General features: G+C 66.8%; 54 protein-coding genes (2 of these 54 running past the window's edge). 32 read left to right on the top strand and 22 right to left on the bottom strand.

The annotated features are described in order from the left end of the window. From ABZ827_RS19575 to fxsT, 10 genes are all read left to right on the top strand, one after another. On the top strand, positions 1-993 hold the 3' portion of the coding sequence (locus tag ABZ827_RS19575; protein ID WP_357238399.1) for a dihydroxyacetone kinase subunit DhaK. The gene continues 3 nt to the left of window position 1, outside the view; only the last 993 of its 996 coding nucleotides appear in the window; its start codon lies off the left edge, out of view; it ends in the stop codon at positions 991-993. A 12-nt stretch (positions 994-1,005) separates the two neighbouring features. Next, positions 1,006-1,680, top strand: a complete 675-nt coding sequence (gene dhaL, locus ABZ827_RS19570; protein WP_357238397.1) for a dihydroxyacetone kinase subunit DhaL — start codon at positions 1,006-1,008, stop codon at positions 1,678-1,680. Between the two features lie 76 nt (positions 1,681-1,756). Continuing rightward, positions 1,757-2,518 carry a GntR family transcriptional regulator gene (locus tag ABZ827_RS19565; RefSeq protein ID WP_357238396.1) on the top strand — a complete coding sequence of 254 codons (762 nt, stop codon included), beginning with the start codon at positions 1,757-1,759 and terminating at the stop codon, positions 2,516-2,518. 234 nt (positions 2,519-2,752) lie between these two features. Beyond that, positions 2,753-3,079: a CU044_2847 family protein gene (locus ABZ827_RS19560; RefSeq protein ID WP_357238394.1), complete on the top strand. Its 327-nt coding sequence runs from the start codon at positions 2,753-2,755 to the stop codon at positions 3,077-3,079. An 18-nt stretch (positions 3,080-3,097) separates the two neighbouring features. Next, complete coding sequence (locus ABZ827_RS19555) at positions 3,098-5,002, top strand: trypsin-like peptidase domain-containing protein (protein ID WP_357238392.1); 1,905 nt, start codon at positions 3,098-3,100, stop codon at positions 5,000-5,002. A 1-nt stretch (position 5,003) separates the two neighbouring features. Then, a complete protein-coding gene (locus ABZ827_RS19550; protein ID WP_357238390.1) occupies positions 5,004-6,038 on the top strand; it encodes a MoxR family ATPase in 1,035 nt (344 codons plus the stop codon). 1 nt (position 6,039) lies between these two features. Beyond that, positions 6,040-8,427: an SAV_2336 N-terminal domain-related protein gene (locus ABZ827_RS19545; RefSeq protein ID WP_357238388.1), complete on the top strand. Its 2,388-nt coding sequence runs from the start codon at positions 6,040-6,042 to the stop codon at positions 8,425-8,427. Further along, positions 8,424-10,046, top strand: a complete 1,623-nt coding sequence (locus ABZ827_RS19540; protein ID WP_357238386.1) for a chloride channel protein — start codon at positions 8,424-8,426, stop codon at positions 10,044-10,046. The genes ABZ827_RS19545 and ABZ827_RS19540 overlap by 4 nt, the downstream gene beginning before the upstream one ends. Continuing rightward, a complete protein-coding gene (locus ABZ827_RS19535) occupies positions 10,043-11,308 on the top strand; it encodes an HEXXH motif-containing putative peptide modification protein (RefSeq protein WP_357238384.1) in 1,266 nt (421 codons plus the stop codon). The genes ABZ827_RS19540 and ABZ827_RS19535 overlap by 4 nt, the downstream gene beginning before the upstream one ends. A gap of 14 nt (positions 11,309-11,322) precedes the next feature. Continuing rightward, entirely contained in the window at positions 11,323-14,385 is a 3,063-nt protein-coding gene (gene fxsT, locus ABZ827_RS19530) for an FxSxx-COOH system tetratricopeptide repeat protein (protein ID WP_357238382.1), read from the top strand. 232 nt (positions 14,386-14,617) lie between these two features. Here the strand turns inward: fxsT and ABZ827_RS19525 are convergent, their stop codons facing one another. Beyond that, entirely contained in the window at positions 14,618-15,427 is an 810-nt protein-coding gene (locus ABZ827_RS19525) for an alpha/beta fold hydrolase (protein ID WP_357238380.1), read from the bottom strand. Positions 15,428-15,801: 374 nt separating this feature from the next. Between ABZ827_RS19525 and ABZ827_RS19520 the strand changes: the two genes are divergently transcribed. The 3 genes from ABZ827_RS19520 to ABZ827_RS19510 all read left to right on the top strand — a co-directional run bounded on the left by ABZ827_RS19520 (position 15,802) and on the right by ABZ827_RS19510 (position 22,314). Continuing rightward, on the top strand, positions 15,802-16,182 hold the full coding sequence (locus ABZ827_RS19520; protein ID WP_357238378.1) for an SHOCT domain-containing protein: 381 nt from the start codon (positions 15,802-15,804) through the stop codon (positions 16,180-16,182). 43 nt (positions 16,183-16,225) lie between these two features. Further along, positions 16,226-16,543 (top strand): amphi-Trp domain-containing protein, encoded by a 318-nt coding sequence (locus ABZ827_RS19515; RefSeq protein ID WP_357238376.1) that lies wholly within the window; start codon positions 16,226-16,228, stop codon positions 16,541-16,543. 308 nt (positions 16,544-16,851) lie between these two features. Next, positions 16,852-22,314: a carboxyl transferase domain-containing protein gene (locus tag ABZ827_RS19510; protein WP_357238374.1), complete on the top strand. Its 5,463-nt coding sequence runs from the start codon at positions 16,852-16,854 to the stop codon at positions 22,312-22,314. Between the two features lie 361 nt (positions 22,315-22,675). Here the strand turns inward: ABZ827_RS19510 and ABZ827_RS19505 are convergent, their stop codons facing one another. Then, complete coding sequence (locus tag ABZ827_RS19505; protein WP_357238372.1) at positions 22,676-23,005, bottom strand: hypothetical protein; 330 nt, start codon at positions 23,003-23,005, stop codon at positions 22,676-22,678. Between the two features lie 305 nt (positions 23,006-23,310). On the opposite strand from ABZ827_RS19505, the gene ABZ827_RS19500 reads away from it, so the two are divergent. The 10 genes from ABZ827_RS19500 to ABZ827_RS19455 all read left to right on the top strand — a co-directional run bounded on the left by ABZ827_RS19500 (position 23,311) and on the right by ABZ827_RS19455 (position 30,494). Continuing rightward, positions 23,311-24,513, top strand: a complete 1,203-nt coding sequence (locus tag ABZ827_RS19500) for a helix-turn-helix transcriptional regulator (protein WP_357238370.1) — start codon at positions 23,311-23,313, stop codon at positions 24,511-24,513. A gap of 62 nt (positions 24,514-24,575) precedes the next feature. Then, the gene (locus ABZ827_RS19495) at positions 24,576-24,905 is read left to right on the top strand and encodes a WXG100 family type VII secretion target (protein ID WP_357238368.1); all 330 of its coding nucleotides are present in this window, start codon (positions 24,576-24,578) and stop codon (positions 24,903-24,905) included. After that, positions 24,902-25,192 (top strand): WXG100 family type VII secretion target, encoded by a 291-nt coding sequence (locus ABZ827_RS19490; protein WP_357238366.1) that lies wholly within the window; start codon positions 24,902-24,904, stop codon positions 25,190-25,192. The genes ABZ827_RS19495 and ABZ827_RS19490 overlap by 4 nt, the downstream gene beginning before the upstream one ends. Further along, entirely contained in the window at positions 25,192-26,490 is a 1,299-nt protein-coding gene (locus ABZ827_RS19485; protein WP_357238364.1) for a hypothetical protein, read from the top strand. The genes ABZ827_RS19490 and ABZ827_RS19485 overlap by 1 nt, the downstream gene beginning before the upstream one ends. Beyond that, entirely contained in the window at positions 26,487-26,828 is a 342-nt protein-coding gene (locus ABZ827_RS19480; protein ID WP_357238362.1) for a hypothetical protein, read from the top strand. Before ABZ827_RS19485 ends, ABZ827_RS19480 begins: the two co-directional genes overlap by 4 nt. 319 nt (positions 26,829-27,147) lie before the next feature. Next, on the top strand, positions 27,148-27,381 hold the full coding sequence (locus ABZ827_RS19475) for a DUF433 domain-containing protein (RefSeq protein WP_357238360.1): 234 nt from the start codon (positions 27,148-27,150) through the stop codon (positions 27,379-27,381). Beyond that, the gene (locus ABZ827_RS19470; protein ID WP_357238358.1) at positions 27,378-27,743 is read left to right on the top strand and encodes a DUF5615 family PIN-like protein; all 366 of its coding nucleotides are present in this window, start codon (positions 27,378-27,380) and stop codon (positions 27,741-27,743) included. Before ABZ827_RS19475 ends, ABZ827_RS19470 begins: the two co-directional genes overlap by 4 nt. A 113-nt stretch (positions 27,744-27,856) precedes the next feature. After that, positions 27,857-28,552, top strand: coding sequence for a TetR/AcrR family transcriptional regulator (locus ABZ827_RS19465; protein ID WP_357238356.1), 696 nt, complete (start codon positions 27,857-27,859; stop codon positions 28,550-28,552). 94 nt (positions 28,553-28,646) lie between these two features. After that, complete coding sequence (locus ABZ827_RS19460) at positions 28,647-29,438, top strand: SDR family oxidoreductase (RefSeq protein ID WP_357238432.1); 792 nt, start codon at positions 28,647-28,649, stop codon at positions 29,436-29,438. A gap of 192 nt (positions 29,439-29,630) precedes the next feature. After that, positions 29,631-30,494 carry a sulfurtransferase gene (locus tag ABZ827_RS19455; RefSeq protein WP_357238354.1) on the top strand — a complete coding sequence of 288 codons (864 nt, stop codon included), beginning with the start codon at positions 29,631-29,633 and terminating at the stop codon, positions 30,492-30,494. Between the two features lie 73 nt (positions 30,495-30,567). Here the strand turns inward: ABZ827_RS19455 and ABZ827_RS19450 are convergent, their stop codons facing one another. Together ABZ827_RS19450 and ABZ827_RS19445 are read right to left on the bottom strand one after the other, a co-directional pair. Next, positions 30,568-31,620: an alpha/beta hydrolase gene (locus tag ABZ827_RS19450; protein WP_357238352.1), complete on the bottom strand. Its 1,053-nt coding sequence runs from the start codon at positions 31,618-31,620 to the stop codon at positions 30,568-30,570. Positions 31,621-31,851: 231 nt separating this feature from the next. After that, a complete protein-coding gene (locus ABZ827_RS19445; RefSeq protein ID WP_357238350.1) occupies positions 31,852-33,057 on the bottom strand; it encodes a glycoside hydrolase family 76 protein in 1,206 nt (401 codons plus the stop codon). Between the two features lie 338 nt (positions 33,058-33,395). Here ABZ827_RS19445 and ABZ827_RS19440 point away from each other — a divergent pair, with 338 nt between their 5' ends. Beyond that, positions 33,396-33,869: a hypothetical protein gene (locus ABZ827_RS19440; RefSeq protein WP_357238348.1), complete on the top strand. Its 474-nt coding sequence runs from the start codon at positions 33,396-33,398 to the stop codon at positions 33,867-33,869. Between the two features lie 26 nt (positions 33,870-33,895). Here the strand turns inward: ABZ827_RS19440 and ABZ827_RS19435 are convergent, their stop codons facing one another. Continuing rightward, positions 33,896-34,591: an MspA family porin gene (locus ABZ827_RS19435; RefSeq protein ID WP_357238346.1), complete on the bottom strand. Its 696-nt coding sequence runs from the start codon at positions 34,589-34,591 to the stop codon at positions 33,896-33,898. 226 nt (positions 34,592-34,817) lie between these two features. Between ABZ827_RS19435 and ABZ827_RS19430 the strand changes: the two genes are divergently transcribed. Further along, entirely contained in the window at positions 34,818-35,522 is a 705-nt protein-coding gene (locus ABZ827_RS19430; protein WP_357238344.1) for a flavodoxin family protein, read from the top strand. A 90-nt stretch (positions 35,523-35,612) separates the two neighbouring features. Here ABZ827_RS19430 and ABZ827_RS19425 read toward each other — a convergent pair whose 3' ends face one another. From ABZ827_RS19425 to ABZ827_RS19410, 4 genes are all read right to left on the bottom strand, one after another. Beyond that, positions 35,613-35,843 (bottom strand): anti-sigma factor, encoded by a 231-nt coding sequence (locus ABZ827_RS19425; protein WP_357238342.1) that lies wholly within the window; start codon positions 35,841-35,843, stop codon positions 35,613-35,615. Continuing rightward, positions 35,830-36,495, bottom strand: a complete 666-nt coding sequence (locus ABZ827_RS19420) for a sigma-70 family RNA polymerase sigma factor (protein ID WP_357238340.1) — start codon at positions 36,493-36,495, stop codon at positions 35,830-35,832. Before ABZ827_RS19420 ends, ABZ827_RS19425 begins: the two co-directional genes overlap by 14 nt. A 318-nt stretch (positions 36,496-36,813) precedes the next feature. After that, the gene (locus ABZ827_RS19415) at positions 36,814-37,317 is read right to left on the bottom strand and encodes a DM13 domain-containing protein (RefSeq protein WP_357238338.1); all 504 of its coding nucleotides are present in this window, start codon (positions 37,315-37,317) and stop codon (positions 36,814-36,816) included. A 169-nt stretch (positions 37,318-37,486) separates the two neighbouring features. Continuing rightward, positions 37,487-37,642, bottom strand: coding sequence for a hypothetical protein (locus tag ABZ827_RS19410; protein WP_357238336.1), 156 nt, complete (start codon positions 37,640-37,642; stop codon positions 37,487-37,489). A 7-nt stretch (positions 37,643-37,649) separates the two neighbouring features. Here ABZ827_RS19410 and ABZ827_RS19405 point away from each other — a divergent pair, with 7 nt between their 5' ends. The 3 genes from ABZ827_RS19405 to ABZ827_RS19395 all read left to right on the top strand — a co-directional run bounded on the left by ABZ827_RS19405 (position 37,650) and on the right by ABZ827_RS19395 (position 40,065). Further along, a complete protein-coding gene (locus ABZ827_RS19405; RefSeq protein ID WP_357238335.1) occupies positions 37,650-37,961 on the top strand; it encodes a hypothetical protein in 312 nt (103 codons plus the stop codon). A 488-nt stretch (positions 37,962-38,449) separates the two neighbouring features. After that, complete coding sequence (locus ABZ827_RS19400) at positions 38,450-39,664, top strand: molybdopterin-dependent oxidoreductase (protein ID WP_357238333.1); 1,215 nt, start codon at positions 38,450-38,452, stop codon at positions 39,662-39,664. After that, a complete protein-coding gene (locus ABZ827_RS19395; protein WP_357238331.1) occupies positions 39,661-40,065 on the top strand; it encodes a hypothetical protein in 405 nt (134 codons plus the stop codon). The genes ABZ827_RS19400 and ABZ827_RS19395 overlap by 4 nt, the downstream gene beginning before the upstream one ends. 19 nt (positions 40,066-40,084) lie before the next feature. On the opposite strand, the gene ABZ827_RS19390 is transcribed toward ABZ827_RS19395, so the two are convergent. Together ABZ827_RS19390 and ABZ827_RS19385 are read right to left on the bottom strand one after the other, a co-directional pair. Further along, positions 40,085-40,720: a flavin reductase family protein gene (locus ABZ827_RS19390; RefSeq protein WP_357238329.1), complete on the bottom strand. Its 636-nt coding sequence runs from the start codon at positions 40,718-40,720 to the stop codon at positions 40,085-40,087. 76 nt (positions 40,721-40,796) lie between these two features. After that, entirely contained in the window at positions 40,797-41,084 is a 288-nt protein-coding gene (locus tag ABZ827_RS19385; RefSeq protein ID WP_357238327.1) for a hypothetical protein, read from the bottom strand. Positions 41,085-41,136: 52 nt separating this feature from the next. On the opposite strand from ABZ827_RS19385, the gene ABZ827_RS19380 reads away from it, so the two are divergent. Beyond that, positions 41,137-41,544: a hypothetical protein gene (locus tag ABZ827_RS19380; protein ID WP_357238325.1), complete on the top strand. Its 408-nt coding sequence runs from the start codon at positions 41,137-41,139 to the stop codon at positions 41,542-41,544. A gap of 104 nt (positions 41,545-41,648) precedes the next feature. Here the strand turns inward: ABZ827_RS19380 and ABZ827_RS19375 are convergent, their stop codons facing one another. Then, on the bottom strand, positions 41,649-42,710 hold the full coding sequence (locus tag ABZ827_RS19375; protein ID WP_357238323.1) for a hypothetical protein: 1,062 nt from the start codon (positions 42,708-42,710) through the stop codon (positions 41,649-41,651). A gap of 210 nt (positions 42,711-42,920) precedes the next feature. Further along, positions 42,921-43,847, bottom strand: a complete 927-nt coding sequence (locus ABZ827_RS19370) for a helix-turn-helix transcriptional regulator (protein ID WP_357238321.1) — start codon at positions 43,845-43,847, stop codon at positions 42,921-42,923. A 430-nt stretch (positions 43,848-44,277) separates the two neighbouring features. Between ABZ827_RS19370 and ABZ827_RS19365 the strand changes: the two genes are divergently transcribed. From ABZ827_RS19365 to ABZ827_RS19355, 3 genes are all read left to right on the top strand, one after another. Next, positions 44,278-44,721 (top strand): hypothetical protein, encoded by a 444-nt coding sequence (locus tag ABZ827_RS19365; protein WP_357238319.1) that lies wholly within the window; start codon positions 44,278-44,280, stop codon positions 44,719-44,721. A gap of 225 nt (positions 44,722-44,946) precedes the next feature. Next, entirely contained in the window at positions 44,947-45,498 is a 552-nt protein-coding gene (locus tag ABZ827_RS19360; protein ID WP_357238317.1) for a hypothetical protein, read from the top strand. Beyond that, complete coding sequence (locus ABZ827_RS19355) at positions 45,485-48,358, top strand: M48 family metalloprotease (RefSeq protein WP_357238315.1); 2,874 nt, start codon at positions 45,485-45,487, stop codon at positions 48,356-48,358. Before ABZ827_RS19360 ends, ABZ827_RS19355 begins: the two co-directional genes overlap by 14 nt. A 139-nt stretch (positions 48,359-48,497) precedes the next feature. On the opposite strand, the gene ABZ827_RS19350 is transcribed toward ABZ827_RS19355, so the two are convergent. The 9 genes from ABZ827_RS19350 to eno all read right to left on the bottom strand — a co-directional run. Continuing rightward, complete coding sequence (locus ABZ827_RS19350; protein WP_357238313.1) at positions 48,498-49,703, bottom strand: cytochrome P450; 1,206 nt, start codon at positions 49,701-49,703, stop codon at positions 48,498-48,500. Positions 49,704-49,729: 26 nt separating this feature from the next. After that, complete coding sequence (locus tag ABZ827_RS19345) at positions 49,730-50,704, bottom strand: PDR/VanB family oxidoreductase (RefSeq protein ID WP_357238311.1); 975 nt, start codon at positions 50,702-50,704, stop codon at positions 49,730-49,732. 98 nt (positions 50,705-50,802) lie between these two features. After that, positions 50,803-51,564: an IclR family transcriptional regulator gene (locus tag ABZ827_RS19340; protein WP_357238309.1), complete on the bottom strand. Its 762-nt coding sequence runs from the start codon at positions 51,562-51,564 to the stop codon at positions 50,803-50,805. A gap of 219 nt (positions 51,565-51,783) precedes the next feature. Further along, positions 51,784-52,734: a LysR family transcriptional regulator gene (locus tag ABZ827_RS19335; RefSeq protein WP_357238307.1), complete on the bottom strand. Its 951-nt coding sequence runs from the start codon at positions 52,732-52,734 to the stop codon at positions 51,784-51,786. Positions 52,735-52,780: 46 nt separating this feature from the next. Continuing rightward, the gene (locus tag ABZ827_RS19330) at positions 52,781-53,830 is read right to left on the bottom strand and encodes an amidohydrolase family protein (protein ID WP_357238305.1); all 1,050 of its coding nucleotides are present in this window, start codon (positions 53,828-53,830) and stop codon (positions 52,781-52,783) included. Next, positions 53,827-54,948: an FAD-dependent monooxygenase gene (locus tag ABZ827_RS19325; protein WP_357238303.1), complete on the bottom strand. Its 1,122-nt coding sequence runs from the start codon at positions 54,946-54,948 to the stop codon at positions 53,827-53,829. Before ABZ827_RS19325 ends, ABZ827_RS19330 begins: the two co-directional genes overlap by 4 nt. A 31-nt stretch (positions 54,949-54,979) precedes the next feature. Further along, entirely contained in the window at positions 54,980-55,993 is a 1,014-nt protein-coding gene (locus ABZ827_RS19320; protein ID WP_357238301.1) for a cyclase family protein, read from the bottom strand. Next, entirely contained in the window at positions 55,990-56,976 is a 987-nt protein-coding gene (locus ABZ827_RS19315) for a fumarylacetoacetate hydrolase family protein (RefSeq protein ID WP_357238299.1), read from the bottom strand. Before ABZ827_RS19315 ends, ABZ827_RS19320 begins: the two co-directional genes overlap by 4 nt. Beyond that, a protein-coding gene (gene eno, locus ABZ827_RS19310) for a phosphopyruvate hydratase (protein ID WP_357238297.1) crosses the window boundary here: on the bottom strand, positions 56,973-57,671 show its 3' portion. It continues 615 nt past the right edge of the window; the window shows 699 of its 1,314 coding nt (coding positions 616-1,314); its start codon lies beyond the right edge, outside the window; it ends in the stop codon at positions 56,973-56,975. Before eno ends, ABZ827_RS19315 begins: the two co-directional genes overlap by 4 nt.

Genomic DNA, 57,671 nt, shown 5'->3' with positions numbered 1-57,671 from the left:
CGCCGACAGATACGCAACCTGGCCGAGAACGCTCCCGAGGAGGCACTCGAAGGACTCGCGCTGACCAACCCGACGCTCGTCGCCTACGACCGGAAAAGCGGAATCGTCACCCGTGCGACTCCCGCGCGGGACAAGGTCGGCCTCGTCTCCGGCGGCGGATCGGGCCATGAGCCACTACACGCGGGTTTCGTCGGGCACGGCATGCTCGACGTGGCCGTACCCGGTGCCGTGTTCGCCAGTCCGACGGCACTGCAGGTCCACGAAGGCACCGTGGCCGCCGACTCCGGGCGGGGTGTCGTCCAGATCGTGAAGAACTACACCGGCGACGTCCTCAACTTCCAGATCGCCGGTGAAATCGCGGGTGACGACGATGCGGTCGCGACCGAAACCGTGCTCGTCGACGACGATCTCGCCACCCAGAGCGAAGAAGGACCGGGACGCCGGGGCACCGCCGCGGTACTCGCGGTCGAGAAGATCTGCGGCGCGAGCGCGGAAGCCGGAGCGGATCTCAGCACGGTCGCCGAATTCGGCCGCCGCGTCGCGCGCAACGCTCGCACGCTGAGCTTCGCACTGAGTGCGGGCACCCACCCCGGCGAAACCGAACCGGCCTTCACCCTCGACCCCGGTGAAGTCGAATTGGGTGTGGGGATCCACGGCGAGCGCGGTACGGGCCGGGTCCCGTTCGCCGACGCCGATACGCTGATGTCACTGCTGGTCGATCCGCTTGTCGCCGAACTCGGGCAGGCGCAGGGGTCCTCGGTTATCGCGATCGTGAACGGACTCGGCGGCGCGTACCCCATCGAACTGTCGATCGCAGCACGGGCGGTGCATCATCGGCTCGCCGATCGCGGGATCACCGTCGCCCGGTCGCTGGTCGGCAGCTATGTCACCTCGCTCGATATGGTCGGCGTCTCGCTCACCCTGCTGCCCGCCGACGCCGATCTGCTTCCGCTGTGGGACGCGCCCGTGCGCACCCCCGCCCTGACCTGGTGAAGGAGCCTGCTCATGACCAACGAAGCATTGCCCGCGGGATTCGGGCAGCGGTGGGTACAAACGATGTTCGAGGCCTTCCTCGACCGCACCGAAGCTCTCGCCGACCTCGATCGACGCGCGGGTGACGGCGATTTCGGCGCCAATATCGCTGCCGCCCTGCGCCGGGCGCGCGAGAACATCGAAACCGATAACCCCGTCTCCTATTCGGCGTGGCTGACCGCGGTGTCCCGGGGTTTCCTCGGCACCGGCGGAACGAGCGGCCCGCTGTTTGGCATGTTCTTCCGCGAACTCGCCCGCTGCACAACGGGTCCGGAGCCCACCCTCGCCGAGTTCTCCCAGGGGCTGAGCGCCGGACTGGCCACGGTGCAGCGGTACGGGAAGGCCGAGGTCGGGCACAAGACGATGGTCGACGCACTCGCACCGGCCGCCGAAACCCTCGCCTCCCTCGTGTCCGCCGGCGAACCGGCCGCGGCGCTCACCGCGACCGCCGGCGCGGCGGTGGCGGGGGCGTCCACCACCGTGTCACTCGTCGCCAAACGTGGGCGGGCGAGCTATGTCGGTGAGGTGGCGCGGGGCGTACTCGACCCGGGCGCGGCGGCAGCGGCCCTCATATTGCAGGCCGCCGCGGCGTCGTACGAAGAGCGTCCGGCCGATATCGACACCACCTGGCTCAACGAAACCGCATGACTCCGGTCCGAACCGTACGGACGATTAGACTCGGGCCCGCACCGATGCACGATCGGACAGGGAGGTACGCGCGGTGATGGCCACCGACTCGATCGATCGGCAGTCCGCCACCCCGTACTACCAGCAACTGTTCGCGGTTCTGCAGCGGCGCCTGAACGCCGGCGATATCGCCCGCGACGAAAGACTCCCGAGCGAAAACGAACTCTGCACCGAGTTCGGCTTATCCCGGGCGACGGTGCGGCAGGCCTTGCAACTCCTGGAAACCCGCGGTCTGGTGACCCGGGTTCCGGGACGCGGGGTGTTCGCCAGTCAACCCAGTTCACCACCGGGCTGGGTTATCCAAGGGCCCGAGGGGTTCCTGGAGAACGCGATCGGCCATCAGAACCGTGCGGTCACCACCGAGGCCTTGCGGCACGGACCCACCCTGCTGCCGCGCTACGCCTGCCGGGCACTCGAGGTGCCGGAGAATACGGCCGGATTCCAGCTGGTCCGGTTGCGCAGCCTCGACGGGACACCCGCGTTGTACAGCATCAACTACAGTCCGCCCGCACTGGTACCGGTCGTGGCGGCGGCGCAGGAGGTACTCGCCGGCCGCGCCTCCCTCACCGAACTCCTCGCCGACGCGGGTTACACCCTCGGCGGTGCGCATCGGGAGATCCGGGCGGTGGGCCCCACCCCGGAGATCGCGGCGGCACTGGAGATCACGCCGGATACCCCGATCCTGCACATCAGGTCCACATCGTGGACACCGCGCGGCGAGCGATACGACGTCTACGACACCTGGGTGCGCAGCGAGGTCGTCCCACTCGAGGTGAACGTGGACACCGGCGAGAAATGAACCGGCACCGAGTCCGCCGGGTGGACTCGGTGATACCGCGATCCCCCGGCTACCGTCGCGCCGACGGTCAACTTGGAGACTGATTGCCGCTCAGTATGTTTCGGTGTTACAGTGCGACCCATCCGGATGGGAGAGCTGTCGGCATGCCCGCGCGCGATCCGCCCGTTCTCGAATCATGTGGCGAATCCGGCGGTACTGTTGGTCGCGCGGCGGAACAGAGAGCGGGGGTAGCCGATGACCCATATCGAACGCGTGGAGATGCCGGACGGGGCGATCATCTACGCGCGGGTCGACGAGGACGCGTCCGATACCACCGGAGTGGACGTCGGCCTGCGTGATCGGTTCAAGCTCGACACCCTCGGTCCGACGATCCAGAGCGTCGCCGCCGCCGTACACAACAGCGTCGAGGGACTGAAACCGGATACGGTATCGGTCGAATTCGGTCTGGAACTATCGCTCGACGCCGGTCGGGTCGTCGCGGTGCTCGCCTCGGGCGGGGTGAAGGCCTCGCTCAAGGTGAAACTCGACTGGGGGCCCGCCGCCGCGCCCGCCGGACAGTAGGCGAAGGGTGAGGACGCCGTGCCGGTACACGCCGATATCGAGGAACTGCTGAAGGGCGCTACCGCCACGGTATCGGCCGACCGGCCGGACGCCGAACAGATCGGTACCGCCTTCCGGATCACCCCGGATTACGCGGTGACGGCTGCCCATGTCGCGGTTCCGGCCGGGCCCCGGCTGCGGCTGGCCTTCGGTGAAGGCAGTGCGTGCGGCGCCTCCGTGGTAGCCGCCTCGGCCCAGCAGGCGCGGGGATCGCCCTGGGGTTTCGACGATCTCGCGGTTCTCCGGCTCGACCGGCCCGGCGAAGTCACCGCGCCGTGCGTTCTCATCACCGAGCCGGTGCTGAAATACGATGACGCACTGCTCGTCTGCGCGCTCAACGGGAGCCGTCCCGAACGGTTCCTCGAGGTCCACCACGGGTATCGGTTCCGGGACGCGCAACCGCCGCTCTTCTTCACCGTCGACGGCGGCCGGCCGGTGGTGCCCGGGATGTCCGGTGCCCCGGTATGGTCCGTGCGGCACGGCGGTGTCGTCGGGTTGTTCAAGGCGAGCGAGAACGTGCAGACCACCCAGGGCGGCGCGATCTCGTGCCTGCTGGAATGCCTGCGGCGCCGCGGCACCGAGCTCTACGAGGAAATCGTCACCGCGCACGATGTCTACCACCGCGATGAGCCGGCGTGGGTGGATCGCCTGCCCGGCGGGAAGGACGACGAGGCCCTGGTTCGCCGGTGGGTGGTGGAAACGCACGGCTGGCTGGCCAGGATTCCGACTGCCACGGAGCGTCTCGTATCGCAGGGCCTTGTCGACGAATTGTTCCGTGACTCGCCCCCGTTCGATACGAGCCGGTTGCTCACCTTGCGTGACGTGGTCGAATACATCGGGACCGAATGCCAGAGCCAGGGCTGGGATCTGTCCCGATTCTGTGCGCTCGCGCTGAAACATCTCGCCCTGACACCCGATGTGGCGAAGGCGATGCAGGAGCTCCCCAAAAGATTCCTCACCGCGCAGAGATACCGGAAATTCGAACAGGACTTCCCCGCCGGTCGCCCGGAATTCGACCGGCCCTTCGCCGCGACCCGTCCGGAATCAGTCGAGATGACCACGGTGTTCGGCATCATCGTGCCGGACGAGGGCCCGCGGCTGGACGATCGTTCGCCGATCCCGCACCGGTACGAACTCGCCGTGAAAACGGGCCGGGACGAGATCATCGCACCGGAGTCGGATGGCCGGTGCGGAAGTTTCGAACAGGCCAAACAGGAATTGAAACAGGCGCTCGACAGCAAGCTGGAGGCGATCGCGAAACCGCCGGAAACCGTCGAGATCGTGGTCGCCCTGCCCGACGACCATCTGATCGATGATCCGCTCTACGAATGGCGCCGCTCGCAGGAGCGCCCGTTCAGCAAGTTCATGATGCGGCTGCGGCGCAGCAGTACCTGGGAGAAGACCCACGAGCAGGTCATCGAACTCGAGAATCGCTGGACCCGTTTACAGGAGAGTGCGTCCGACGGGTTGGTCTGGTTCGGCTGCGGTGACGCGCGGGCACAGGATCTGCGCACGCTACAGGAGTTGTTCGTCGAAAACGGCCCGCCCGACGGAGTGGCTGTTTCCACACCGCCGACCCCCGCGGTGCTCACCGCGTCCAGTTCGAACGCGCTGCCTGTGACCGTATGGCACACCACCGGTTGCGCGGTACACCCCGACGGCGGCGACATATGCGACGGCACGGCCTTCAGGGCGGACATAGAAGCCCGGATCGACGAACAATCACCGGTGGATTGGTACGCTGCGATCTGGCGCGAACAGCGTGAACATGCCGGTTCCGAGGATCGGGACGAGTTCTGGCGCAAGATCGTTTGCATTATCGATAGACCCGGGGAAAGCAGACGTCCCACGCCGCTCGCCGGGCCGGGGCTACGAGGGAGTTGATATGACAGCGCCGACGTGGCATGTGTTCCACGGGTCGGGCGAACCGCGCCCGGACGGATGGGACGCCGTGCCCCCACCGATGATCTCGCGCACCTTCACCGGGCATCCGCTGGTAACGCCACCGCAGCCACAGCCCGATCAACCCGCGCAGATGGATCGCAAACTCGGCCGTAACGGGATCGGCGCGCATCAACTGCGTTCCGACGATCTCGATGTGATCAATGCCGCGCTGCTGTGCCGGCGACCGCTCCTGGCCACCGGCGCTCCGGGGCTGGGCAAATCATCGCTGGCCTATCTGATCGCCCGCGAGCTGGGATTGGGGCCGGTGTTGCACTGGCCGATCACCAGTCGCAGCACCCTGAAGGACGGCCTCTACCACTACGACGCGCTGCGCCGGTTCGAGGAAGCCCAGCTGCCCGGTAACCGGGCCGAAGGTGACGGAGCGGCCGGTCTGGCCGATTACATCACGCTCGGCCCACTCGGCACCGCGCTCCTGCCGTACCAGCGGCCCCGGGTACTGCTAATCGACGAAATAGACAAAGCCGATATCGATCTGCCCAACGATCTGCTGCACGTTCTGGAGAACGGTGAGTATCAGATCGACGAGTTGCGGCGGATCCGGGCTCATCGGCCCGAAGTGGAGGTCTTCAGCCACGAGGGGCGCGAACGGGTCGCTGTGCGTGACGGTTTCGTGCAGTGCAACGCCTTCCCCGTGATCATCATGACCAGCAACGGGGAGCGCGAGTTCCCGCCCGCTTTCCTGCGCCGCTGTCTGCACCTGCGACTGGAGAAACCCGAACGAGGGCAACTGGAACGGGTGGTAGCCGCACATCTGGGAAGTGCGGCGGTGGACGAATACAGCGATATCATCGACAATTTCGTACGTCGGCGCAGTGAGTTGGGAACGCTGCCGACCGACAGGCTGCTGATCGCACTGCACGTGCTGACCCAGGCCGGCCGGGTGGACGGCACCGACCGGCTGGACCGGCAACGCCTGGCCGAGCGGCTGATGCAACCCACGGACTCCGGAGGCTGAGATGTCGAGCCTGTCCGAACTCCTCGACGCGCTCCGCGGACTCGATGTCGACGGCGGAACCGTCGCCGAGGCGCTCTGGCTCGCCAAACACATCGCGGACCAGCCGGGTTCGGATATGACCGGAAAAGACGCGCTACCGGACGATTTCGAGCCGGGCACCCCGCCGTCCGCCACACCGGATACCGGCGCCGTATCGCATCTGCTACCGCGGGAATCGCCACTGCCGGTACCACCCGGCCATACGGCAGCCTGGCCGTACCGGATCGAGGCCGATATGCCCGCGCCCTCACCGCTGGACTCGGAAACCAACGTCCTCGGTGAGCTGCGGCCGCTGGCTCGTCGAATTCCCGATCCGCACGAACTGATTTTCGACGAAGAAGCGACAGTCGACCGCACTGCCCGCACCGCGGTCGCCTGGCCGGTCACCAAGGAGAATCCGGTCCGCCGACGCGAAGCCGCACTGGTTTTCGACCGGCATTCGTCGATGGCGGCGTGGAGCGGACTCGCCGACGCCGTGCGGAATCTGGTGAATACGGTCGGCTTTCGCCAGGTCACGGTGTGGTATCTGGACGAGGACGCCGCGGGCGCGCCCCGGCTGGCCACGAATCCGCGTGGGACACCGGACCGCTCGCTATCGGTGCTGTCGGATCCGACCGGCCGGCGTGTGATCATGGTGTTCACCGCCTGCCTCGGTGACGCGTGGGTTTCCGGAGCCGCGGCGGCGGAATTGGCGCGCCTGGCCGCGCAGTCCCCGGTGGCGATCGTCCAACCGCTACCCAGCAACCTGTGGCGGCGGACGGGCCTGGAGTGGGGCCACGGCCGGGTCACCGCCGTCGTTCCCGAACGCCCCTCCCCGCTGCGGCTCATCGCCCCCGAGGACACGGCCGTCATACCCGTTCCGGTGCTCGAACTGACGCCCGGCTGGATCCGGCCCTGGGCGCAACTGCTGTCCGGTGAGCGACGGTCCGCGGGCTATCCCCTGCTGCGGCTCCCGGATCCGGCGGCGAAGCGACCCCGGCCGCTCGCTGTGCGACAGGACGAGGAGCTCGGCCGCAACCCACTCGAACGGGTGCGGCGTTTCCGTTCCGCCTCGTCACCCGAAGCGTTTCGCCTGGCGGTGAGCCTGGCACAGGTTCCGCTGCTGCCGCCGATCATGCGACTGGTTCAGCAGGCGGTGCTGCCGGGCAGTAAACGCAGTGTCCTGGCCGAGGTCCTGGCGGGTGGGCTGATCGAGGATGCGGGCACCGGCTCCGCACCGCCGTACACCATCCCCGAGGACAGCCGGGTGTTCGCGTTCCGGCCGGACGTCGCGAAGATTCTGCGCGATGCCCTGCCGCGCAGCGAAGCGGCCCAGGTCCTCGCCGCGGCGTCGCGGTTCGTCACCCAGCACTACGACGTTCCGGGCCGGGTGTTCCGCGCGGTTGTCTCGCACCCCTCGGCCGGCGGCTCGCCGTTCGCGTATCTGTCCCCGGAAACCCTGCGCCGCATCGCGCCGAACTTTCCCGATCCGCCGGCCGAACCTCCCGGCGCGGACGACGAACAGCGTTACCAAGCCCTCGTCCGCGCCGCCGACGAGGCGATGCGGCTGGGAGATACCGATATCGCGCTCACCGCGTTCCGGCGGGCACTGCAAACATTGCCGATGGGGCACGCGCAGCGGGGCGGTCTGCTGAACGGGCTGACCGTACTGCTGCGGCGTCGATGGGAGGACAGCGGTAACCCGGGCGATCTCGACGAAGCGATCGCCGTGGGCAAGGCCGCGCTGGTCGAGCTGGAAGACACCGATGCGGGTACCGCGACCATGGCCGGGCTGGGCGAGCTGCTGCTGCACCGGTTCGAGGCAGTGGGCGGCGCCGACTTCCTGACCGACGCGACCCGGGTGCTGCGCTCCGCGGTGGAGATCACCGGAGCCGACGACCCCGGTCGCGCGGAACTGTCGGAACGTCTCGCCGATGCCCTGCTCCGGCGCTGCGAGATAACCGGTGATCCGTTGTACGCGTGGGAAGCCGTGGATCTGTGTCTCGCGGCAGCCGAATCGGATACCGGCGAACCGGATCGCGGCAGCGTGCTGATGTTCAAGATCGCGCGCGCCTATCTCGATATCGCGACCATGTCCGCGAACCCGAACAGTGAGCTGGAAGGCCAGGTCATCGAATACTTCCGGCATGCCGCGGGTGCACTGCCGGACGAACCCGGCGAAGCCGGTACCGCCCTGCTCGATACGGTTACCCGGGCAGTTCGCGCCGTCCGTACCGGTTCGCTGCCCGCGAGATTCGCAGCCGACCTGTCGAATATTCTCGCGCGGGTCGCCGGTCGGCACAGCGGCGCGAGCCTGGCCGAGGCCCGGCGGATGCTCGATTCCGCCGGCGCCGACGACCACCGGCAATGACCGGGCGTCCCGGGCCGGACCGCCGGTGGGGTGCGCTGTGCGCGGCGCTGCTGCTGGCAGCGGTCGCGGCCGGGCTCGGCGCGGTGGCGTTGCGCGCGCTTCTCGAAGTGGTCACCGGTATCTTGCTCGGTTCGGTCCTGCCGCTCGAACCGATGGCCGACGGGTTGTGGCACGCACCGGCCGGGCCCCTCGGCGGTCGCGGCGCGCTCCTGGTGCCGCTGCTGGTCGCCGCCGGAACGGTGACCGCGGTACTGGTGTCCCGCACCGGCGGGCCGCAGGTCAACGGAACAGATGGCGTCATCGGCGCGGTCAACACCCGCGACCTGGACGGCCTGACCGTACGCGGTGCGGTGGCCAAATTATCCGGTACGGCAATAACTCTCGGCACCGGTGGTTCCGGTGGCACCGAAGGGCCGGTCGCGCAGGTGGCGGCCTCACTGGGGGCGGCGATCGCGCGGCGGCTGCGCTTGACCGAGACGGACGCGAGTCTGGTGGTCGCCGCGGCCTTGGGCGCGGGTGTGGGTGCGCTGTTCCAAGCCCCGATAGGCGGGGCCGTTCTGAGCGCCGAACTGCTGCGGCGGCGCGGAATGCACTGGCGCGCAGTGCTGTACGCGGCACCGGCCACGCCGATCGCCTTCGGAATTTTCGTCCTCGTGTACGGGTACCACCCGATGTTCGAAATCACCGATTTCGGTGCTCCGTGGGACCCGGCGGCCACCGGGGTGCTCGCGGCGGTCGGCCTGGCCTGTGCATTGCTGGCCCGCGTTTACGTCGGAACGTTCCATCGGGTCGGCCGCCTGCTGCGACCGGCGCGGAAGAGGCCTGTTGTCACGGCCGCGTTGGCAGGTGCCCTCGTCGGAACGGTGGGAATCTTCGTGCCGATGGCGCTGGGCACCGGCTACGGGACGGTATCGCTGGCGCTTTCGCAGAACGAGGTCCTCGCGCTGCCACTGTGGCTGCTCCTCGCCCTGCCGTTCGTCAAGATCGCGACCACCGCCGTCACCCTGCACGCGGGCGGGGTCGGCGGGGTGTTCGGGCCGGCGATCGTCATCGGCGGGACGGTCGGTGCCCTGTGCTGGCGGCTGGCGGTGGAAGCCGGTATCGACCCCGGCCCCGCCGCGGCCTGCACGATTGCCGGGGTCGCGGCATGTCTCGGTGCGTCAGTGCGGGCTCCGCTGGCCGCGACCGTTTTCGCGGTCGAGATCGCCGGATATCTGGTCCCGCCCGCCGGGCTGGTGATCGCGGTGGCCCTCGCCGCGGTGTGTACCCGGGATATCACCTTGTTCCCGAGTCAGGAGACCGCCCGATCTCGCGGCCCTTACCGGCAAATGGCGCATTCGGTTATGTTGAATGCAGATGACATGAGGAGAAGAGCCGGGCCGAATCGACTCATCGGCGGAATCCGTTCCCGTCGCCGGAATCGGTCCGACTCATCCCGGGAGGGGTGCCCGATGGAGCCCGAGGCCACGCCCGGCCTACCCGATTTGGCCGATCTGCCGCTCGACGAGTTGCTCGATGACCACCGGCCCGAGGTGAATCGCGCGGTGCGTATCGCACTGCGCCGCCGCGCCGCGGTCGGGATAGTGTTCGCCGGTCACAGTGCGGGTGGCGGCACATGACCGTCACCTCGAGAAGAGCTGGGAAACAGCGTATCCGGGCAACCGGACGGAATCCCGTACTGGACGTAACCGGACCCGAACTCGACACCCTTGCCACCTTGTCCGACCTACCGAGTGTCCTGCCGCTTCTGCAACGCGCGCGGGTCAGCCGGAATCTGGCCTTTCTGGCCGCGGTATTGCGCGATGGAGAGGGAGAGGACGGGGACCGGCATCGCCTGGCGCGCGACGGTTTCGATCTCCTGGTCGCCGTCCAGCGGCGCGACCCCGAGATCGCGCGAGAAATATTCCAGCACCCCAGATTCGGTGCCTGGGTGGCCGTATGCGCCGTCGGCGGAGACGATGACCTCGTATCCGATGAGCCAGTGGCCCATCTCGCATCGTTCGCGGCGGCCGCGGCGGTACGCGCCGGGCTGACATTCGAAATGGAGCTGCCGCGGGTCGGTGACGCAGTGGTGTTACCGGGTCTCGGCTGCTGGATCGGGCCGGCGACGGCTCCCGCCCGGGTCCGCCACGACGGAAACGGTGCGGCCACCCTGGACGGATACCGCTGGACGTCGATCCGGCGGTTGACCGCGCGGTTGCCCGGCGGTGCCGTGGATATCGAATTCGACGATCTGCCGCCGACACCGTCGGCATGGCCCGAAGTGGATACCGTAGGGCGCGACGCCCGCTGGACACCGTGGAAGGATGCCGAATTCGAGGCCTGGCAGCGGGTTTTCGGCGAGGCTGTCGAATTGCTGGTCGCGGTGGTCCCCGAACTCGCTGACCCGCTCATCCGCGGGATCCGGGCGGTACTGCCCCGGGCCGGTGATTCGTACCCGTTCGTGACCTCCACTCTCGCCGATTCCTTCGGCGCCGCCGCCATGGTCCTGCCGGCCGACGCGCTCCGCGTCGCCGCCGGGTTGTTGCACGAATTCCAGCATTCGAAGCTCAGTGTGCTGATGGAGGTCAGGCCCTTGATCGCGGTGGAGGGGCCCGCCGATCTGCCCTCGCCGTGGCGCCGTGAGCTCCGGCCCGCGAGCGCACTGCTGCACGGCATCTACGCGCATCTGGCCGTGAGCCGCTTTCTGCGACTGGCCGCCGGACACCCCGGGGCGGTGGCGGTCCCCGATGCCGAACCGGTGCGCCGCCAGACGCTCGCCGGATGTGACACCCTGCTCGATTCCGATCGGCTGACGCCGGCCGGCCGGCGTTTCGTGACCTTGATGCGGCATACCGCCGTAGCCGACAGCGACGGCCGAGCGGCCGCACAGACAGTGTGACGGGAGTACCGAACGTGGCACATACCTCCCCCGAGCCGGCCGCGGCCGAGCCGATCATCGTCGCCCATGCGGCCGAGGACGCGGTGTGGGGAATGTGGTTACAGCAGGTCGGTACCGATGCCGGGCTCGATATGAAACTCTTGCGCGTCGACCCGGGCGACGGACTGCCGCCGGCGGACGCCGGCCGGATATCGGCCCTGGTGATCAGCGATAGCTTTATGCGGGCCACCGGCGCGGCGGCCGAGGATTGGGCGCGTTACGGATCCGAGCCGGCGGGTGTACTCGCGGTGATCGTGGCCACCGCCGATGTGCCCCCGGTCGCCGAACGGATAGCGGCGGTCGACCTGCGCCTGCTACCCGGGGAGAACGCGGCCCGGGCGAAGGTACTGCGCGCTTTCGGCCGGCCCGACGGCGCGATCACGGCGCCCGAGACGCTGGGGCGGGCCGCCCGGATGCGGGTCCGGTACCCGAACGAGCAGATGTTCGTCGACTACCAGACCAAAACTCTGCCACCACATCGACCGGACTGGTTCTACGGACGGGAACCGGAACTCGCCGCGATCCGTGACGGCCTGGACAAGACCGGCGCGGCCGTGCTCACCGGGGTGGCCGGCAGTGGGAAGAGCTGGCTGGCCGCGGCCTATGTGCGCCGCTTCCGCTCCCAATACGATCTCATCGCCTGGATTTCGGGTGAGAACGGCGCCCTGATGCGTACCGAGCTCGCCCAGCTGGCGGAGCCGCTCGGACTGCCCGAATCTCCGAATCGGGGAACCCAGCACAAAGACGTGGTCGACGAACTGCGCCGGACCGGCAAGCGGTACCTGCTCGTCTACGACAACGTCACCCCGGACCACCACCGCACCGGCCGTGAGCAGTTACCGCTCCCACGCAAACCGGCACTGCTGTCGGAGATGGTGCCATGGGACGGCATCGGACATGTTCTGCTGACCTCGAAGGTGTCCGATTGGAGTTCGCCGCAACCGATCCGGGTGCCCATGTTCACTGTCGGCGAGGGCGCCGATTTCCTGCGCCGGCATATCGGTGACCTTCCCGAGGAACTGGCGCGGCGATTCAGTACGGCACTCGACGGCAGTCCCGTCCTGCTCAACGCGCTGGCCCACCGCGGTGCACGCGGTATCGAGCCCGTGGACGAAGCGCTGCTCCGGCAGGTTCAGCCGGCGCCGTTCATGGTGCTGAACGATGATATGGCCCGGTCCTACCGGCGGGCCGCGTCCATTATCGGTGACTCGCTGCGGCCGCTGCTCGACGAACCGGTGGGATCGGACCCGTGGGCGGCCGGTGAACTACTGCGGCTGCTGGCCTGTTTCGCTCCCGGGCAGTCGATCTCGATGGCGTTGCTGACCTCCCAGCTGCCCGGTTCGGAACGGCGTGCGGGCCTGCGCTTGCCCGAGCCGCTCGCCGAGGCACTGGCGAACGAACATCGCCGGCGCAATGTGCTGGATCTGGCCGTCCGGGATTCGGTCGCCGAGATCTGCGTCGACCCGCTGACCGACCGGGGGCGGGCGCTGCGTATTCATACCGTGCCGTGGCACGGTATCCACGACTTTCTGCCGAAGGATCTCGCCGAGACCAACCGGCATATAACGCACCAGGTGCTGTGCGACGCGGATCCGCAGCGCACCGACCTGCCCGCGCTCTGGGGCCGGTACCTGTGGTTGTGGCAGCAGATCACGCATACCGAGGTACTGTCCTGCGATCGGGTCGCACAGCCGGGTGATCCGTGCGCACAGCTGCCCGAACTCGTCCGCCGGGTAGTCGCGGCACTGCGGGTGCAGGGCGAATTGACCGCCGCCGCCGGTTTGGGACTGCGGGCCGCCGAGGCGTGGTCGAAACTGCTGGGCGAGACCGATATCGGCGTGGTCCGGATCCGCATCGTCACCGGTAACGCGCTCTGGGAGATGGGCGATCTCGACCGTGCGCGGCACGCGGCCATCGAGGCACGCGACGGCGTGGAGCAGGTCCGGGCCAGCTATCCGGAGGAGTACATCTGGTCCAGCGATCTGATCGCCGCCTGTCTGCGGATGGCCGGCGATTGGGCGGCGGCAGTCGAATTCAACGAGCAGTCCCATGCGTGGGCTCTCGAATGCCTGGGTGACAGCAGTATCGAAACGGTGCGCGCGGCCCACAACCTCGCTGTGTCATACCGGGTCATGGGCCGTTTCGCGGACGCGATGCGAATCGATTCCGCGAACTACGAACGTTTCCAGAACGATCCGATGCTCGCCGAGAGCTCGATCATGCGGCTGCACTGTGTGAACAACGTCGCTCGTAACTATCGCGAACTCGGCAGAGCGGCTACCTCGGTCGTCCTGCAGGAACAGGTCTCCGCCGACTTCCTGAAATTACTGGGGAGCCCACGCCAGCAACATGTACTGCGGGCGCGCAAGAATCTCGGGGTGTCGTACCGCAAGGCGGGGCGGTACGAGGAGGCACTGGAAACACAGCGCGGCGTACTCACCAATCATCTGCGAGTGTACGGCGCCGACCACCCCGAGGCCATCGCCGCGGAAACGAATGTGGCGAACGACTACCGCGTCCTCGGCGACACCGAGCATGCGGTCGAACACGCGGAAGCCGCGTACCGGCGCTGCGCGAACGGCTATCCGGACCATCCGTACACGGCCGCCTGCGCGGTGAACTACGCCGCCGCGCTCCGCACTGCCGGCCGCTACCAGGAGGCGCTGGCCCTCGATCAGGAGGCCGACGCCGTCTTCACCAGGCGACTGTCCGAGGAACATCCGTACACCCTGGCGGCCAGGTCCGGCGTGGCCTCGGACCTCGCCGGCCTGAACAAGGCAGCGGAGGCAGTCGAACTCGGCACCGACGTCCTGGCTCGCTGCCGGCGTATCCGCGGCGCCGATCACCCGTACACGCTGCAAACGGCCGTCAACTTGGGACTCGACCTGCGCACTCTGGGACGTACCGAGGAAGCGGACGCCCTCGAGACCGACACACTGGAACGCTATTTCGAAACACTGGGCGACGACCACCCCGAATATCAGGCCGCACGCGCCCGCCGCCGAGGCACCTGCGATGTGGAGCCGCCACCCATGTGAGCCCGGCGTCCGGAGTGCCGGGCGAACCGACTAAGCGACCGCCGCGGCCTCGGCGCCGGCGCGAGTCAACCCACCGACACCGGCCCTTCCGCGACTCGGACCAGCCAGGTGATCAGGAGTTTCCCGGAGTCCAGTCGGTGACGGTAACGACCTCCGCCTGCTGCGGGAACACTTTCTCCACCAGAGCCCGATGCCCGCGAAGGCACTGACACGCCGTTTGGTGACGACCACATCACCGGGCTCGGGCGCCCCCTCGGTGCGGGGACCGATCATTGGCGGCGAGAAACCGGTTGACGACTTCATGCGCTCGAGGTCGACCGACCCAGTAGGCATGGCGGGCCCCTGGGAGTTCCACGAGTTCGGCATCGGGGATGTGCTGTGCGAGCAGAGTCGCGTTCGCCGGAACAGTCAGTTCATCGTCCGTTCCGTGAACGACGAGAGCCGGGACGCCGATACGGCGCGACTCCGGACCGTCGTGCCGGGCAACGGCACCGAGGTGGGCTTGCATCGCGGCCGGAGATGCCGCCGCCGGCATCACGCTGCCCGCTTCTTCCGGGTGATCGCGCAGCCACGCCGCGGGATAGAACAACGATGCGAGCTCGGCCGGATCACCCGACGCGAGCGCCTTCGTCGCGTGTTCCGGGCGGGAGACACCGGTGGAGTCACCGACGGTGGTCGCGCCGAGGACGAGCGAGACGACCCGTTCGCTGTGCTCCGCCCCGAGCCACTGTGCGATACGCCCGCCCATCGAATGCCCGTAGATATGTGCGCGATCGATCCCCGCACCGTCCAGAATCGAGATCACATCGCGGGCGAAATCACGGGTCGACCAGTCGTGGGCGAATCGGTCCTCACTCGCACCCGTCCCCCGGTGATCGAAAACGACTGTCGTGCGACCCCGGAAATCCGCGACCGCCGAATCCCATCCATGGTGATCCAGCGCAAGCCCTTGGACCAGTACAAGCGGGGTTTGCGAGGCGGCGCCGCCTTCGATCACGTCGTACCAGATCTCGGCTCCGTCGACCCCTGTCGCGTAACTCATGACGGCAGCGTCCCACTGGCCACCGACACGCCTGCCGGATCCGGCAACCCGGCGGCGCGGCGCACCACCGCGATACATCGTGGCGATCCTTACCCCTGTGGCGACCGCGGGCCGAATCGGTCGGCCGCGGGTGCCATCCTTCCGGTCGCCCTCGTTCGCGGTGGCCGGAGGGCCCTCGCCGGGGTGCGACGCGCGACCCGCGGACGACGAAACCGGGCACAGATGTGGACTCACCCGCCGCAGGTGATATCGCGGCGGCCCCAGAAATTCTAGACTCGTAAGACAGAAATCAGCCGGGTGAACGTGCGTATTCGATCTGCTCGAAACTGAATCAATCCACACCGTGGATTGCCGCATCCGAAGGATGGCCACCCATGTTGGACACATTTTGGGAATTGCTCTGGTACACGCTGCTCGTTTTCGCGTTCGTCGCCTATCTGATCATCCTGTTCCACGTCATCGTGGATCTGTTCCGCGATCGCAAAATGTCCGGAATCGCGAAGACGCTGTGGATCATCTTCCTGGTGGTCGTGCCCTACCTCGCAGCATTCGTCTACCTCATCGCGCGCGGCTCCGGTATGGCAGAACGCCAGATCGAAGCACAAGACGCCGCCAAGCAGGCGACAGACCAGTACATACAAAAGGTGGCCGGAAAATCGTCTGCCGACCAGATCGCCGATGCGAAGGCACTGCTCGACGCGGGAACGATCACCCAGGCCGAGTTCGACATCCTGAAATCCAAGGCTTTGAGCTGATATAGCCGTATCCGGCCCCACTGCCCCCAGGTCAGGAGTTTCCGTGCCGAAGCTGGAGCTGAAAAGGAAATCCGAACTCTCCCGGGACGAAGCAGCCGAACAGCTCATCGCACTGGGCCGTGCCCTGGCCGGCGGTTCGGAAACCGAACTCGGCTCGGAAGGCGATTCGCTCTCGATTCTCGTCGCCGACCGGGTCCGGTGGGAGCTCGAGATCGAGGTCGACGGGGACGAGGTCGAGGTGGAGATCGAGATCAGCTGGCGCGATACCCCGTCCCGGAAGCCGGCGGACGAAGCCCCCGCGGCCACGGAGCGGGCCAAGGCTCCACGTCGCGCCCGTCCACGTAAAAGCTCCGTGAAATAAACCGGCGTACCCGGCGGCCGCGATACCCGGCCCCGGGCCCGGCCACCGCGGATCCGACAGCAGTCCCGGAGAGCGAAAAACGGCCTCCGGGACTGCGTGAACAGGACTTCGCGCGGAACTCCGCCGATGCTCGACGCGATGCGCGATACAGCCGCGCCGGGGGCCGCATGACGCCCGCTCGACAAAATACGTGCGAGTAGCCCCCACACGCTGTGCACATCTGCGCGGTGGCGAGGCACACTACCCGTAACCGTATCCGCAACCCCTCGCCCGACCGGGCTCGTGCTTGCGCAGGAAGGAGTCGGCGAGTGTTCAACCGCATCGCCATCGTGAACCGTGGAGAGGCCGCCATGCGCCTCATCCACGCCGTCCGTGATCTGTCCGCAGAAACCGGGCAACATATCGAAACCGTCGCCCTGTACACGGACGTGGACCGGACCGCGACGTTCGTGCGGGAAGCAGATGTGACCTATGACCTCGGCCCGGCGTCCGCACGTCCGTACCTGGACCTGAAGGTGCTGCGCAGTGCCCTGGTGGCGACGAAGGCCGATGCCGCGTGGGTCGGCTGGGGCTTCGTCGCCGAGGACCCGGCGTTCGCGGAACTGTGCGAAGAGATCGGCGTCACCTTCGTCGGACCCGGCCCGGAGGCCATGCGCAAACTCGGCGACAAGATCGGCGCCAAGCTGATCGCCGAGGAGGTCGGGGTGCCCGTCGCGCCGTGGAGCCGCGGCGCGGTCGAAACCGTGGACGATGCCCTGGCCGCCGCGGCCGAGGTCGGCTACCCACTGATGTTGAAGGCGACAGCGGGCGGCGGCGGCCGCGGTATCCGCGTGATCACGAACGAGGCCGAACTCGTGGACGCCTACGAGCGCACCCGCCAGGAGGCTGTGCGCGCGTTCGGCAGCGGCGTCGTCTTCCTGGAACGGCTCGTCACCGGCGCCCGGCACGTCGAGGTCCAGGTCATCGCGGACGGTCAGGGCACCGCGTGGGCGCTGGGCGTACGTGACTGCTCGATCCAGCGGCGCAACCAGAAGATCATCGAGGAATCGGCCTCGCCGGTGCTGAGCCCCGAGCAGACGGCCGATCTGAAGGCGTCCGCCGAGCGGCTGGCGATCGCGGTCGAATACCGCGGCGCGGCCACCGTCGAATTCCTCTACCACCCCGGTGAGCAGCTGTTCGCCTTCCTGGAGGTCAACACCCGCCTGCAGGTCGAGCACCCGATCACCGAATCCACCACCGGGTTCGACCTCGTCCGGGCCCAACTGCACGTCGCCTCCGGGGGCCGGCTCGAGGGCGAACCGCCGGCCGAGCGCGGCCACGCCATCGAGGCACGTCTCAACGCCGAGGATCCCGACCGCGATTTCGCGCCGGCCCCCGGTCGCATCGCCCATCTGGACCTGCCCGCCGGACCGGGAATCCGCGTGGACACCGGGGTCAGCGAGGGCGATACGATCCCGGCCGATTTCGATTCGATGATCGCCAAGATCATCGCTTACGGCAGTAGCCGCGCCGAGGCCCTGGGCCGGCTGCGCCGCGCGATCGCGCAGACCCGGGTGATCATCGAGGGCGGCGCGACCAACAAGAGCTTCGTCCTCGACCTGCTGGACCAGCCCGAGGTGATCGACGCGAGCGCCGACACCGGCTGGATCGATCGCGTCCGCGGCGAGGGCCGGCTGGTCTCCCACCGGCATTCCACGGTCGCGCTGGCCGCCGCCGCCATCGATGCCTACGAGGAAGAGGAGCGGGTCGAGCAGAACCGGCTACTGTCCACGGCGGCCGGTGGCCGCCCCCAGGTGCGGCACGAAAGCGGCCGGCCGCTCGATCTGAAGCTGCGCGGCGCGAGCTACCGGGTGCGGGTCGCCCGCACCGGCGCGCACCGGTTCCGGGTCGGGATCGAGGCGGGTGCCGATACCCGCACCGCCGATGTCGATCTCGAACGTTTCGACCGGCATACCGGGCAGATCGTGGTGAACGATATTCGCTACCGCCTGATCACCGGCACACACGGCCCGACCCATCTGGTCGATATCGACGGTGTGACGCACCGGATCAGTCGTGACGAGGGCGGTATCGTCCGCTCCCCCGCACCCGCGCTGGTCGTCGCCACACCGCTGGAGGTCGGGGCCGAAGTCGAGGCGGGCGCCCCGGTTCTGGTGCTGGAGAGTATGAAGATGGAGACGGTGCTGCGCGCGCCGTTCCGTGCCCGGCTCAAGGAGTGCGGGGTCTCCGTCGGCACCCAGGTGGAGACCGGTGCGCCGCTGCTCCGGCTCGAACCGCTCGCCGACGACGACGAAGCCGGTGACACCGCGGCGTCCGTCTCGGTGGAGCTCGATCTGCCCGACGAGCCCGATCACCGCCGGCCGCATCAGCGGATGGCCCGCGGCCGGCAGGATCTGCGCAGCGTGCTGCTGGGATTCGATGTCGACCCGCACGATGATCGCCGAGTACTCGACGACTATCTCACGGCCCGCCGGGCCGCGGCCGCGGACAACCACCGCCCGCTGGACGAGGAACTCGACCTCATCCAGGTATTCGCCGACCTGGCCGAACTGAGCCATAACCGGTCGTCGGACGATGACGGCGGCGGCAGCCATGTGCACAGTGCCCGCGAGCACTTCCACACCTATCTGCAGAGCCTCGACGTCGAGCGGGCCGGACTGCCGGAGTCGTACCGGGCGAAGCTCGCCGCGGCGCTCGGGCACTACGGCGTCACCGCTCTGGAACGCACCCCGGAGCTCGAGGCCGCGGTGTTCCGGATCTTCCTCGCCCAGCAGCGTCCCGCCGATACCGTCGAGGTGATCTCGACGCTGCTGCGGGAATGGCTGCGCGAGCCGATGCCCGACCGGGCCCTGCGTGAGCCCGTCGGCCTGGCCCTCGAACGACTCGTGGCCGCGACCCAGGTGCGGTTCCCGGTGATCGCCGACCTCACCCGCGGTCTGGTCTTCTCCTGGTACGGCCAGCCGGTACTGCGCCGCAACCGGGCCCGCGTCTACACCGACGCGCGCAAGAACCTCAGCTACCTCGACGCGAACCCCGGGGCGGCCGACCGCTCCGACCGGATCGCCGAGATGGTGAGCGCCACCGAACCGCTGGTGCGCCTGCTGGGCCAGCGCCTGTCCCGCGGCTCCGCGGACAACACGGTCATGCTGGAGGTGCTGACCCGCCGCTACTACGGCAACAAGGACCTCACCGATGTCCGCACCCGGGAAGCCGGCGGCGGTACCTTCGTCGTCGCCGAACGCAAGGGCGTGAACCTGGTATCGGCCGCGGTGAGCTTCGACTCCCTCACCGATACCGTGCGGGGTCTGAACGAACTGGCGACCGGTACCGCGTCCATCGAAGCCGATATCTATCTGTCCTGGGAGAACCAGCCCGAGGATTTCGATGCCATGGCGGCGGCGCTGCACGATGTGCTGAACGCCCAGGCGGTCTCGAACCAGGTCCACCGGATCACCGCCACCGTCGCGGGCAGCGATAACGCGGTGATGCACTACCACTTCACCTTCCGTCCGTCGGCCACCGGACTGGACGAGGAACGCCTCATCCGCGGTCTGCACCCGTATATCGCGCAGCGGATGCAGATGAAGCGGCTGCACAAGTTCGACCTCACCCAGCTGCCGTCCTCGGACAACGAGGAGGTGTACCTGTTCCGCTGTGTGGCCAAGGAGAACCCGGCCGATGAGCGGCTCGTCGCCTTCGCCCAGGTCCGCGACCTGACGGCACTGCGCGATCACGACGGTCGCCTGGTCACCCTGCCGACGGCGGAGAGCACCATCGCCACCTGCCTCGATTCGATCCGGCGGGCGCAGGGCGGGCGCCCGGCCGCCAAACGGTTCCAGACCAACCGCATCGTGATGTACATCTGGCCGCCGATCGATGTGAGCCGCGGCGAGTTGGAGAAGATCGTCGAACGCGTCCGGCCCACCACTATCGGTGCCGGGCTGGAGGAGATCCTGCTCATCGCCCGGCAGCCCGATCCGAAAACCGGTGAGCTGGTCAAACTCGCACTGCGGATCGCCTTCGACGCGACCGGCGGCACCCAGGTCATCGTCGGTGAACGGTCCGACGAACCGGTGGAGCCGCTGGACGAATACCGCCAGAAGGTGTTGCGGGCCGGCAGCCGCGGTGCCGTATACCCCTACGAGCTGACCGATCAGCTCGGCGATTTCACCGAATACGACCTCGACGCCGACCACACGCTGGTTCCGGTCGACCGGCCCAAGGGCCGTAACAGCGCGGCCATGGTCGCCGGTGTGGTGACCACGCCGACCGAGCGGTACCCGGAGGGCATCACCCGGGTGGTGCTGCTCGGCGATCCGACGAAATCGCTGGGTGCGCTGTCGGAGCCGGAATGCCGCCGGGTGATCGCGGCCCTCGATCTGGCCGAGCAGAAGCAGGTACCGCTGGAGTGGTACGCACTGTCCTCCGGTGCGCGGATCTCGATGACCTCCGGTACCGAGAACATGGACTGGGTCGCGGCGGCGCTCAAACGCATCGTCGAGTTCACCCAGGACGGCGGCGAGATCAATATCGTGGTCGCGGGTATCAACGTCGGCGCGCAGCCGTACTGGAACGCCGAAGCCACCATGCTCATGCACACCAAGGGCATCCTGGTGATGACCCCGGATTCGACGATGGTGCTCACCGGTAAACAGGCACTGGACTTCTCCGGCGGCGTCTCGGCCGAGGACAACTTCGGCATCGGCGGCTACGACCGGGTGATGGGCCCGAACGGCCAGGCACAGTATTGGGCACCGGACCTCAACGCCGCACGCGGCGTACTGATGTCGCATTACGACCACACCTACGTCGCACCCGGTGAGCAGACCCCGCGGCGGGCGCCCACCACCGACCCGGTGGATCGCGATGTCTCCGACTTCCCGCATGTCATGGCCGACAGCGGTTTCACCACCGTCGGCGAGATCTTCTCCGCCACCGCCAACCCGGACCGCAAGAAACCGTTCGATATCCGGACGGTGATGCGGGCGCTCTCCGACCAGGACCACCCGGTGCTGGAACGCTGGGCCGGTATGGCCGACGCCGAAACAGCGGTCGTCCAGGACGTGCATCTGGGTGGTATCCCGGTATGCCTGCTGGGTATCGAATCCCAGGGCGTCCCGCGCCGCGGTTTCCCGTCGACCGACGGCCCCGACACCTACACCGCGGGCACGCTGTTCCCGCGGTCGTCGAAGAAGGCCGCGCGGGCCATCAACTCGGCCAGCGGTAACCGGCCGCTCGTCGTCCTGGCCAACCTGTCCGGTTTCGACGGTTCACCGGAGTCGATGCGCAAACTGCAATTGGAGTACGGCGCCGAAATCGGCCGCGCCGTCGTCAATTTCCAGGGCCCCATCGTCTTCTGCGTGATCTCCCGCTATCACGGCGGCGCGTTCGTGGTGTTCTCGAAGACACTGAACCCGAATATGACCGTCCTGGCCATCGAAGGTTCGGTCGCCTCGGTGCTCGGCGGCGCCCCCGCCGCCGCCGTGGTGTTCGCCGGTGAGGTGAACAAGCGCACGGCCACCGACCAGCGGGTCCGGGACCTGGAGAAGCGCGCAGCGAACTCCTCCGGCACCGAACGCGCGGCCCTCACCGCGGAACTCGACGAACTGCGGTCCTCGGTCCGGGCGGAAAAGCTCGGCGATGTCGCCGCGGAATTCGACGCGGTGCACAGCGTCCAGCGTGCCGTGGACGTCGGATCCGTCGACGCCATCATCCGCGCCGCGGAACTGCGCCCCCGCATCATCGAGGCCATCGAGGCCCGGCTGCGGTGATCTGACCGAGCGGTGTACCCGTCGTGCACACGGCGACGGGTACACCGCCGAACTTCCAACCGATGCCCTCACCGACCCGCAGTCGGCGAGGGCATCGGCCGTTTTCGGGTAGCGAATGCCGGGACCTGCACGCCGAAGACATTGCCGCACTGCGGTGTCTTCGGGGTATCAGCGGCCTCCGCCAGCCAGGCAGGAGGCAGCGATCTCCGCTGTGAGGATGCGGAAGGAATCGATGGCGTCACGACTGACGGAGGAACAACACGTCTGGTGACTGATCATCCACGGTCATCCGGCCGACACAGCGTGATCGTGACTCCGATAAGGGCGATCACCAGTATCAGCAAAACGGCGTCGGCCGACATCAAGCTCTCCCCCGTTCGGGATCTGCGCCGGGCCAGCGGTATCCGCGCGGATAGAGCTGCATCGGCGTGATGAGCGCGGCGTTCTCGGTGACGAGGTGTCGAATGTTGTCGGCGTGCTCGAAACTCGGCACCACTACTGCTTCCGCCCCGACCTCGGCGGCGTGTCTGGCCAGCGCATGAATGGCGAGCCGCGGGACGATATCCGTCTTGACCGTGTACACCAGCCGATACCCGTGTCTTTCCGCAAGTTCGTGCAGGTCGATATCACGCGTCGGGATGTCCAACCGGATCAGCGCGACCGCCGGCGGCGGGAGTTTTCGGTCACGCACGACGTTCCCGGGAAGCCTCCGCCCACAGGCGCATGACCTCCAGTAGGTGCTCCAACTGAGTAAGCGTCGTCGGGGGTATCCACGCAGCCGCGCCGGGAACATCGGTGTCGCCTCGGTCTCTGGTGGGCAATTCGCTGTTCATAACACTCCCCTATCCCCGGTTTCTTGGTCTTTGGATGGCACCCGGGACGGGCGTCTGCTCCGACCCGCCCCGGGGCTGGTTTCAGGTTCAACCGAGCGGACCCTGTGAACTACCAAGCCTTTTTGTCATGCTGTTGTCAGGGGAGAGCACAGGATGGGAAGCCATGAGCACACAGATCGGCGTCGGCCAACGTGTAGCAGAGATGCGCAAGTTGGTCGGGTGGTCACAACCGCGGCTCGCCGCGGAAGCGCACGTCTCGGTGTCACTGGTGCGCGCGGTCGAACAGGGGCGGGCACCGGCCAGCGCCGCGTTCGTATCGTCGTGCGCACGAGCTCTGAAGGTAGCGCCGGCCGAATTGCTGGGACAGCCGTACCCGCGGACCACCACCGAGCAGAGCGATGTTGCCGCGGGTATCGCCGTCATCCGTGTCGAGCTCGCGGCCCACGATCTACCGGCGCCCGGGGTAGAGACCCGCCCGTTCGCAGAGATCGCTGCGGATGTGGCGCAAATTCGAAGGCACCGGCGAGAAACGAACTTCTACCGACTGTCCAGCGAACTACCCGCACTGCTCACCGAGGTCCGCGCCCTGGTTCACAGCACGCAAGGACGGCAGCGCGAGAAAGGCTTCCTGCTGCTGTGCGAGCTGTACACCTCTTCACGGAGTCTGGCGCACAAGCTCGGATACACCGACTTGGCCACGCTGGTTGTCGAGCGCATGGCCTGGGCGGCGGCCATGTCCGGGTCACGCCTGTGGATGGCCTGTGCTCAGTTCCATCGGGCATCGGTCCTGACCTCGGCGGGTGACTGGCACACTGCTGCCGCTTATCTCGACAAGTGTCGCCATGACCTCGAGCCGGAAATCGACGGAACGGACCTGGAAAGCCTCATCTCCTGGGGAAGCCTGCACCTGCAGTCCGGCCTTGCCGCGGCCCGGTCGGGGAATCGCGATGCCGCGGACGCCCACCTGGCGGAAGCGCAGTCGACCGCCGCACGGGTCGGAACCCTCGACTTTCACGACCCGGTGATGAACTTCGGCCGGGCGAACACGGACATCTGGTCGGTCGGCCTGGCCGTGGAAATGCTCGACGGAACCGAAGCGATCAAACGTGCCGAGAATCTGATACTCCCGGCGAACACCCCGAAGTCCCGGGCCGGGCACCTGTATATCGATCTCGCCCGGGCGTTCCTGTTGCACGGTGACCGCACCAAGACACTGGACACGCTGAACACCGCTCGCAAGATCGCACCCACCCAAACCCGATACCACCCCATGGTGCACGAGACTGTACGGGTGCTGGCCCGGCAGGAAGCGCGGAGCACGGAAAGCCTGCGCGGATTCGCGAGGTGGTGTGGGCTAGGCCAATAGGCCCCCAGCGGCTTTGGGGTATAGCGTTGCGCGTGTGTACGGGCCCTCGTAGCCTTGGACTCATGGTCGATTCAGGGGGAACTCAACATCCTTCCAGTATTGTTGTAGTTCCCGAAGAGGTTCGGGCGGTCGGTCAATTCGTCGCCGATATAGCCCAAAATCTGCGTTCCGGGCTCGAAACCGCCAGCACTGAGGTGGACTCGCTGCTCGATGATGGCTGGAAGGGTGATCGCTCCGACGAATTCTTCGGTGGCTGGACCGAACTCCGGGACGGAGGGCTGAAGATCCTCCAAGCGTTGGACGGAATGGCCGAAAAACTGGGGGTTCAGTCGGACACCTATGAGGCCACCGACTCCGCAACATCACAGCGCATCTCGAGTTTGAATCTATGAAGTCGGCATTCAAAGTCGATCTCGCACGTCTAGATCAACTCGCGATCCGCCTAGCTGACCTCGCCACCTACCTCACCGAGCAACTCGATCAGATCGACGATAAGGTGGCGAATCTAGATGGCGTGTGGGAAGCAGTCGCCGCGGCCGCCTACCGAGATGCCCACGCACTGTGGGCGGTAGGAGCCCGCGAGTTCGTAACCGGGATGACCGAGATGAGCGACGCCGCCCGCGACGCATATGACAGCTACACCAGCGCGATCGAGTTCAATCGAAAGCTGCTGGAGTAGTGGGTGATCCAACATTCGAGGTTGACTGGCACATCTACTACGACGCCGCACAGAAATGTCACGATCTCGCTGGTGAACTCCGCATCGCAGACAAGCCGCTCCACGATGCCGTCAAGGGGCAATGCAAGGGTATGGCGGGTGATGCTCCCGGGTGCAAGCAATGGGGGGAGGCATACGACACCCGGGCGGAGGCGATCATGCAGTTGTGTACCAACCTCGCCGATGCACTCACCAACTTCGGATACCTGCTGCGCGCTCTCGGATATATCCACGGGATGGCAAACAACAGCCAACCTGACCGCCCACACATCGTAGAGATGTCGGTCCACGATGTTCAGATCCCGACCTCTGTCGCTGACAACGGCAATGGATTGCGCCATGACGGAGGCGGAATCGGCGCGTTCTTCGACGAACTCGTCTGGAAAGTCACCGATAAGTTCGGCAAACTTCCCAACGGAGACATCGAAAAACTCGCCGCCGCCAGCACAGCGTGGGACGCATTCGGCAAGCATCAGACCATCACCGAGGCTGCCTCCCGAATTACAGCAATCGCCGACCTGCTTGCCGGCCTGGACGAGCCGGTCACCGCACAGCGAATCGCGGACCATTTTGGAATCTTGAAAACTGGAGCCCAAAGACTCCTCGAATCAGCTCCGTACATGGGTGGGCTGATTACCAACTATCGCACTGCCACCGTCGATGTCAGCGAACTCGTCGTAACTGAAGTCGAAGAGCTCCTCTACGAAATCGGTGTAACGATCGGTCTCGCGGTCGCAGTCTCCTGGCTCAGTTTCGGCGGCAGCCTCGCTGCCGGTGCCACCACTGTCAGCAGCCTCGTCCTCCGGACTCTCAAGGCGATCGAAGACGCTTACGCCATCAGCGAACTCGCCGAGGTCCTGGGACTCGTTATGCTCGCGGACGGTGCTGTCGGTGACATCAAGGAGTTCAATATGTTGCCCGACCTCGGCCCGATCACTAGCGAGCTTGGGGCGATCATATCCAAGCCAGCGCTGATATTCGAGCCGTCTCCGAAGCACGGTCCAAAGCAGAGAGGTAAGGCCGCACCGGCGCCGACGAACCCGCAGGAGACTCTCGAGAATTCCGTGCGGATCAGCGACGAAACTACGCGGCGCGTAGGATACGATCCCAAGACCGGTGAATTTGCCATATTTGATATGACGTACGACGAAACCGGAATACATCACGGACACAAACGTACCTGGGAACAACTCAGCGAGGAACAGCAGAACGCTCTGGTAAATGCGGGTGTGGTGGACAAGAAGGGAAAACCTCGGTGAAATACCAGGAATTACATCCAATTGATCGCAATGAGGCGCTCGAGCAGATCAAAACAGGAGATGAGTGGAGCGTTGTAGAGGCGATCCTACGGCTTGCTCTGCACGATCCGGACGGACCCTGGGTCACCAAAATTGCGCTGGACTTGCTCGGGAATATCAACTTAGGAATCCGGCGAGCGGCCGCTTTGGCGCTCGGCCATATCGCTCGCCTTCATGGTGAGATCGATGAGCGGGCTGTCCCGGCACTGCAACAGATGTTATCGGATCCCGAAACGCGTGGCCGCGCAAAAGATGCACTGAGCGATATAGAAATTTTCACCGCACCAACGGGGGATTAAATCGACCAGAGGTCCGGAACTTCGAGGAGTTCTCCGAGTACACGTCCGGTACCGCCCTCACCGCGGAACTCGACGCCGTGCACAGCGTCCAGCGTGCCCTGGACGTCGGATCCGTCGACGCCATCATCCGCGCCGCGGAACTGCGCCCCCGCATCATCGAAGCCATCGAGGCCCGGCTCCGGTGATCTGACCGAGCGTTGCCACCGATGCCCTCGCCGACCCCGAGTCGGCGAGGGCATCGTCCGTTATCGGTGTCCGAGCACAACCGCAGAGCGAAACATTGCGGTGGTATATGCGCAGTCGCGGCTACGATAGACCTATGTCGCGCCTCGACCGCATTACTTCCGATCCGCAGATCTGCCATGGTCAGCCGGTGGTTCGCGGCCTGCGGATACCGGTTCAGAACATCCTCGAGCTGATGGCGTCGGGTATGAGTTTCGAGGAGATCTTGGAGGACTATCCCGATCTCGAGTCCGACGACCTACTCGCGGCGCTGGAATTCGGCGCCCTGGCAGCGGGCGGGCACACAGTCGCACCGGTCAGCGCGGCGTGAAGTTCCTCGTAGACGCGCAGCTTCCCGCGCGGCTCGCACGATTCCTGCAGCGGGCTGGTCACGATGCGAGGCACACCACGGATTTACCCGAAGGAAATCGAACGTCCGACGACGAGGTGACCAAGGTCGCCGACGCCGAGGACCGGATAGTCATATCCAAGGACGCCGACTTCCGGACGACACACCATCTGCACGGACAACCACGACGGTTGCTGGTCGTAGCAATGGGCAACGTGAGCAACAACGACCTGCTGGCAGTATTCGAGACGCACCTGGACACCATTGTGGCTGCGTTCGGCGACGCCGACCGGGTCGAGGTCCGGCCCACACAGATCGTGGCCTGGCCGAGAAGATCGCAATAGTAGCTGCAACCACGCAGTAAACGTTGCGACGCGACCCTGCGGAATCGGGTCTCACCCGGCCTTCCAAGCTTGTGGCGAGCGAGGTTCAGCGCTGGTTGTCCCGCATGAGCTCGATGAGGATCGATAAGACGCCCTCGGTAGCTGCGGGTATCGCTCAGCACCGCGCCAGGCTGCTGCTCGCGAACCGCCCTGGTTATTTGACTTATGATTACAGAATGTCTACCGTTTGGCTCGTGGCACGCACTAAGAGCTTCGACCCCGACGACGCGGTGGCGAAGGCAATGGACGTGTTCTGGCGCAAGGGCTACGCCCGCACCACCCCGCAGGACCTCCTTGATGCGATCGGCATCGGCCGAGGCAGTCTGTACAACGCGTTCGCAGGTAAACAGGATCTGTTCGAGCAGGCACTGCGCCGATATCAAGCGAAAGAAACGGTGCGGTTGATCGATCTGCTCGACGGGCCGGGTTCGCCCCGGGAACGGGTGCGCGCCGCGCTCACCATGGTGCTCGACGCAGCCTGCGCCGACCCCGAACGCCGCGGCTGCCTGGCAACGAATACCGCCGTCGAACTGGGCGATGACGACACGGTCGGCCTGCTCGTTCGGCGAATATTCGACCGCCAGCACGACGCTTTTCGAGGAGCTGTCGAGGAGGGACAGCGCGCTGGGGAATTCAGCGCGGATCTCGATCCGCGAACAGCCGCGAACTTCTTGCTGGCCACCATCAACGGCATGCGGGTGCTCGCCGCGGCCGATCCCGACCCTGCGCGACTCGCCGGACTGGCCGAAACAGCAATGCGCGCATTGTAATCCACCTTCGCCCGGCTCGGTTGTGGCGACTCGACAATCAGTCAGGGTCAAATGCTGCTCCAATTTTGTAACTGTAGTTAAAGAAAGGGATCCCGTGGATCTACAACTCGCAGGCAAAACCGCCGTCGTCACTGGGGCGAGCAGAGGTATCGGCCTGGAAATCGTCCGGGCACTCAGCGCCGAAGGCGTGCGGGTGGTCGCCGCCGCGCGTACGGTCACCGCCGGACTTCGCGAGCTCGAAGGCTCTGTCACTGCGGTGACTGCCGACTTGGCCGCCCCGGACGGCGCCGCTGCGTTGATCGAACATGCCACCGCGATCCTCGGCGAGATCGATCTGCTGATCAACAACGTCGGCGGTGTCGTCCCCGGGAGTGCCGACGCCGGCGGCTTCCTCGACATCGCCGACGACGCATGGGAGCGCACCTACCAACTGAACCTGTTCGGCACCGTCCGGGTCACCCGCCACGCCCTGCCCAGCCTGCTCCGGCAGCGCGGCGTGATCATCAACATCTCTTCGATCGGCGCTCGCGCCGCCTATCATCCCGTCGACTACGGCACTGCGAAAGCCGCGCTGAACAACCTCACGAAGGCGCTCGCCGAGGAGTTCGGAGTTCAGGGCCTGCGCGCACTCACTGTCTCCCCGGGCCCAACCCGCACCCGCAACTGGTCGGCCCCTGACGGTTACGCCGCCGACATCGCCGCACAGAACGGCGTTACCCTCGACGAATTCCTCGCACAGGCACCCATCCAGATGGGCATCACCACCGGGCGCCTGACCGAGCCGCACGAGACCGCGGCACTGGTCACCTTCCTTGCCTCCCCGATATCTGGAAACCTTACGGGCGCAGACTATTTAGCCGACGGCGGAGTGATCAAGACGGTCTAGCGCGGTGATCCGTCAACGCCATCCAGCCCCGAGTGGTGCCCCCGAGGCGATCGGTGCCATTCCATTCTCGACGTGCTCGTATGCCACCGAATCTCACATATGCGAGTTGCAGGGTGCGCGCTTGATCGACACGCTCGAGCCAACTTGTCGACCACCCTTCTTTCACCTGAACAGCCCAGAAAAGAGTCAATTGTGGATCCGTTTGTGACCTGGGAATGGTGCGAGTCGCACCGCGACGAGATCGTGATCGTCGATGCCCGCTGGTATTGGGACCGTCCCGGTGCCGATGCTTACCGACGCGGTCACATTCCGGGGGCCGTGTTCGTCGACCTCGACGCTGACCTCACCGGCGAGATCGGCGAGAGAACCGGACGGCAGCCCTTCCCGGAACCGGAGCGCTTCGCTCGAGCCATGAGCGTCGCCGGGATCGACGGACGCAGCCGGGTGGTGGCCTACGACGATGCTGCCGGGGTCATCGCTGCACGGCTGGTGTGGATGCTCCGCATCCTCGACGTCCCCGCGGCAGTCCTCTCAGGCGGAATCAGCACCTATCGTGGCGAACTGACCACCGACGTGACCCGGCGCGAGGCCGCAGACTTCCCGGCACGGCCCTGGCCAGAGGGTGCGCTTCGGTCCACATCCGACGTCGCTACCCGAACCACAGGCACGCTGGTCGACGCCCGACCGGCCAACCGTTACCGGGGCGAGGAACCTGAAGTCGACAGTGCCCTCGGGAAAGTGCCGGAAGCCGACCCTCGTCGAGGGCATATTCCCGGTGCGATCAACGTTCCGTGCCGAGACAACCTGCGAAGCGACGGCACTATCTCTTCACCAGAGCGCTTGCGCGACACCTTCGAGGCAGTCGGGATCAAGGACGCTTCAACCGTCATCAGCTACTGCGGAGCAGGCGTTACTGCCTGTCACAACCTTCTGGCCATGGAGCACGCCGGCCTCGGAAAAGGAATCCTCTACCCAGGCAGTTGGAGCGCGTGGAGCCGCACTCCCGAACTGCCCGCCGAGACCGGAGACCCAAGGGACGCAAGTCACGGCGGCTGACATTGCACCCGGGTGTCAGCAACGTCCACCGCTACCGAGCACGCGCCGGTCGACAACTCTCGGCACGCAACAGCTAGCCACACCCGCCGGCGGCCGATCCTTGCCCGTCCGTTCCGATGAAATCGGTGGTCCACCGCGTGCCGGCATCTTCGGCGAGTTTGCGGTTGTTCGACAGTGCGATGTCGTGACCCGCATCGGGAACCAGCACTGTCTGCAGGCACGACTCGGGTGAGTAGTAGCGCGACTCCAGTTCCTGGATTTTCGCGGCCGACGAACAGTCGGCGCTGCCCGGGCCACACATCAGGAGATCCTGTTGTCCTTGAATCACCAACACCGGGACATGGATCGAACGGGTCAGATCACTGGTGGTGGAGGGGAATATTCCCGCGATCTCCGCGGCCGATGTCGCGTCCTTGTTGGCTTCGTCCCAGGCGACAATGCCCGGATCTACGCCGCCCGCATGATGAAAGACTTGTCCGCGACTTCCCACGGCCGTGGTGAGATAGCCCGGATCGAGGTTCGCCGTCCGGAATGCGGGATCGAGCGCGGCAGGGCGGTAATTCGCCCCGGCGGTCATCACTCCGGGACCGACCGGCAGCACATGCAACATGCCGGTGACGATCAGGCCCTGAATATCGTGATAGGTCGCGGCTTCTTGCCAGGCGACGGCGGATCCGGCCGAGTGCCCGACCGCGACGACCGGGCCGAACCCGGTGTTCCCGAACGCACCCCGCTTCAGTTCCTGGACGATCTGATGGACGACGAACGCGTCGTTCTGCACCGTGAGCTCGGTGCTCGGGGGACGCGAGCTGCGGCCCTGGCCTATCCGGTCGATGGAGAAGGTGGGGACACCGGCCGTCGCCACACTGCGGGCGTAGGAATGAGACCCGTTGTCATACGAAGGATTCCAGTAGGAATGGTTGTAGAAGGCACCGTGCAGCAGCAGTTGGACGGTGTGGCCGTTCACCAGGTCTTCGGGCCTCGCACACAGTTCTCCCCACACGTGCAGTGTCTTCGGCGTTCCGGGGGTCGAGGACACCGGGATCGACTCGTAGGCCCGGCACTCGACCGCGGCCGGTTCCGCGGCGGCCACGGACGCCGGTACCGCGGTGACGCTCGCGATCAAGGAAAAGGTTGCTGAGGCTATTCCGATCAGGAGCCGGCCGGGCGCTGATAACCTCTGGAAATGGGGAGCTGCCAAGGTCCGACCTCATTATCGCGCAAACCGAGCCCCGCTGATCCAGCGGCGAGGCTCAAATGATCTGGGTCACGTTAGCAGATAAGCTGCGGCACAGCAGCGCTCGCGTCGCCGGGTGCGACCGGGGCTGATGCATCCGATCATCCGGCGGCCGGAAGTTCAGCGGCCCGCGGCGGTGAGCTGGTAATCCGCTTCGAGGACCATCCACGCGCTCAGCTGTACCGAGAGATCGCGGCTCAGGTTCGCGGGTATCGCGGCGGACGATCCCGTGAACTGGGGAAAGGTTCCCGGGGACTTGGGCACCGTCACCGGGCGGGTCCAGTCCGTGCCGAAGAACGGCAGCCCGTCCACCTCCGCGCGGTGTTCCCAGGCCGCCCGCGCGGAAGCGTGCACGATATCCGCGGCGGTGGTGTCACCCAGGGACAGAGCGGCCATGGCGAGATACCGGGCGAAGATGCCCATGAACAGCCCGGAATCGTCTCCGGAGGCCGCGGCGATCACCCCGGTATCCGTGACCCCCGCCTCGGCTGCCGCAACCAACGCTGCCGCGCGGCGGTGATGTGCGGGCTCCCCAGTGCGCACCGCCAGCTCGGTTTCCAGTCCGATGGCAACGCCCTGGCAGTAGGTGTGAACGGACCGATCCACTTGCCCGCCGGGCTCGTGGACACCGTCGAGGATCAGTCCGCTGCCGGTATCGCGCAATCGGGTGTGCAGGAAATCGGCGAGCTCCGCGGCGCGGGACAGTTCGCCCAACCGCGCCATCGCGATACCGGTTGGACCGATCGCGGGGGTGTTGTAGTACTCCTCGCCGATCCGCCACGGCACCGCGCCGATGTCCGGATTCCAGCCCTCGATCAGGGCGGTCCGCAGGTCACCGACAGCGTCGCCGAACCGGACACCCAGCAGCCGGTCGGCTCGTTCGAGGGCCAGTACCAGCCACGCCATATCGTCGTAATACCGGTTGGTCCAGCCGGTGATATTGCGGGCCCGAATACCGCGCGCGAGGGTGGTGACCCGGTCGATCCGTTCGGGGGTGCGAGCCCGATACGCGGCGTCGACAGCACAGTCGAGCAGATGGGCCTGCCACCAGTAATGCCATTGCGCGAAGGACCGCTCGGGCAAGGATGCCGGCCAGACGAGCGTCCCCAGCCGAATCCGCGGCAGACCCCACAGCGCACGCACATGCCGTGCCACAATCGCCTGCTCAGCCAGATCTGCGCGCTTCCCGCTCTCCTCCGGACCGGCGGCCACTTTCCGTGCGACCGGCCCCGCCACTGTCGGCTGCGCCAATGCAGTGAGTGCGATCCCGGCCCCGGCCGCGATCAACACCCTGCGCCGGCTCATCCCCATATTCCGGCGATCCATCCGCCCGGACTCCTCTTGCTGAAAAACGACCCTCGGAGATGGATAACCGTGCGCCGGAATTCTATCTCGATATGGCAACGACCGCGCGGCGCCGATCGTGCGGTCGGAACCCTCCCGGCCCGGCTACGGCCGGAAACACCGATGCGGCGCCGACGAGGCCGACAGCGAGCGGATGATGCGATCCGGATGGCCGGGTCCGGCGAGTGGTGCCGATCCGTAGCGTTCGGGCTTCGGCTGCCGATGGAGAGGTAGGTCATGTTGACCGGCGGGTTCGTCGGTGCGGCCATGGCGGAACCACGACTCACGTCATATCGGACTCCGACGCTGAAGGACTGACAATGTCACTTGCACGATTCGGCAAGCTTTCCGCCGTCGCCGCCGTGATGACCGCGGCGCTCGCGGGTGCGAGCGCTCCCGCTGTGGCCTCGAATTACATACCCGTCGACTTGCCGATGACCTCGACCGGAGCGCACGGGCTCGGATGCGCCGGCGAGGTGTGGGGAGTCGGCAACGTCTATCCGGACGGAGATGTCCCCGGCACGGTCGACCTGCAGTTGAAAGGCTGGCTGAAGGTCCTCGGTGTGCCGGCCCCGTGGTGTTCGGTTACCGCCACCGTCCACTGGCGCAATCTCGATACCGGGGCGGCCGGCGAAGGTTCGGTATTTCTCGGCCGGGGCAACGGTATGCCGTTCTTCTGGGTGGCCCCTCAGCTGGGCAACGTTCGTCTGGTCACCGGCGCGGGCCGGGTGACCTTCACCATCGATACCGGTCTCCCGCATACCGAGAGCGTTACCACGTTCGCCGTCTACTGACGTTCACGCACCACGGCCGAGCGTGGTCAGAACGAGAAAGATTCGCCGTATCCCGTCGTTTGCGCAGTGCCACCGGGGGTTTGGACGGTGACGGTGACGAACGGCATCGCCGAAGCCGGTGAGAGGCATCCGCTGATGTTCAAGGGTGTGTTCGCGTGAGCGAACGTGTACGGGAAGGTCGATTCCTTGTTCAGTTCGGATTCGCCGACCACTACCGGCGCCACCGTGCCCGGCGCCAGATTGATACCGAGCTCACCGGCCACCGCGCCTTCGACAGAGGTGCTGTTCTCCACACCGATCAGCGGGGCGACGGTGACGACGGGCGTTTCGCCCTCCTCGAATGTGGTGGCGACTTCGAGTTCGGAGTAGGGCGTATTCGAGAGACCGCCGCCTATTTCCGGGACGATCGCAATCGACATCCCCTCGGAAACGTCCACAGCGCAACCGACCAGATATCCCGCCGCGACCCGGCCGCCTTCCAGCGCCGCGGCATCTTCGAGGGCGACCGAGAAGTTCCCGGACGCCTTGGCCGCATGAGTGAACGGGACGCCGGCCGCGATATCGCCGGCCGGAACGAAATCGGTCGAATCCACCGACGCGACCAGATGCAACCCGCCCACGCGGACATCCCCCGGCGCGGCGCGCGCGGGAGTGCCGACGACGGCGGTGGCTACTGCCACCGCGGTGATCGCTACCGCGGTACACGTATGTTTGCGGTTCATAGCGCTCCAGTCGAGTCGACATCGAGTCGGAACTTGACAAGCGGACTCGCACACCGAAAAGGCGTCGCGGATATCACCCGGCGGGTGCAGACCGGAACTCTACCGGTCGCGCAGGTCAACGCATTGTTCTGCCGCACCGGCGAGTCGCCGGCCGATATTTCGCGTGGAGAGCCACCACACCGAACAGTGCCTGTAACGATGAAGCCGGCGCCGGGCACTGATCGTCATGACGGATTTCGACGGCTTGCGGGCCTTGTTCATCAATTGCACGTTGAAGCGGTCCCCGGAGGTCAGCAACACCCAGGGGCTCATCGATGCGAGCGCCGGGATCATGGCGAAGAACGGTGTCCAGGTCTCACAGATACGGGCAGTCGACCACGATATCGCCACGGGCGTCTGGCCGGATATGACCGAGCACGGCTGGGAGGTCGATGAGTGGCCCGAGCTACAGCGCCAGGTGATGGACGCCCAGATCCTTGTGCTCGCCGGGCCGATCTGGCTGGGCGACAACAGTTCGGTGATGAAACAGGTCATCGAACGTCTGTACGCGAACTCGGGAGTGCTCAACGAACGTGGCCAGTACGCCAATTACGGCCGGGTCGGCGGTTGTCTGCTCACGGGCAACGAAGACGGTGCCAAACATTGCGCGATGAACATCCTGTACAGCCTCCAGCACATCGGCTACACCATTCCGCCGCAGGCCGACGCCGGGTGGATCGGGGAAGCCGGACCGGGGCCGTCGTACCTCGACCCCGGCTCCGGCGGACCGAGTAACGATTTCACCAACCGCAACACCACATTCATGACGTGGAACTTGCTGCATTTCGCTCGTCTGCTCGCGGACAACGGCGGTGTGCCCGCACAGGGCAACCAGCGCACCGAATGGGACGCGGGTTCACGATTCGACTTCGAGAACCCCGAATACCGCTGAACGGGCCAGGAATATCATGCGGCGAACGCGGTGAGACCGGCCGGCGTGGGCATCGAACCTACCGGGTACCGAGGAGAGGATCGGGTCCGATCAGGACGACCAGTTCCGGAAGGCGTCCAGCAGATCCGCGCGTACGTTCGGGGACAGGGTCTCCGGCGGGGGGAGTTCGCCGACGAGTGCGATGGTCTGCCGGAACTGGTCCATATAGGCCTCGCACCCATCGCATTCGGCGAGGTGAGCGATGAACCGTTGTTCGGTGGCCGGGTCCAGCGCACCGTCGAGAAACGCGGTGACCAGTTCGACCAGCTCATCGCAGTTCATTGCTCGCCTCCTCGGTCGCCGCGAAGTACTCCTCCAGTTTTCCACGCACGGCCACGCGGGCGCGATGCAGGATAACCCGCTGGTTGCCCGGCGAGATATCGAGCAGCTCACAGACCTCTTCGGAGGTGTAGCCCTCCATATCCCGCAGGGTTATGAGGATACGGTTGCGATCCGGAAGTTCGGACAGCACTCGCGCGATAACCTTCGCGACCTCGGCACGTTCGACGGCGTTCTCGGGTTCCGACCACCGTTGCGGTTTCTGTCCCGGTTTCCAATGTCCCGGGTAGGGGTCGTTCGCGGTCCGGAAACGGTCCGGTTCGACGGTCGAACCCTCGTCCTCGGCCAGGAGACTGCCGAAGGGGACCGTGCGGCTCTCGCGCACACCGCGTTTCTTCGCGGTGTTCACCACGATTTTGAATATCCAGGTCTTGAGCGACGAGCGGCCCTCGAAACCGTCGATACCCCGGATCACCGCGACCCAGGCATCCTGCACAACCTCCTCGGCCGAGGCGTTGGTGGATACGAAGGACCGGGCCAGACGTAACATCGCCGGAGACCATGCGTCCAGAATTGTTTTGAAGGCCGATTCGTCGCCCATGCGGAGCCGTTCCGCCAGAATGTCGTCCGGCGTCACGAGGCTGTCGCGACCCACCTGTTCTCCTCGGTCTGCACCGATTGCCACCCCATCGGTAATCCGTGACTGTCTGTCCGCCGGATGTGTCAGGGTTACGGAACGACCGTGCCGTCCATCCCGGCCCAGGCACGCCACCGGCCGAAGGGCACCTAACGGCCTGCTGTCCCAGAACCGCGCCACGCACCCGGCTCACCGGACGTTACCAGGGGCACACCGGGAGTGCGCGGCTGCGCGCTCCCGGCTGGGCCGACGTCATATTTTGGTCACCGGCGGCGCACAGGCACCGGTCGTCGCACCGCCCGCCGGAGTGGACTCGGAATGCACGCTGTGCCCGTGTCAGCGAGCGGTCAGCGCGGCGGCACCGAACGATACGCTGAACCGCTCGCACCAGATCACCACCGTGCGGAACGCGGCCGAGTCGGTACCGGGCGGCACCGTGTAGTTCTGATTGCCCTCATTACCCTCGAGCGAGCCCAGATCCACATATCGACCATCATCGAGGTTGCTCCCGTCGCCGGTGATCGGCTGGTCACTGAGCCAGACGTGCAACGCGGGGCCGTCGGAGGTCCGCAGATCGATGATCCGCACAACGGCGTTACCGTCGGGCTGCTGCTGCAATTCCACGTTTCCCGAGGTCGAATGCTCATGGGAGACGAACGAACCCGAGGCGATCGGCACCAATTGCGATCCGTCCGGCGCGACGGCGACGGCCTCGTCTACTCGCTCGGTGGTGAACAGTCGCCAGGGCTGGAACAGGTAGAGTCCGGCTACCAGTGCCGCGACCAGGCCTGCCGCGATGATCCAGAGGACGGGGCGCCGGGTACGTGCCGATGTCGTCATATGCTTTTCCGTTTCCTTCGAAAGGGTCTCGAGCCGCGGCGGCGTCGGCCGCTGCGCGACGGCCACACGGTGTACCGGAGCGGGGTGCCCGCCGAGTGTCCGAGCCTCAGTGGGCAGCCGCCGTTCGATCGTTACAACCGCCGGTCCCGCGTCGTCTCCTCGCCGGGGGTCACTCCGACGGCGGGGCGGCCCGCAATCGCTCGAGCTCGGTAGCCGTCGCTGTCTCCGCCCGCTCGAGCGCGGCAATGGCCTGCTCCGCGGCTTGTTCGGCCAGCAGGGCCCGCTGTTCGGCGGCCAGTGTTTGTTCGGCGGCCGTACAGGTCACAGCCTCGATGCGCGATTCGGCGGCCGCCGAACAACAATCCATACCCGGCGCCCGCGAAGGACCCGACCACCACCGACGCGCACCCGGAGTCCCGCATCGAGGGAAAGGCGGCCGCGAGCAGAGCACCGGCGATCATCCCGGCGGCCGCGGCGGTCAGCACGGTGCGGATCTTTACGGTGCGGGCCGGCGCACCACCGAGCCGGCGTGCCACCACCGCGAAGACGGCGGCAGTGATCGCGCCGTACAGCAGATGACCCACCAGGCTGGGCAGCAGATCCCGCGCATCCGCGATCGTCCATCGCACCGGATCACCCAGTAGCCCAGGAAGCATCGTGAGCGGCCCGGCGAGCCACCACACCGCGCCGTAGATCAGTCCCCAGAACAGCAGCTCGCTCGGCGCGATCCGCTGCCGCAGTACCAGGATGCCGAAGCCCGCACCGCGACGGCCAAGCCACCCACCACACCGCTCAGCGCACCGGCGAGCAGCCTGGTGGGGAGCGTGAGCTCGTCTTGTGTGCACTCTCCCCGCCATCACGACGGGCGCACGCGGTACGAGCGAAAAGCGGACAGGGCCGGGCCGGTACTCCGCGGGACACGGCCGGGAGGAGTCCGGATATCTCCGGCGCGGGACCGGGGCGTGGTGCGATATCTCGAGGTAGGTCATATTTCGGTGATTCCTTCGATGATGCCGGATCGGGTCGCCGCGACACGTAACGAATGGCGTGGGCGCGGGGTCGGTATAAGCGCTCGCTGAACCAGTGGTGCCGATCGGCCACCGCGTTGCACCCCACGAATGGAGCAGGCCTGATGAATGAGCACGACCGCGCCGCGCCCGTGCCCACGACAAAAACGGCGGCGCACGAGGAGAGCCCGCACGAATCCGAACTGCTGTTACCTGGGATCGTGGCCGGGCAGATCTCGGCCGCGCGGTCGGCGGCGGTGGCGTCGCGGGTCGGGATCGCCCTCGGCATCGCCATCGCGATCTGCTTTGTGACCGGGCTGATCAGCCATTGGATCCAGCATCCGCCGCCGTGGTTCTGGTGGCCCGCCAACCCGGTCTGGCTCTACCGGCTCACCCAGGGTGCGCATGTGGTCTCCGGTGTCGTGGCGATCCCGCTGCTGCTGGTGAAGCTGTGGTCGGTATTCCCCCGTCTGTTCGCGCGACCGCTGATCGGGAGTCCCTTGCGACTGCTCGAGCGCGGATCCATCGCCGTACTGGTGGGGTCGATGATCTTCCAGCTGGTGACCGGCCTGTTCAATACGGCGCAGTTCTATCCCTGGAAGTTCTTCTTCACCACCACCCATTACGCCATGGCTTATATCGCGTTCGGGGCGCTCGCGGTGCACCTCGCCGTCAAGCTTCCGGTGGTGCGCGCCGCGCTGGCCCGGCCGGCCGCCGGATCCGAACCGCCGCCGGATGAGGCCCGCGTAGCGTCCCGCCGCGGAGTGCTCGTCGCCGCTACCGCCGCCGCCGTCGTCGCGGGGGTCGCGATCGCCGGGCAATCGGTGCCGCTGCTCCGCCGCATTTCGGTCCTCGCGCCGCGTAGTGGCGAAGGGCCCCAGGGACTTCCGGTGAATCGCACGGCGAACCAAGCCGGTGTCTCGGAGCAGGCACAGGATGCGGAATATCGCCTGGAGGTCAGTGTGGGCGATCGGAAACGCCGGTTCACGCACGCCGAGTTGGCGGCTCTGCCGCAGACCGAAGCCGAGGTACCGGTGGCGTGTGTGGAGGGCTGGAGCGTCTCTGCGCACTGGTCCGGTATCCGGCTGCGGGATCTGCTCGCCGCGGTGGGCGACTACCGCGGCGGCGATGTCGCATTCCGTTCGCTGGAACGGAGCGGCCTGTACAACCGATCCGTGCTACCGCAATCCCATGTCGTCGATTCCGCCACTCTGGTGGCGCTACGGCTCAACGGTGAGGAACTCGACCTCGACCACGGCTACCCGTGTCGGCTGATAGCGCCGACCCGGCCCGGCGTACTCCAGACCAAATGGCTCTCGGCGATCGAGGTGCGGGCATGACAGCGACGCGAGTATTACTCGGACTCTGCGGAATATGGCTCGGCTGGTACGGAATCACGCTCGTGCTCGATCTGGGCCCGGCCGACCAGATGTCCTTGGCCCTGTGGTTCGCCGGCGGGATTCTGCTGCACGACGCGGTACTCGCGCCACTGTGCGCCGCTCTCGGGCTCGCCGCCCGCCGTATCCTCCCGGCGAGCTGGTGGGCGCCGTTCACCGTGGGCGCTGTCTGCACCGCGACTCTGCTGGTGCTCGCGGTCCCGGTGCTGGGGCACGAAGACGCGAACGCGGCGAACAACACCGTTCTCGACCGCAATTTCGGTATGGGTCTGCTGGTGGCAGTCGGCGCGGTCTGGGCCCTGGTCGCTCTCGATATCGCTCGCCGGTATCGCGCGCGCCGCTGATATCGCGCAACGGAATACGTCAGCCCTCGCGCTGGAAGTGACCCGGCCACTTCTCGAACGGGATGCGGGCGATATCGAGCACCTCACCGATCGTCGACCATTCGTTTCGGCCCAGCCGGGCGAGCGGACGCAGCCGCTCGATCGCGGGCAGGCTGTTACCCCGGGCGTCGGTCCGCACGACGCCGGTATCGATCGCCGCATGCTGGACCCGGCCGATCACCACGGTCGAATCGCCGAGCTCGAGTGCCCGCTCGAGCCGGCACTCCAGCGCGACAGGTGATTCCGCGACCCGCGGCGGCGCCACCGTCAGGCTGGGCTCCGGCGTGAGCCCGACCTCGACGAACTCGGACAGTTCGGCGGGAAAGTCCGTACCGGTGGCATTGACCCGCTCGAACATCGACTCGGTGGCCAGGCAGACGACGAACTCACCGGTCTCGAGCACGTTACGCAAGGAATCCTTCCTGCCCACGGAGGTGAACTGCACCATGGGCGGCGTCACGCACGACACCGTGAAGAAGGAGTGCGGGGCGAGATTGTCGACACCCGCGGCGGACCGGGTCGATACCCACGCGATCGGCCGGGGAACGACCACACTGGTGAGGATCTTGTAGAAGCCGCCGTGCCCGAGCTCGTCGGGATCGATATCGGTTCGCATACAGCAACTCCTCCTGGCAGGCGTAGGCGATCACGGTCGAATCGACCCGGGCCGGTATCGCGACGGCCGAGAGCGCCTACTCGACGGTAGTACCCGCGCATTTCCCGGCCTGGACCTGTCCCCCGGGATCACGGCCGGCGGGGTGCACCATCCCGCCGCGCACCTCGCCCCCGCTGCCGTCCGCGACCAGGGGACAGCACCCGCCGACGCCGCCCGGACAGCACGCGACGCTGAGCGCCACCCGGGACGACAACGGCAGATGAGCGGCGCTCAGCCGATCGCTGCCCAGGATGACCTCGACGAAGCCGGTCAGCCGCCCGGTAATGTGCCGGAAGAGCGAGTTCACGGTGGGCGGTGCGATCACGTCGGTCGGTGGACAGACCGTGAATCTCTGAGTGCGAGGAGAGGAGCAGCCCGTGGACGAGGAACCCACCTGTGGGCACGGTCTGGCGCAGAGCTCGGCGGTGCCGGCCGATCTGGCCGCGGTAGCCGCCGGCCTGGCGCGCAACCTCGAGGTCCATCTACGTGCCCTCGACCCCGGCGATACCGTCGCGGCACAGGAGCACGGTGTCTACGAGCGGGTCGCGCACAGACTGCGCAGCGCCGCCGACGATCTCCGGGCCGCCGCCACGGAGATGGCCGCGGCATACGACCTGCCGATGGGCGACCACGATATGGCCGCCATAACCACGGCCGACGCCCTCGGTGCCTTCGAGGAGTACGTCGCGGCCGAGGACGACCTGCGCCGGGCGCTCGAGGCCCGGCGCCGGGACAACGAGCAGATGCTCACGGCAATCCGGGGGGCGGTCCCGGACGCCGACTGACGTCCGGGACTCGACGGGAGCGGAAGCACCGGCCCGAACAGAGCGGTTACCCCGCCAGCGGGCGGGGTAACCGTGATGCCGGCTCCCGGGGGACGGCCTCCGGCTCAGTCGGTCTCGACGGGGGTCAGGGTGAACCCGTCGTTCGGCTTACCCCCGAGGAAGGCGGCCAGCCCGCCGCTGAGTGCGTACGTCGTCCCGCCCGGCCCCTCGGTCACATCGCTGGTGACGGGATCCTCGACCGTGCCGGTGACGCGCACCGTGGCTTCTTTCCAGCCGTCGCGGGGCTCCACGCGCTGGATCTGGGCGGGCTCACCGGACAGCAGACCACTGCTGACCGCCGCGATCGAGCCATCCCCGAGGAGCCGCATACCGGCCGCGGGGGACGCCAACGGCGCGGAGAGCTTCACCGGCTGCGCCTCTTCGGGATGTTGAACGGGTACCCGTACCAGGGAGCCTTCGGCCATGGCGATGATCAGCTGGTCACCTTCCACCCACTCCACCGCTGCCATCCCCACACCGTTCAGGAAATCGGGAATATCGAGCTTGCCCTGCAGCAGGTCGTTCTGCAGGAAGATCGAGGCGCGACCCTCCTGGTCGATGCGGAATATCGTCGGGGTCAGTTCGTCGACGGCGTAGGCGGTGCCGTCGGGCGCCACGGTCACATCGGAGATCAGATGCTTCTTGCCGTCCTGGGTGAGCGTGGTCAGATCGGCGCACCAGTGCTGCCGCCCACTGGCCAAGTCGTAGCTGCCGACACCGGCGATGCGGAAAGGGTCGTCCTTGTTCGAACGGTCGGCGAGACCGTAGTCCGTATTGCTGACCAGGACGCGGTTCCGCTCACGGTCGACGTTCACGGCCTGCGCCGACACGATGGCCGGGTCTTGGATGAAGGTGCTCACCTTTCCATCCGGACCGAAGACAGAAACCGTGCCGTTCTTCAGCGAGCCGGCGAAGAACGTCTTCGACTGCGCATCGAAGTCCAGCGAGTGCGGGAACACATTCGGGCCGTCGGCCTTGATGACGCCGGACGCCTGCTGCTGGTTCTGTTCCATCCGGGGCTGCTCGGGTCCGGTAGGGGAACCGTGCGCGGGTGACGCCGCAGCGATTGCCGCGGCGACGACAAGTGCCGCGCTCGCGGTGGCGATCTTCAGCTTCGTGTTCTTCATTGTCCTAGTTCCTCCATAGTTCGGAGACGGGTTGTATTGCTTTGAGCTGTGGTGTTATTCGGTGATTTCGCGGCCGAGCCGGCAGGCCGATCGGCCGTCCGAAGACGCGCGTGACCAGGCCCCTATCGGCCTCGGGCCGGGGGCTGTCGAGCGATATTCAGGCGTGCTGCTCTGTACAGCCGAGGTATCGCGGCTGTCGGGGCGACCGAATCAGGAGTGCGCGGAAGGAACGACGGAGGCTGTGTCGTCGGGGTGGGCGGTTGCCGGACTCTCCGCAGCGGGCAGGAGACTCTGGTTGAGCAACCGCAATGCCGCCTGGGAGGAGGAACCGGGCTCCGCAGTCGTCACCACCAGCTTGATCCCCTGCCCGCGGGGCACCGGGAGCGAATGCTGCAGTACATCGAGTTCCCCGACCAGCGGATGGCGCATCCGGTACTCGGTCATATCCCACGCGCGCACCCGGTGCTGGGCCCACAACGTGGCGAATTGCGGGCTGCGCATGGTCAACTCACCGATGAGGGAAGCCAGTTGCGGGTCGTTCGGATACTCCCCGACCACCTGCCGCAGCTTGCCCACCACATCCCGTGCCTTCCTCGGCCAGTCCACGTACAGGTCTCTGGTGTGGGCGTCCAGGAATATCATCCGCGCGGTATTGGGCCGCGTGGCCGCTCGATCCGGGCTGTCCGGGGCCAGATGCCCGGCGATCAACGCATGCCCGGCGCGATTCCACATCAGGATATCCGAGCGCCGGCCGACAACGACCACGGGTGAGTCCCCGAAGGCATCCACCAGTTGACGCACCGCCGCGGTGACCCGCTCGGCAGGGAGCCGGCGACGGCTCTGCCGGGTATCACCGGACAAGGTGTGCAGATGGTGCCGCTCCGCATCATCCAGCCGCAGCGCCGTGGCCAGCGCGTCGAGGACCTGCGGTGAGGCATTGAGCGACAGCCCCTGCTCCAACCGGATGTAGTAGGCCACGCTGACCCCGGCCAGCTGGGCCAGCTCCTCACGCCGCAACCCCGGCACCCGGCGCCGGTCGCCGTAGTCCCGCAACCCCACATCCGCCGGCTTCAACTGCGCCCGACGCGTCGTCAGGAACTCACCGAGGAGGGACTGGCCGTGCGTTGTGTCGTTCATGCGATCGAGTATGGCCAGGATCCTCACCTCCAGCCTGCCCCTGGGAGTAGCACCCTTCGAGATCACGGGCCCACCCCGCGCCGCCGCCTTCACCGGAATGGACACCGCACGTGCAGGTTCAAAACAGCGGCCACCCTCACCGACGACGAGACGGTGCCCGCCCGCGGCGAGACTGTGGTGACGGTGAATCTCGACGTCACCGATCTAGGTTGCGTTTTTCGTGCGCGGACTGCTGATGTCGCAGAACGGTTCCGGCCGGCGCGGCAGGGACGCGGATCCGGCAGCCGGGATAACGGAACACGTCCAGCCGCGGATACCCCAGGGGAACAGCGTCGGAGGTTGATTCCCGGCTCGCATCGCCGCCAGGTTCCGGCCTGCCCACGATGCCGGATCAGACGCCCGGCGCGTCGACCTTCAGAGAGGAATCGTCATGCGAAAGACCTTGCGTCCACTGGTTCTCGGCGCGATCACCGCTGCAGCGCTGCTACCGGTGGCGGCACCCGCGTGGGGACAGGACTACGAGACCAGCTTCGCGGACGCGTACCACACCGTATCGCCGGACTGCGCCGGCACGGTGCACACCGAGGCGACACGCACTCCGTTGCCGACCAATGTCGAAGGTGTGGGGGTGACTGTCCTGTTCACCGCGGACCGTCCGGATCCGGCCTGCTCTGTGACGGTGAATGTGTCCTGGCGCAATAACGATTCCGGAAGCAGTGGTCACGAGGAGATCACCGTCTCGTCGATACCCGAGCCGGGCGGCCGCTTCCCCACCGACCACGGTTACGAACGTGTCCTCGTCGATTCCGGTCCGGGGAACGTATCGGTGATCAGCGATAAGAATCCGGGCGAGCTCACCGTCCCCGTACAGTGAATCGACCGCACGGGGCTCAGCCCACCAGGTAACGCCGGTTTACTGTGTGGCCACCCCTGCAGCAGCCCCGATCCCCCGGATACACCTCTTCCCGGGCAAGCAGCGTCACCACCGAACCATCGGCGGTTGACGTAAAAGTCCCACTACGGCACGCTCATTCGTAAGCTTTTGCTGGAGATACGGGTCGATGCACACTACCCGCATGACGCGTCGGAGGGGAACACGATGAGTGCGGCGAACGGCGACCGGGTGCTACTGATCGGGGAGCTCGTCCGGGACGTCATAGCCGACGTCGCACCCGACGAGTTGCCCTTTGTCGACCAATTGCGCCAGCTGGACGACGAGCGGGTCGTGCGATTACTCAGTCGGCGTCGGCGTGGCCGCGACCTGCTCGGATTCGGACTCGACGAGATGGTTGTCCTGGCGAGTCCGGTGGTGTGGGTGGTGGTGAACGAGGCGGCGCAGCGATTCACCGACAGCGCGATCACCGGCGCCGGCAAGGCGGCACGTTCTGGACTCCGCAAACTGCTCGGCCGCACCGAAGCCGCATCGGCCGTCCCCGAGATGACACGGGACCAGATCGCCGAAGTGCGGACGCGGGTGCTGGAGTCCGCTATCGGCAGCGGAATGGACGAGGAGCGTGCGCGACTCGTTGCCGACGCCGTAGCAGGCCGGCTGGCGCTCGGCGCGGTGCCCGATCCCGATCACGCCCCGGATGGTGGCCGGAACCCCGAGGCCCGTCCGGATCCGGACGGCGACGCCGGTGTGCGGAACTGATCGGCCGGTAGCAAGAGTTGCTGTCGCCGGCGATTCGAGCACAAGCGTAATTCCGGTCCGCGCCAGGGTCTTCGCGGCGGGCACCGCGATTCGGTTCGCACTCCTGCTGTCGTTCATCGTCGTCGACAGCCTGTCGCTGCTGTCGTCGGCCGCGGCGACGTATCGAGGGGGTGACCGAACCTGGTCCGAACTCTGCCGCCTCGCAGTCGGCTACGATATGACGCAGCAGTACAAGTCCGCCGAAATGCTCGGCTCTCTCGCATTCATAGAGTCGTGTGAGGCCTCGCACGGTGTCCGGCCGCCGGTCTGGTGGATGGCATTCGGCACAGCGGCGGTATTCGTGGTGGCGGCGGCGATCTACCTGCTGTTGCCGACGTGGCGACACCGGCGCGGCGGCCCGTTGCTGACGGTCGATCTGGGCTCGTCCGACGAATTGGCGCATCAATTGCGGGAACTCGTGGCAATCGCGGCACTGCCGAAGACTCCCCGGTTCGTGATCGATCCGCGTGCCGACGCCGTCAGTGCCGTCGTATTCGGACGGTTGGGGCGGTACTCGGTGTGCCTCACCGCCGGGCTGGTGGCCCGCAGCGCCACCGATCCGGGCGTGCTCCGTGATGTGGTCCTGCACGAGCTCGCGCATATCCGCAACCGCGATGTCGACATCACCTATGCCACGGTCGCACTCTGGCGAGCCCTGCTGATCTGTGTGGTGATTCCCTACGTGCTCGGGGATCTGGTGTCGTTGGCTACGCACCCCGAAGTCTGGCGTGCCCATTGGGAATTGGGCGTACGCAGTGTCGTTCGAGTAGCCGTACTCTTGGCGATGACCTTCTTGGTCCGTGCCGATATCCTGCGCAACCGCGAGTACTACGCTGACGCCGACGCCGCACGTATCGCCGGACCGGACGCGTTCTCGTGGCGGAATCGGCAGCCGAGGTCGCGGCCTCGATTCGTGGGCTGGCAGCGGTTCCTCGGGCTATGGCGTACCCATCCCGGATGGCCGGAACGCGAACGGTCGCTGACCGATCCCGCCGGCTTGTCCGCCGCCACCGCCTTGCCGATGTTCCTCACCGGACTCACGGCACAGGTCGCGAGCCTCGCGCTCCCCACCATGTCCGCCGGATTCGGCTGGAACTGGCGTACCGACCTGATCGACGACCTGTCGGTGTGGCTGAGCGCCTCGCTCGTGGTCGGCATCGCGGGCTATATCCTCTGGCGCGCAGTCGGTTACGCTGTTCTCACCGCTCGCCCGGTGCCCTCCGGCTGGGGAGCGGGAGTCTGGCTGGCCGTCGGAATGGCTGTGGGAGAACTGGTTTCCTTCAGAACTGCCGGCGATGAATTGCTGCCTCCGCAACCGGAGATTCTGCTCGCATTCGCGGTTACCGGGCCGATATTCGCCTGGTGGGTCACACAGTGCGCAGAGTTGTGGATTCGCGGATGCCGGGGCCGGTCGATCCGGCCGGTCCAGGTTCTCGGACTGTCCACCGCTCTGGTCGTTTTCGGCACCTGGTACGGCTACTGGATGAGCGGGCCGTTCCTGCTGCTGATCGGGCCGATTCGTTCCGAGCAGCTGACTGTGCCGGGCACTCCCCCCTGGTTCTTCTTGCTCGCGGATCTGGCGAACCGCCCGATGGTGTTCGTGGGTGCGGCCGTGCTGTGGGTGTTCCCGTTGCTGGCCGCCGTGCGCAGGCCGGTGACCGAGACACCGATATGGGTTCGACAGGCCCATGACCTCGCATCGCCGGACGACAATACGAGGACACAGGCCGCGATGCCGATTCGGCGGGTGGCCGTGGCCTCCACGGTCGGTGGGGTGCTGTGCATCTCGGCCATTGTGCTGGTCATGGTGAGCCTGCACCCTCACCAGCCGCCGTTGGGTCAGATGACCGACGAGTGGGTTTTCACCTACCCGCTGCGGTCGATGGCGGGCCTGGGGGCTGCCCTGGTGTTGACGGCGGCCACGGTGGCCGCGACAACCAGCCGGTTTCGGCTGGTCACCGCGTTGGCCGCGGCCGGTGGGGCCGGGCTCATCGGACTGCTGGGACTGTTCCTGCTGGCGGCGCTGGACGGTTGCATCGAGCCGATGCAGGTCATGGGGTATTCCTGCCGCTGGCGGCCGGACGCGGCATGGCAGGTTGTCACGCTGCAGGTTCCGTTCGTCCTGGGCCTGGGCATCTACCTCGCCGCGATCGGCGCACTGGTCGGCGCCGTCATCGTCGACGGTGTCCGTCGCGTCGCCGCTCGGCGCGGCCGGCCGGTAGCTGACGAAGGCGCGGTCCGACCCGAATCTTTGTCGGTACGCCGGCTCGTCGTAGTGGTCGCGTGCGGATCCGTACTCGCTCTCGGTGCCAACACCGCAATCAACTACTACAACCGGGCAGAACCTCCGCCCGGTGCGGAATTGACCTTCGGCAACAAGCCCCCGCGCACCGCGGATATGATCCAGCAGCAGGTATGGGCGTGGCTGCGGGTCGGCGGCCACGACAGGATCGCCAGGTTCAGCGTGGGTTTCCAGCAATGGGCCACGGCCTCCGGCGACGCCGTCCGCGCGGCCGAACAGGCCGGGTTGCCGTCGGTACCGATCGACCCCGCGATATTCGTGCCGATCTGTTCCGCCATTGTCCGCGACGCGGAGGAGTCGATGGCATTCATCCCGATCCCGGATGACGAGGCACAGCGCGCGTGGTCGACGAGTTCGACAATGGCCGCCCGCGCGGGCACCGACTGCCGCGACGGCATTCAGGACGGCAATGCCGAGTTGTTCAACGGATCGCTGTCCGCGGGCCTGTCCGCCCGCACCGCCTACGACGCACTCCTCACCCGCCTGAACACACTCGACGTACTGGATACAGACCGCTGATTCCGACGCATCCGCCCAGGCTGAACCCACCGACTCGACCCGAAGTTCGGGACCCGCGGGCCGCCGGGTGGTTCGGATTGATCGGCGTCAGGGACAAACCCCCACGGCGGTGGATGGCCGACACCATTGGCATCGGCGTTCAGTTCGATATCACTCGAACCGGAACCGATTTCCACGACCGCAGGGTGTTGTTGAGATGCCGTTGCGCCGGGCCGGCCGGTTCGACAGTTTCCACCCGCGTGACAAGTGCTGTCAGCAATGCTTCGGATTCGAGCCGGGCGACGTGCTGTCCGACGCATTGGTGGATCCCCATGCCGAACCCGACGTGCCCGGAAGGATCGCGGTGCACGTCGAAGGTGTCCGGGTTTTCCCAGCGACGCGGGTCGCGGTTGGCCGCGCCGAGGAACATCAGGATCTTGCGGCCGTCCGGGATGAGTACGCCGCCGACTTCGATATCGCGTGTAGTAGTGCGGAAGAAGGTCTGTACCGGTGATTCCCAGCGCACCGCCTCGTCGAATGCGGTGCGGGCGAGCATCGGATTCGCTCGCAGGCGCTCCCACTGGTCCGGGTGGCCGGCGAAGGCGTATAGAACCGCGGCGAGGCCGTTGACGGTGGTGTCCACTCCAGCCGAAAGCAAGGACCGAACGATCAGCGGCGCCTGTTCGTAGGTGATGTCCCCGCGGTCGGCGGCCGCCCAGATCTGCGCACCGAACCCTTCTTCGGATAATGCCTCACGGGTGCACTGCGCGTTCACCCACGCCGACAACTCCGCGACCCGCGGAGCTCCCTTCTCGACGAGGCTGTTGACCGGGCCGAAAGCGTTGAACAGATGGTCGCCGTACGGCAGCAGGTTCTCCCGCCCCGTCTCGTGAATTCCCACGGCATCGGGAAAGACCCGCAGGGGGAACGCCGCCGCCAACCGGGTGACCGCGTCGAACTCGGTGCCCGCTTCGAGGACCTGGTCTACGAGGGCCTCGGCATCCGCCAGCCAGGAGGCGCGCAGTTTCTGCAGCGCTCGCGGGCCGAGGATCTTGCTCAGCACCGCCCGTGGCGCGTCGTGGTACGGCGGATCGGCCTCGAGCAACAGGCTCGGTGGCCGCCAGGGCTTTTCGTACCGGAAGTTGCTCAACCCGACACCGGCGGCAGACTGGAATCCCTGCCAGTCGGTCAGCGCGGCATGCACCTGTTCGTAGCGGCCCATCGCGAATACGTCGTAGCGGTCGAGATAGACCACCGGGCCCGCGTCACGCAGATCGGCTTGGAACGGCAACGGATTCTCGAGGATGTCGAGGCCGAACGGGTCCACATGGCTCACAGGCACATGGGAGGAGGCGAATGTGGTCACAGAAGGTCCTTCGCTGGCGGAGCGGATCAGAGGTCGAGGACCAGGCGGTCGGAACAGGCGCGGGATACGCAGATGAACATGCATTCCCCCGCCGACCGGGCGTCGTCGTCGAGGATCGAGTCGCGGTGATCGGGCGCTCCGGACAGGACAGTGGTCTCGCAGGTGCCGCAGGTGCCTTCGCGGCAGGACGAAAGGACATTCACCCCGGCCCGGGCGACGGTTTCGAGAACGCTGGTGTCCGGGGTGACTGTCACGGTCAGTCCGGTGCGGGCGAGTTCTACGACGAATGGGGTGGTGCGGGCCGGCGCACCCTGTTGCTTCGGCACGAACCGTTCGGTCCGTAGTTTTCCGGCAGGCCAATCTGCGCAACAGGTGTCGACCGCACGCAGCAACGGTTCAGGGCCGCAGGCATACACTTTCGCGTCGGAAGCGGCCGCGGCGGCCAGCGGGGCCGGTAAGTCGAGTAGCCCGTATTCGTCCTGTGGTGTCACCCGCACCCGGTCGCCATAGCCTGCGAGTTCGTCGAGGAAGGCCATCGACGAGCGGGTTCGCCCGCCGTAGAGCAGTCGCCAGGGGATGCCCATGAGCTGCGCCTGCACGATCATCGGAATCAGTGGCGTGATCCCGATACCGCCGGCGACGAACAGGTATTCCGGTGCCGGCGCCAAGGAGAAATTGTTGCGCGGGCCACCCACACCCACAATGTCGCCGACCGCGAGTTCGTCATGGATATAGGCGGAGCCGCCCCGGCCGTCCCGCTCCCGCAGGATGCCGACACGATAGCTGTAGGCATCCCAGCGGTCCCCGCACAGCGAATACTGGCGCGTCACACCGGAGGGCAACATGAGGTCGATATGCGCTCCCGGCGCCCAATCCGGCAGTCTCCGATCGTCGGGGTGGCGCAGCGTCAGCGCCACAACGCCCTCGGCCACAGTCTCTTTCGCGGCGACACGCAACGCCGAGCCCGCCGGTGTCCCGGAGGCGGCACAACTCTGAGCCATCTGAACTCCTCGATCTCGTCTTCACATCGAGGATCGTTCGACCGGCTACCCCGGCTCCAGATCATTCTTGATAGTTGAGAGAAAAACTGTGTGCCCGATCACTGTGCAGGTGGAATATGAGATGCGATAACCCGGGAGATTCCGCGGGCGGCGGCCTGCAATGCCGGGATCTGCACGTAGGCGGCGGCGTCGTTGGGAACGATCAGTGCCGCCGCCGCGATCACGGTGCCCTGCGCGTTGTGGATCGGTACCGCGATTCCGGTGGTTTCCGGGTAGATGTGACCGGGACAGAAGGCGTAGCCCTGCCGACGGACCTCGGCCAGTGCGGACCGAAGCCGGCGCGCGGTCCGGATGGTCTTGTCCGTGTACACCTTCATGGGCCGGGTCAGCACCCGTTCCTGCAATTCGACCGGTCCGTAGGCGAGCAGGACCAGCCCCGACGATGAGGCGTGCAACGGTAACCGGCCGGCGATCCGCGAATAGTTGACGGCCGCGCCGTGGGCGGTGAGCCGCTCGATGAACAACACCTCGTCACCTTCGAGGACCGCGAGCTGGGTGTGCTGACCCACCACAGCGTGCAGGTCCTCCAGGAAGGGCATAGCGGCCTCGCGCAACCCGACAGCCGCCGATGCCCGCGAGGCCACCTCCCACAACCGGACCCCGATCCGCACCTGCCGGTTCTCGCGCTCCAGCCAGCCGCAGCCGACCAATTCTTCGATCAGCCGCGAAGCGGTCGCGACGTGCAGGCCGGACCGCCGGGCGATCTCCGAGACGGTCAAGGTCGAATCGCCCACTCCGAACGACTCCACGATTCGCACTGCCCGGGCCGGCGCCGATTCGCCCGTATGCACACGAGCCATGAAACCTGCCCTTCCGCCTCGGCCGGCACACCTACCCAGATCATGGACCACCGACGGCGAAACTCGGCGCGCTGATAATTCGACGCCGCGTCGAGGACTGCCGTCGGCGCCTGGTCGACGCGGAGTCTCATCCGTTCTCCGGACCGTACCGGCCAACACGTCGGCCAGGTCAGCGCACGCGCGCTCACCGTCATCTCCGAACCATTGTCCGGCTACCGGTCACTTCGGCAGCCCGATCCGGACCGGATGAATCGGTCCGGTGTCTTCGTCGCGGATTTCGCGGCAGACCTGCTGGATCGACTCCCGGAGCCAGGTATTGGCGGGGTCGGTGGTGTGCAGGGGATGCCAGAACATGGCCTCCACGACCGGTATCTCCAGCTCAGCAACGAATTCCACGACAGTCACCGACAGTCCGGTGGCCAAGCGGGTGGCCAGCAGGCGCGGGACCAGTGCCACGAGGTCGGTGTCTTCGACGAGGAACGGCAGGATCTGCCAGCCCGATACCCGGGCGGCTACAACGGGTGTGACACCGGCGTCGGCGAGGAACTGCATGGGTGGTGTCGTCACGCCGGGGCCGAATTCGCCGGCGGCGTGTGGCACGGCGGCGAGATCGGCGAGGGTCAGTTCGGCGCGCTCGAGCAATGGGTTGCCGCTGTCCATGACGGCGACGAACTCGTCGCGGAACAACTGCCGGTAGCTGCCACCGAAATCGAATCCCATCGGGCCTACGAGGATGTCCACCTGGCCGAATGCCTCGAGGCCGAGGTCGATGCCTGCGGTGGGGACGATTTCCACCGACACGTGGGGTGCCTGCCGGGTGATCAGGCCGCGCAACGGCCGGACCACGACCGTGGTCGCGTAATCGGAGGCGGCGAGGACGAAGGTGCGGTCGGTGTCCGCGGGATCGAACTCCGACCGCATCTGCATCGCGTCCTGTACCCGCGCCAAGGCCTCCTGGACGGCAGGGGCGAGACTGCGCGCGAACGCGGTCAAGGTGTACTCCCGTCCGGCGCGGACCAGGAGTTCGTCGTCGAAATGCCGGCGTAGCCGGGCCAGTGCCGCGCTCATCGCAGACTGGCTCAGGTGCACGCGTTCGGCGGCCCGGGAGACATTGCGCAGTTCGAGCAGCGCGTGCAGATGCGGCAGCAGGTTCAGATCGACTTCCTTCACCGGCACTCCTCCGCCGCGATCCCGCGTGTCCTGTCGCTTCGAAACCCTACGTGACCAGCTCCTCCCGGTCTCCGATGTCCGGTATCAGTGCTGCGGCGTTACCGGACAGTACGGCCCGTACGACCTCATCGGGTAGTCCCGCGGCGCGCACCGCGCCGACGGGGTCGTCGGTTCCCATATCGAAGGGAAAATCCGAACCGAGCAGCACACGCGTATGCCCGGCCACCCGGATCAGCTCCGCGAGCTGTCCGCTGTCGTGGGTGAGCGAGTCGAACCAGAGCCGCCGCAGGTAGCTCGACGGCGGATGCTGACACCCGCGGGCTTCGGACCGGACCCGCCAAGCGTGGTCGGAACGCCCGATGGCTGTCGGAAGGTACCCGCCGCCGTGTGCGGCGACCACGCGCAGACCTGGATGGCGGTCGAGGACTCCGCCGAAGATCAAGTGGGACAGTGCTACCGCGTTCTCGGCAGGTTGCGACACGGTGTTGGCCAGGTAGAACCGGTCGAGTCGTTCGTCGAGTGAGCACCCGAACGGATGCAGGAACACGACGGCGCCCGCCTTCTCGGCGGCCGCCCAGAACGGGTTCAGTGCCGGATCGGACAGTTCCACGGTGCCGGCCTGTCCGCCGGTAGCGGAGGCACCGAAGGATCCGATCTCCACGCCCCGTAATCCGCGGCCGAGAGCGTCGTCGAGGGCGGGAACCAGCTGTCCCGGATGCTGTAGCGGCGCGACACCCAGTCCCAGGAGCCGGTCGGGGGCTCGGCCGACCAGCTCACCGATGGCCGCGTTCACTCGCTGGGCGACGTCGAGCGCGTCGTCCGGCCCGAGGAACGGGTAGTAGTGGGACGGCGACGGGGATACCAACTGGACGTCGACCTGGGCGGCGTCCATCGCGGCCAGGCGGGTGGGCAGGTCGGTCAGGAGTTGCCATCGTTGCCCGATCATGCGCCCCGATTCGGCAAGAGATTCGGATCCATTGCGGCGGGCATCGAGGTCTTTGGCGGCGGCGAGACCCTCAGGGTCGAGTTCGGCGACGTAGGCTTCGACGGCGGGCAGCAGGGCGTGTGCGTGCACGTCGACGATGGGGCTCGTCATGCCGGTTCCTTCACCATGTGGGCGACCCGCTGGATGACTTCGGCTACGTCGCCGCGGTGGCCGTCGACCATCCACTGCACCAGCTGGGTGGAGGATTCGACCACGGTCTTGGCTCGTTCGAACCGGCGTTCCCGGAAGCGGGTGAACACCGCGTCGAGCGGCGCGTCGCAGGCGCACAGTTCCTCGACGAGAACCGCGGCATCTTCCAGCGCCATGGCCGCCCCCTGGGCAATCGTCGGCGGGCAGTTGTGGATGGCGTCGCCGATCAGGACTACCCGGTCGCGATGCCAGGGGCCGTCGACGACATGGGTGGTGAACCAGGTGTAGTTGGCCGGGGTCCTCTCGTCGATCGACTCGGCGATCTGTTTCCACGGTCCGCCGTAGCCGGCCGCGAGTTCCTTGACGATCAGCGGACCCTGCGCGCTGTCGCGGACCTGGGCGTCCTCGACGATGTAGGCGTAGATCGAATCGTCGCCGGTGGGGCAATATCCGGCGAGGTGGTGCGGTCCGCCGTAGATCAGGTCGGTGCGCACGACATCCGCAGGACGCGGGACCACCACGCGCCAGGCACCGACGCCGGTGGGGCGAGGAGTGATATCGATGCCGAGCAGGCCCCGGGTCGGTGAGTTGATGCCGTCGGCGGCGATCAGTAGATCGTAGGATCTGCGATCACCGGACGCCGTGACCGCGGTCGCGGTGTCCGCGGACGAGTCGATGCCCACGACATCGGCGCCGTACAGGATCAGGCCGCCGGCCGCGTCGAGCCGGTCGCGCAGGATCGCGGCGAGTTCGGGCCGGTGCATTCCCACGGTCGCCGGTAGGTCGTCCCCACCGGTCCGCACGTCGTTCATGACGACCAGGACGGTGGCTTCGGGGTCGGGGGCGCGCAGGCCGACGGTGTCGAAGGAGTATCCCCGCGCCTCGATCCGGTCCCAGACGCCGAGTTGGCGCAGGATACGTAAGGCATTGCCTTGCAGGGTGATTCCGGAACCGACTGTTCGGGGGCCGTCGGCGCGTTCGAGGATCTCGACATCGATACCGCGGTCGGCCAGCAGGATACCGGCCGACAGTCCGGCGATACCGGCGCCGATGATTCCTACCTTCTTCGTTGAGGGCATGGGCGGGTGCCTTTCTAGCGTGTCTTCGTTGTCACACGACGGCGACGGGATTGACCGGTGACCCGACCGCGCCGGTGACCGGGAGCGGCGCGGCGACGAGGAACGCCTCGTATCGGCCGGTGCGGGCGCAGTATTCGGCGAGGTCGTCGAGATTCCACATCTCCCCGATATAGAGACCCATATGGGGGATGACGATCTGGTGCAGTGGCTGGAAGGCGCCGTTCAGCTCGGTGGGCCGCACCTCGAAGCCCCAGGTGTCGGTGGCGATCGCCGCGATCTCCCGCTCGTGCAGCCACGGCGCGGAGCGGAACGACAGTCCGGGCGCGGCGCCGCCGGCGTAGTCGCCCCAGCCTTCACGGCGTGCCCGGCTGTACTGGCCGGTGCGGACGAGCAGGATGTCACCGTGGCCGACCTGGGCCGAGACGCCTTGCTGGTCGATGATCCGATCGAGCAACTCTGGGGTGAGCGCGAACCCGTCGGGCAGTTCGGGATGTTCGAGACCGAGTTCACCGGCGAGTGCGCGGCCGGCGTCGAGGAGTACGGCGCGGCCCACGATGCGGTCGGCGGCGGTTTCGATACCGGTGACCTGGTCGCCTTCGGAGGTGACGACTCCCCCGGCACGCCGGCCGTTCCAGGCGCGGCCGTGGTCGAAGATATGGCCGAGCCCGTCCCATTGCGTCGAGCACTGCAGCGGCATGGCGATCACATCGTCGGCCCCGCCGAACCCGAAGGGGAAGCCCTGGTCACCGAATTCGGCGTCCAGTCCGGTGTCGGTCATGGTGTGGACGGGGTTGGTCCGCCGCCGCCAGCCTTTCTGCGGGCCTTCGGCGTTGAAAGGCTGTGCCAGCGAGAAGGTCCGGCCGGTGGTGACGAGCTGGGCTGCCCGGACCCGCGCGCCCTCGTCGAGGAAGTTGAGCGTGCCGTGGACGTCGTCCTCGCCCCAGCGGCCCCAGTTGCTGCACCGGTGGGCCATTGCCTCGATAGTGGCGGCCGGATTCTCCGGGTCGAAGACCGGCGAGGTGTCCGTAGTGAAGTCGGAGGTCATGCTGTGGCCTTCTTTCCCGGTGCTGCCCGGCAGATGTTGCGGAGGGTCCCGATTCCGCTGATGGATGCCTCCATCACGTCGCCGGGCGCCAGCCAGCGTTGCCACTTTCCGCCGTTGCCTGCCGGACTTCCGGTGAGGATCAGGTCGCCGGGCAGCAAGGGAGTGATCGCGGAGGCTCGGGCGACGAGTGTCGGCACGTCGAAGAGCATGTTGGCGGCCCGGTCGTGTTGCATGCGTTCGCCGTTGAGCCGGAACTCGATGTCGAGGTCGCGGTAGTCGCCGAGGTTGTCGGCCGGGATCACGAACGGTCCCACGGGCAAGAACGTGGGCCGGTTCTTCGCACGCAGCCAGTCCCCGCCGAGTGGCCGGTGTTCGGCGGGGAATTGCAGGTCGCGGGCGCTGACATCGTTGGCGACGGTGTAGCCGGCGACGAAGTCGAGGGCGTTCTCACGCGCGACGTTGTCGGCGACCGCCCCGATGACGACGGCGAGTTCGGCCTCCCAGTCGGTCTGGGTGGATTCGGGAACGAGCAGCACATCGTCGTCGGCGCCGCACATCGCCGAGGCCAGGCCGGTGAAGAAGAACGGGCTGCCCGTACGGGCTCGCTCGTCCATCATCGCCGCGGCCGCGGCCTCGAGCTCTTCATCGGTGCGGGTGTCGTCGGCGGCTTTGCCGGAGACGATGATCTCGGCGACATGGCTGCGGTAGTTCGCTCCCGCCTGGAAGATGTGACGGGGTTGAACCGGGGGCAGAATACGCAGCTGCGCCAGCGGTTTACCCTCGGTCGCCGCGCGCGCGGCGATATCGGGTAGTGCGGTGCGCACCGTATCCCAGGCATCGAGGATATCCGCGGTGGTGACCACCCCGGACCCCAACTGCTCCGGCACGATCTCGACCACCCGGTCACCCGCGACGACTCCGGCAAAGGTCCGCTCACCGTCGGCGAAGGTCCCCAGCCCATAGCTCTCGACAACCCTGTTCACGCGATGCTCCGATCCTCGGCCGGGGCTGCGATGGCGGCGGCGCCTGCGTATTCGATCTCATCGCCGAGTTGGGCTTCGATGTGCAACAGCCGATTCCATTTCGCGGTGCGTTCGGAGCGCATGGTGGAGCCGACCTTGATCTGGCCGGTCCGCCAGCCCAGTGCCAGATCGGCGAGCCACGCATCCTCGGTTTCCCCGGACCGCGCGGAGAGGACGGTGCGGTAGCCGTTGTCCTGCGCCAGCCGGACCACTGTGTGGGCGTCGGAGAGGGTGCCGGTCTGATTCGGTTTGACCAGCACAGCGTTGGCGACCTTGTCCCGGATGCCGCGACGCAGCCGTTCGGCGTCGGTGACGAAGAAGTCGTCACCGAGCAGTTGCCGGTGGCCGAGTCGTTCGGTGGCCCGCGCCCAGCCTTCCCAGTCGTCTTCGCCGAGTGCGTCTTCCAGGGAGACGATCGGATACTGCGCGCACCAGTCGGCGAGCTCGTCGACCAGTTCGGCCGCGCTGAGCCGGCGGTCCCCCTCGGCGGCCAGCACGTAGTGCCCGTCTTGTGTGAGGAATTGGGTGGCGGCGATATCGACCGCGATCCCGATATCCGCGCCGGGTAGCAATCCGGCGCGTTCGATTCCGGCGACCACCATGTCCAGCGCGGCCCGGTTGGTCGGCAGTACGGGCCCGAGCCCGCCTTCATCGGC

It is taken from the genome of Nocardia sp. NPDC019395, assembly GCF_040632335.1.
Lineage (GTDB): Bacteria > Actinomycetota > Actinomycetes > Mycobacteriales > Mycobacteriaceae > Nocardia.
This window is presented reverse-complemented; position numbering and strand designations above follow the sequence as displayed.

What these genes read in the sequence shown, in the direction of transcription:
- ABZ827_RS19360 (WP_357238317.1), top strand. Translation starts at nt 44,947, where the DNA reads ATGAGTGCGGCGAACGGCGACCGGGTGCTACTGATCGGGGAGCTCGTC.
- ABZ827_RS19345 (WP_357238311.1), bottom strand. Translation starts at nt 50,704, where the DNA reads ATGGCTCAGAGTTGTGCCGCCTCCGGGACACCGGCGGGCTCGGCGTTG.
- ABZ827_RS19545 (WP_357238388.1), top strand. Translation starts at nt 6,040, where the DNA reads ATGTCGAGCCTGTCCGAACTCCTCGACGCGCTCCGCGGACTCGATGTC.
- ABZ827_RS19445 (WP_357238350.1), bottom strand. Translation starts at nt 33,057, where the DNA reads ATGGATCGCCGGAATATGGGGATGAGCCGGCGCAGGGTGTTGATCGCG.
- ABZ827_RS19370 (WP_357238321.1), bottom strand. Translation starts at nt 43,847, where the DNA reads ATGAACGACACAACGCACGGCCAGTCCCTCCTCGGTGAGTTCCTGACG.
- ABZ827_RS19390 (WP_357238329.1), bottom strand. Translation starts at nt 40,720, where the DNA reads ATGCGAACCGATATCGATCCCGACGAGCTCGGGCACGGCGGCTTCTAC.
- ABZ827_RS19375 (WP_357238323.1), bottom strand. Translation starts at nt 42,710, where the DNA reads ATGAAGAACACGAAGCTGAAGATCGCCACCGCGAGCGCGGCACTTGTC.
- ABZ827_RS19490 (WP_357238366.1), top strand. Translation starts at nt 24,902, where the DNA reads ATGAAGTCGGCATTCAAAGTCGATCTCGCACGTCTAGATCAACTCGCG.
- ABZ827_RS19405 (WP_357238335.1), top strand. Translation starts at nt 37,650, where the DNA reads ATGCGCGATTCGGCGGCCGCCGAACAACAATCCATACCCGGCGCCCGC.
- ABZ827_RS19365 (WP_357238319.1), top strand. Translation starts at nt 44,278, where the DNA reads ATGCGAAAGACCTTGCGTCCACTGGTTCTCGGCGCGATCACCGCTGCA.
- ABZ827_RS19435 (WP_357238346.1), bottom strand. Translation starts at nt 34,591, where the DNA reads ATGAACCGCAAACATACGTGTACCGCGGTAGCGATCACCGCGGTGGCA.
- ABZ827_RS19400 (WP_357238333.1), top strand. Translation starts at nt 38,450, where the DNA reads ATGAATGAGCACGACCGCGCCGCGCCCGTGCCCACGACAAAAACGGCG.
- dhaL (WP_357238397.1), top strand. Translation starts at nt 1,006, where the DNA reads ATGACCAACGAAGCATTGCCCGCGGGATTCGGGCAGCGGTGGGTACAA.
- ABZ827_RS19550 (WP_357238390.1), top strand. Translation starts at nt 5,004, where the DNA reads ATGACAGCGCCGACGTGGCATGTGTTCCACGGGTCGGGCGAACCGCGC.
- ABZ827_RS19320 (WP_357238301.1), bottom strand. Translation starts at nt 55,993, where the DNA reads ATGACCTCCGACTTCACTACGGACACCTCGCCGGTCTTCGACCCGGAG.
- ABZ827_RS19440 (WP_357238348.1), top strand. Translation starts at nt 33,396, where the DNA reads ATGTCACTTGCACGATTCGGCAAGCTTTCCGCCGTCGCCGCCGTGATG.
- ABZ827_RS19430 (WP_357238344.1), top strand. Translation starts at nt 34,818, where the DNA reads ATGACGGATTTCGACGGCTTGCGGGCCTTGTTCATCAATTGCACGTTG.
- ABZ827_RS19340 (WP_357238309.1), bottom strand. Translation starts at nt 51,564, where the DNA reads ATGGCTCGTGTGCATACGGGCGAATCGGCGCCGGCCCGGGCAGTGCGA.
- ABZ827_RS19330 (WP_357238305.1), bottom strand. Translation starts at nt 53,830, where the DNA reads ATGACGAGCCCCATCGTCGACGTGCACGCACACGCCCTGCTGCCCGCC.
- ABZ827_RS19495 (WP_357238368.1), top strand. Translation starts at nt 24,576, where the DNA reads ATGGTCGATTCAGGGGGAACTCAACATCCTTCCAGTATTGTTGTAGTT.
- ABZ827_RS19395 (WP_357238331.1), top strand. Translation starts at nt 39,661, where the DNA reads ATGACAGCGACGCGAGTATTACTCGGACTCTGCGGAATATGGCTCGGC.
- ABZ827_RS19535 (WP_357238384.1), top strand. Translation starts at nt 10,043, where the DNA reads ATGACCGTCACCTCGAGAAGAGCTGGGAAACAGCGTATCCGGGCAACC.
- ABZ827_RS19415 (WP_357238338.1), bottom strand. Translation starts at nt 37,317, where the DNA reads ATGACGACATCGGCACGTACCCGGCGCCCCGTCCTCTGGATCATCGCG.
- ABZ827_RS19525 (WP_357238380.1), bottom strand. Translation starts at nt 15,427, where the DNA reads ATGAGTTACGCGACAGGGGTCGACGGAGCCGAGATCTGGTACGACGTG.
- ABZ827_RS19565 (WP_357238396.1), top strand. Translation starts at nt 1,757, where the DNA reads ATGGCCACCGACTCGATCGATCGGCAGTCCGCCACCCCGTACTACCAG.
- ABZ827_RS19465 (WP_357238356.1), top strand. Translation starts at nt 27,857, where the DNA reads ATGAGGATCGATAAGACGCCCTCGGTAGCTGCGGGTATCGCTCAGCAC.
- ABZ827_RS19425 (WP_357238342.1), bottom strand. Translation starts at nt 35,843, where the DNA reads ATGAACTGCGATGAGCTGGTCGAACTGGTCACCGCGTTTCTCGACGGT.
- ABZ827_RS19325 (WP_357238303.1), bottom strand. Translation starts at nt 54,948, where the DNA reads ATGCCCTCAACGAAGAAGGTAGGAATCATCGGCGCCGGTATCGCCGGA.
- ABZ827_RS19540 (WP_357238386.1), top strand. Translation starts at nt 8,424, where the DNA reads ATGACCGGGCGTCCCGGGCCGGACCGCCGGTGGGGTGCGCTGTGCGCG.
- ABZ827_RS19500 (WP_357238370.1), top strand. Translation starts at nt 23,311, where the DNA reads ATGAGCACACAGATCGGCGTCGGCCAACGTGTAGCAGAGATGCGCAAG.
- ABZ827_RS19560 (WP_357238394.1), top strand. Translation starts at nt 2,753, where the DNA reads ATGACCCATATCGAACGCGTGGAGATGCCGGACGGGGCGATCATCTAC.
- ABZ827_RS19520 (WP_357238378.1), top strand. Translation starts at nt 15,802, where the DNA reads ATGTTGGACACATTTTGGGAATTGCTCTGGTACACGCTGCTCGTTTTC.
- ABZ827_RS19475 (WP_357238360.1), top strand. Translation starts at nt 27,148, where the DNA reads ATGTCGCGCCTCGACCGCATTACTTCCGATCCGCAGATCTGCCATGGT.